This is a genomic window from Nostoc sp. CMAA1605 (assembly GCF_021596505.1).
Lineage (GTDB): Bacteria > Cyanobacteriota > Cyanobacteriia > Cyanobacteriales > Nostocaceae > Trichormus.
The window spans coordinates 1-57,671 of the sequence record NZ_PJIZ01000033.1 but is presented as its reverse complement, the minus strand read 5'-3'; the positions used below and the strand labels follow the sequence as shown (position 1 = coordinate 57,671).

General features: G+C 41.4%; 45 protein-coding genes and 3 pseudogenes (1 of these 48 running past the window's edge). 28 read left to right on the top strand and 20 right to left on the bottom strand.

The genetic code is table 11. From position 1 onward, the window contains the following. On the top strand, positions 1-2,308 hold the 3' portion of the coding sequence (locus tag CV014_RS13635) for an ATP-binding protein (RefSeq protein ID WP_236142530.1). 1,502 nt of this gene lie to the left of the window's left edge; 2,308 of the gene's 3,810 nt are visible here — the last part of the coding sequence; its start codon lies beyond the left edge, outside the window; the stop codon is at positions 2,306-2,308. Positions 2,309-2,342: 34 nt separating this feature from the next. Here CV014_RS13635 and CV014_RS13630 read toward each other — a convergent pair whose 3' ends face one another. Further along, positions 2,343-3,530, bottom strand: coding sequence for an RNA-guided endonuclease InsQ/TnpB family protein (locus CV014_RS13630; RefSeq protein ID WP_236142529.1), 1,188 nt, complete (start codon positions 3,528-3,530; stop codon positions 2,343-2,345). 53 nt (positions 3,531-3,583) lie between these two features. Here CV014_RS13630 and CV014_RS13625 point away from each other — a divergent pair, with 53 nt between their 5' ends. Beyond that, positions 3,584-3,808, top strand: a complete 225-nt coding sequence (locus CV014_RS13625; protein ID WP_236142528.1) for a hypothetical protein — start codon at positions 3,584-3,586, stop codon at positions 3,806-3,808. Between the two features lies 1 nt (position 3,809). Next, on the top strand, positions 3,810-4,247 hold the full coding sequence (locus CV014_RS13620; protein ID WP_236142527.1) for a hypothetical protein: 438 nt from the start codon (positions 3,810-3,812) through the stop codon (positions 4,245-4,247). A 203-nt stretch (positions 4,248-4,450) separates the two neighbouring features. Here the strand turns inward: CV014_RS13620 and CV014_RS13615 are convergent, their stop codons facing one another. Further along, the gene (locus CV014_RS13615; RefSeq protein WP_236142526.1) at positions 4,451-5,464 is read right to left on the bottom strand and encodes a diiron oxygenase; all 1,014 of its coding nucleotides are present in this window, start codon (positions 5,462-5,464) and stop codon (positions 4,451-4,453) included. A 246-nt stretch (positions 5,465-5,710) separates the two neighbouring features. Beyond that, the gene (locus CV014_RS13610; protein WP_236142525.1) at positions 5,711-6,601 is read right to left on the bottom strand and encodes a LysR family transcriptional regulator; all 891 of its coding nucleotides are present in this window, start codon (positions 6,599-6,601) and stop codon (positions 5,711-5,713) included. Between the two features lie 117 nt (positions 6,602-6,718). On the opposite strand from CV014_RS13610, the gene CV014_RS13605 reads away from it, so the two are divergent. Further along, positions 6,719-7,498, top strand: a complete 780-nt coding sequence (locus CV014_RS13605) for a class I SAM-dependent methyltransferase (RefSeq protein ID WP_236142524.1) — start codon at positions 6,719-6,721, stop codon at positions 7,496-7,498. Positions 7,499-7,509: 11 nt separating this feature from the next. After that, complete coding sequence (locus tag CV014_RS13600) at positions 7,510-8,016, top strand: hypothetical protein (protein ID WP_236142523.1); 507 nt, start codon at positions 7,510-7,512, stop codon at positions 8,014-8,016. Positions 8,017-8,025: 9 nt separating this feature from the next. On the opposite strand, the gene CV014_RS13595 is transcribed toward CV014_RS13600, so the two are convergent. After that, positions 8,026-9,189, bottom strand: a complete 1,164-nt coding sequence (locus tag CV014_RS13595; RefSeq protein ID WP_236142522.1) for an extracellular solute-binding protein — start codon at positions 9,187-9,189, stop codon at positions 8,026-8,028. A gap of 162 nt (positions 9,190-9,351) precedes the next feature. Then, on the bottom strand, positions 9,352-10,326 hold the full coding sequence (locus CV014_RS13590; protein ID WP_236142521.1) for a GDP-mannose 4,6-dehydratase: 975 nt from the start codon (positions 10,324-10,326) through the stop codon (positions 9,352-9,354). 264 nt (positions 10,327-10,590) lie between these two features. Between CV014_RS13590 and petP the strand changes: the two genes are divergently transcribed. The 4 genes from petP (at position 10,591) to CV014_RS13570 (ending at position 13,589) form a co-directional block, all read left to right on the top strand. After that, entirely contained in the window at positions 10,591-10,782 is a 192-nt protein-coding gene (gene petP, locus CV014_RS13585; protein ID WP_236142520.1) for a cytochrome b6f subunit PetP, read from the top strand. 87 nt (positions 10,783-10,869) lie between these two features. Continuing rightward, positions 10,870-11,970 carry a Get3/ArsA fold putative tail anchor-mediating ATPase NosAFP gene (locus tag CV014_RS13580; RefSeq protein WP_236142519.1) on the top strand — a complete coding sequence of 367 codons (1,101 nt, stop codon included), beginning with the start codon at positions 10,870-10,872 and terminating at the stop codon, positions 11,968-11,970. A gap of 117 nt (positions 11,971-12,087) precedes the next feature. Further along, a complete protein-coding gene (gene chlG, locus CV014_RS13575) occupies positions 12,088-13,086 on the top strand; it encodes a chlorophyll synthase ChlG (RefSeq protein WP_236142518.1) in 999 nt (332 codons plus the stop codon). Positions 13,087-13,301: 215 nt separating this feature from the next. Further along, positions 13,302-13,589, top strand: a complete 288-nt coding sequence (locus CV014_RS13570; RefSeq protein WP_236142517.1) for a hypothetical protein — start codon at positions 13,302-13,304, stop codon at positions 13,587-13,589. Positions 13,590-13,791: 202 nt separating this feature from the next. Here the strand turns inward: CV014_RS13570 and CV014_RS13565 are convergent, their stop codons facing one another. The 5 genes from CV014_RS13565 to CV014_RS13545 form a co-directional block, all read right to left on the bottom strand. Then, positions 13,792-14,748 (bottom strand): MDR/zinc-dependent alcohol dehydrogenase-like family protein, encoded by a 957-nt coding sequence (locus CV014_RS13565; RefSeq protein WP_236142516.1) that lies wholly within the window; start codon positions 14,746-14,748, stop codon positions 13,792-13,794. An 80-nt stretch (positions 14,749-14,828) separates the two neighbouring features. After that, positions 14,829-15,413 (bottom strand): hypothetical protein, encoded by a 585-nt coding sequence (locus tag CV014_RS13560; RefSeq protein WP_236142515.1) that lies wholly within the window; start codon positions 15,411-15,413, stop codon positions 14,829-14,831. Positions 15,414-15,933: 520 nt separating this feature from the next. Further along, complete coding sequence (locus CV014_RS13555; protein ID WP_236142514.1) at positions 15,934-16,503, bottom strand: hypothetical protein; 570 nt, start codon at positions 16,501-16,503, stop codon at positions 15,934-15,936. A 254-nt stretch (positions 16,504-16,757) separates the two neighbouring features. Further along, a complete protein-coding gene (locus tag CV014_RS13550) occupies positions 16,758-17,564 on the bottom strand; it encodes an inositol monophosphatase family protein (RefSeq protein WP_236142513.1) in 807 nt (268 codons plus the stop codon). Between the two features lie 4 nt (positions 17,565-17,568). Beyond that, positions 17,569-19,053 carry a BCD family MFS transporter gene (locus CV014_RS13545; RefSeq protein ID WP_236142512.1) on the bottom strand — a complete coding sequence of 495 codons (1,485 nt, stop codon included), beginning with the start codon at positions 19,051-19,053 and terminating at the stop codon, positions 17,569-17,571. 142 nt (positions 19,054-19,195) lie between these two features. Here CV014_RS13545 and CV014_RS13540 point away from each other — a divergent pair, with 142 nt between their 5' ends. Beyond that, positions 19,196-20,146 (top strand): aldo/keto reductase, encoded by a 951-nt coding sequence (locus tag CV014_RS13540; RefSeq protein ID WP_236142511.1) that lies wholly within the window; start codon positions 19,196-19,198, stop codon positions 20,144-20,146. 83 nt (positions 20,147-20,229) lie between these two features. Here the strand turns inward: CV014_RS13540 and CV014_RS13535 are convergent, their stop codons facing one another. The 3 genes and pseudogenes from CV014_RS13535 to rimO form a co-directional block, all read right to left on the bottom strand. Continuing rightward, positions 20,230-20,808 (bottom strand): Uma2 family endonuclease, encoded by a 579-nt coding sequence (locus CV014_RS13535; protein ID WP_236142510.1) that lies wholly within the window; start codon positions 20,806-20,808, stop codon positions 20,230-20,232. A 122-nt stretch (positions 20,809-20,930) separates the two neighbouring features. Continuing rightward, positions 20,931-22,460 (bottom strand): DEAD/DEAH box helicase, encoded by a 1,530-nt coding sequence (locus CV014_RS13530; protein ID WP_236142537.1) that lies wholly within the window; start codon positions 22,458-22,460, stop codon positions 20,931-20,933. Between the two features lie 143 nt (positions 22,461-22,603). Then, positions 22,604-23,921 (bottom strand): annotated as a pseudogene (gene rimO / locus CV014_RS13525) (30S ribosomal protein S12 methylthiotransferase RimO). 709 nt (positions 23,922-24,630) lie between these two features. On the opposite strand from rimO, the gene btpA reads away from it, so the two are divergent. The 5 genes from btpA to CV014_RS13505 all read left to right on the top strand — a co-directional run bounded on the left by btpA (position 24,631) and on the right by CV014_RS13505 (position 29,957). Next, a complete protein-coding gene (gene btpA / locus CV014_RS13520) occupies positions 24,631-25,479 on the top strand; it encodes a photosystem I biogenesis protein BtpA (protein WP_236142509.1) in 849 nt (282 codons plus the stop codon). Positions 25,480-25,557: 78 nt separating this feature from the next. Continuing rightward, complete coding sequence (locus tag CV014_RS13515) at positions 25,558-26,541, top strand: vitamin K epoxide reductase family protein (RefSeq protein ID WP_236142508.1); 984 nt, start codon at positions 25,558-25,560, stop codon at positions 26,539-26,541. Positions 26,542-26,745: 204 nt separating this feature from the next. Beyond that, the gene (locus tag CV014_RS13510; protein WP_236142507.1) at positions 26,746-28,938 is read left to right on the top strand and encodes a CHASE2 domain-containing protein; all 2,193 of its coding nucleotides are present in this window, start codon (positions 26,746-26,748) and stop codon (positions 28,936-28,938) included. A 146-nt stretch (positions 28,939-29,084) separates the two neighbouring features. Next, positions 29,085-29,210 (top strand): hypothetical protein, encoded by a 126-nt coding sequence (locus tag CV014_RS30025; protein WP_268964662.1) that lies wholly within the window; start codon positions 29,085-29,087, stop codon positions 29,208-29,210. 510 nt (positions 29,211-29,720) lie between these two features. Further along, positions 29,721-29,957: a hypothetical protein gene (locus CV014_RS13505; protein ID WP_236142506.1), complete on the top strand. Its 237-nt coding sequence runs from the start codon at positions 29,721-29,723 to the stop codon at positions 29,955-29,957. A gap of 207 nt (positions 29,958-30,164) precedes the next feature. Here the strand turns inward: CV014_RS13505 and nadB are convergent, their stop codons facing one another. After that, complete coding sequence (gene nadB, locus CV014_RS13500) at positions 30,165-31,823, bottom strand: L-aspartate oxidase (protein ID WP_236142505.1); 1,659 nt, start codon at positions 31,821-31,823, stop codon at positions 30,165-30,167. 16 nt (positions 31,824-31,839) lie between these two features. Here nadB and CV014_RS13495 point away from each other — a divergent pair, with 16 nt between their 5' ends. After that, entirely contained in the window at positions 31,840-31,995 is a 156-nt protein-coding gene (locus CV014_RS13495) for a hypothetical protein (protein ID WP_236142504.1), read from the top strand. A gap of 82 nt (positions 31,996-32,077) precedes the next feature. Here CV014_RS13495 and psbU read toward each other — a convergent pair. The 3 genes and pseudogenes from psbU to CV014_RS13480 form a co-directional block, all read right to left on the bottom strand. Then, positions 32,078-32,505: pseudogene (gene psbU, locus CV014_RS13490) on the bottom strand (photosystem II complex extrinsic protein PsbU). 378 nt (positions 32,506-32,883) lie between these two features. After that, positions 32,884-33,267 carry a hypothetical protein gene (locus CV014_RS13485; RefSeq protein WP_236142503.1) on the bottom strand — a complete coding sequence of 128 codons (384 nt, stop codon included), beginning with the start codon at positions 33,265-33,267 and terminating at the stop codon, positions 32,884-32,886. A gap of 328 nt (positions 33,268-33,595) precedes the next feature. Beyond that, the gene (locus tag CV014_RS13480) at positions 33,596-34,375 is read right to left on the bottom strand and encodes a DUF3120 domain-containing protein (protein WP_236142502.1); all 780 of its coding nucleotides are present in this window, start codon (positions 34,373-34,375) and stop codon (positions 33,596-33,598) included. Between the two features lie 306 nt (positions 34,376-34,681). Here CV014_RS13480 and CV014_RS13475 point away from each other — a divergent pair, with 306 nt between their 5' ends. From CV014_RS13475 to CV014_RS13440, 9 genes and pseudogenes are all read left to right on the top strand, one after another. Then, positions 34,682-35,644: an undecaprenyl-diphosphate phosphatase gene (locus CV014_RS13475; protein ID WP_236142536.1), complete on the top strand. Its 963-nt coding sequence runs from the start codon at positions 34,682-34,684 to the stop codon at positions 35,642-35,644. 139 nt (positions 35,645-35,783) lie between these two features. Beyond that, entirely contained in the window at positions 35,784-36,659 is an 876-nt protein-coding gene (locus CV014_RS13470) for an Rpn family recombination-promoting nuclease/putative transposase (protein ID WP_236142501.1), read from the top strand. A gap of 308 nt (positions 36,660-36,967) precedes the next feature. Continuing rightward, positions 36,968-38,308 carry a TIGR03279 family radical SAM protein gene (locus CV014_RS13465; protein ID WP_236142500.1) on the top strand — a complete coding sequence of 447 codons (1,341 nt, stop codon included), beginning with the start codon at positions 36,968-36,970 and terminating at the stop codon, positions 38,306-38,308. A 261-nt stretch (positions 38,309-38,569) separates the two neighbouring features. Further along, the gene (locus tag CV014_RS13460; protein WP_236142535.1) at positions 38,570-41,260 is read left to right on the top strand and encodes a glycoside hydrolase family 10 protein; all 2,691 of its coding nucleotides are present in this window, start codon (positions 38,570-38,572) and stop codon (positions 41,258-41,260) included. Positions 41,261-41,632: 372 nt separating this feature from the next. Beyond that, positions 41,633-42,781 (top strand): PAS domain-containing protein, encoded by a 1,149-nt coding sequence (locus CV014_RS30410; RefSeq protein WP_329608389.1) that lies wholly within the window; start codon positions 41,633-41,635, stop codon positions 42,779-42,781. A gap of 8 nt (positions 42,782-42,789) precedes the next feature. Then, a pseudogene (locus CV014_RS13455) lies at positions 42,790-46,519 on the top strand (PAS domain S-box protein). A gap of 12 nt (positions 46,520-46,531) precedes the next feature. After that, positions 46,532-47,743 (top strand): EAL domain-containing response regulator, encoded by a 1,212-nt coding sequence (locus tag CV014_RS13450; RefSeq protein WP_236142499.1) that lies wholly within the window; start codon positions 46,532-46,534, stop codon positions 47,741-47,743. Positions 47,744-47,898: 155 nt separating this feature from the next. Continuing rightward, positions 47,899-49,080 carry a hybrid sensor histidine kinase/response regulator gene (locus tag CV014_RS13445; RefSeq protein ID WP_236142498.1) on the top strand — a complete coding sequence of 394 codons (1,182 nt, stop codon included), beginning with the start codon at positions 47,899-47,901 and terminating at the stop codon, positions 49,078-49,080. Positions 49,081-49,544: 464 nt separating this feature from the next. After that, positions 49,545-51,902 carry an NACHT domain-containing protein gene (locus CV014_RS13440; RefSeq protein WP_236142497.1) on the top strand — a complete coding sequence of 786 codons (2,358 nt, stop codon included), beginning with the start codon at positions 49,545-49,547 and terminating at the stop codon, positions 51,900-51,902. A 218-nt stretch (positions 51,903-52,120) separates the two neighbouring features. Here CV014_RS13440 and CV014_RS13435 read toward each other — a convergent pair whose 3' ends face one another. Next, entirely contained in the window at positions 52,121-53,332 is a 1,212-nt protein-coding gene (locus tag CV014_RS13435) for an RNA-guided endonuclease InsQ/TnpB family protein (RefSeq protein ID WP_236142496.1), read from the bottom strand. Between the two features lie 21 nt (positions 53,333-53,353). On the opposite strand from CV014_RS13435, the gene CV014_RS13430 reads away from it, so the two are divergent. The 3 genes from CV014_RS13430 (at position 53,354) to CV014_RS13420 (ending at position 55,782) form a co-directional block, all read left to right on the top strand. Continuing rightward, positions 53,354-53,683 carry a hypothetical protein gene (locus CV014_RS13430; protein ID WP_236142495.1) on the top strand — a complete coding sequence of 110 codons (330 nt, stop codon included), beginning with the start codon at positions 53,354-53,356 and terminating at the stop codon, positions 53,681-53,683. A gap of 238 nt (positions 53,684-53,921) precedes the next feature. Continuing rightward, on the top strand, positions 53,922-55,259 hold the full coding sequence (locus CV014_RS13425; protein ID WP_236142494.1) for a PQQ-dependent sugar dehydrogenase: 1,338 nt from the start codon (positions 53,922-53,924) through the stop codon (positions 55,257-55,259). Between the two features lie 130 nt (positions 55,260-55,389). Beyond that, positions 55,390-55,782: a phosphomannose isomerase type II C-terminal cupin domain gene (locus tag CV014_RS13420; protein WP_236142493.1), complete on the top strand. Its 393-nt coding sequence runs from the start codon at positions 55,390-55,392 to the stop codon at positions 55,780-55,782. 258 nt (positions 55,783-56,040) lie between these two features. On the opposite strand, the gene CV014_RS13415 is transcribed toward CV014_RS13420, so the two are convergent. Together CV014_RS13415 and CV014_RS13410 are read right to left on the bottom strand one after the other, a co-directional pair. Further along, complete coding sequence (locus CV014_RS13415) at positions 56,041-56,805, bottom strand: HEAT repeat domain-containing protein (protein ID WP_236142492.1); 765 nt, start codon at positions 56,803-56,805, stop codon at positions 56,041-56,043. A 243-nt stretch (positions 56,806-57,048) separates the two neighbouring features. Further along, the gene (locus tag CV014_RS13410) at positions 57,049-57,570 is read right to left on the bottom strand and encodes a GNAT family N-acetyltransferase (protein WP_236142491.1); all 522 of its coding nucleotides are present in this window, start codon (positions 57,568-57,570) and stop codon (positions 57,049-57,051) included. Positions 57,571-57,671: the final 101 nt, after the last annotated feature.

Below are 57,671 nucleotides of genomic sequence, written 5' to 3'. Positions count from 1 at the left end.
AGAAGAACTGCCCATGCAATATGCGGCGGCGCATGGTGTAGAAATTTTAGATTTTGAAGTAGATGTATTTCACCACAATGGTAAAGTTGTCAACCTTTTAGAGTATGTTGTCCCCTTATTTGATGAAGATGGTAACTCCAGAGGATGTATAGGTGCCTTTTTAGATATTACAGAACGCAAAAACAACGAAGTATTACTGAGAAATCAGCAACAGTGGTTGGAATATGTTTTAAACCTCATGCCCAGACCACTATTATTGATTGAGCCAGGAACAGCAAAGGTAACATTTGCCAATCGAGCCGCCGATGAATTAGCCGGAGGTGAATTTCCCAAAGGTATACCAGCCGAAGATTATCACACCGTTTATTATTACACAGATGCCGCAGGTAATCCCATTGCCAACGACCAAATGCCAGGGGTGCGGGTGGCGCGTGGAGAACGTGTAGAAAGCTATGAATTAGATTGGCATACACCCAACGGAATTTTGTCGATTTTAGTGTTTGCAGATACATTACCGGCTATGTACGGTTATCCAGCCACTTGTGTATTAGTATTTCAAGATATTACTAATCTCAAACAAGTAGAAAAAGCCCTATCATTGGGTTATAAAAGATTGCAATTACTATTTAATACTGCCAGTGAATTACTCTCTAGTCGAGAACCATTAGCACTGATTGATAGTTGCTTTCATCAACTAGCAGAACAAATCGAATTAGACGTTTATTTTAACTATTTAATTGTAGAAAATTCCCAAACTATGCATTTAGCTTCCTATCAAGGAATTACAGAGGAAGTTGCCAAAGGACTGGAGTGCTTATCTTTAGGACAAGCTGTTTGTGGAACTGTGGCAGATCAATTGCAATCAATTTATGTCGAAAATGTGGCAACATCAACTGACCCCAAAACAGAATTACTGCGTTCTGTGGGCATTAGTGCTTATTATTGTTCACCATTGATTGCCCAAAATAAAATCTTAGGAACTCTGAGCTTTGGTAGTCGCACTCGTACTAGTTTTACCGAAAATCAAAAAGCCATGATGCAGGCGGTTTGTGATCAAATTGCGATCGCAATGGAACGCAGTCAATTAATCACCTCTCTACAGCAGCAAACAGAACAACTCACCGCCGCCAATCGCATGAAAGATGAGTTTCTCGCCATACTCTCTCATGAATTGCGATCTCCCCTCAACGCCATTCTTGGTTGGTCGCAATTGTTACGTACTCGTCAACTTAATGAAACCCAAACGGCCAAAGGCTTAGAAACCATTGAACGCAACGCCAGAGCGCAAACCCAACTAATTGAAGACTTACTAGATATCTCACGGATGATTCGCGGTAAACTGCGCCTCAATGTTTGCCATTGTAATCTCGTCCCCATCATTGAATCAGCCATTGAAAACATCCAACTAGCTGCCCAAGCCAAAGAAATTGACCTGCAATGTTGCCTATCTTCAGAAAACGGTCAATTTCTGATTTCTGGTGATCCTGAAAGATTACAACAAATCATTTGGAATTTACTTTCCAATGCCATCAAATTTACACCCCCAGGCGGCAAAGTCGTAGTGAACCTGAAGAAAATTGCAGATACAGACAAAGAAGCACCAACAGCCTATGCCCAAATGCAAGTCATTGATACAGGGATTGGCATTAGTTCCCAATTTTTACCCTACGTATTTGACCGTTTTCGCCAAGCTGACAGTTCTAGTACCAGATCCCACGGCGGTTTAGGATTAGGTTTAGCTATTGTCAGGCATTTAGTAGAACTGCATGGTGGTACAGTTCATGTAGCCAGTGCCGGAGAAAACCAAGGTGCAACCTTTACAGTGAAGTTACCACTCCTAACAGTCAATAAAGTCACTAGCAACGAAGTCGTCAACCAAATCACAACCAACGCCACACCACTACCCATGTGTCCCTCACTGTTAGGGGTAAAAGTGCTAGTAGTAGACGATGAAGCAGATTCCCGTGATTTTGTGACCACAGTTTTAGAACAATGTCAAGCCCAAGTACAAGCAGCTGATTCCGTACCAACCGCATTAGAAATCATTCGCCAATGGCAACCAGATGTATTAGTGAGTGACATCGGAATGCCCTATGAAGACGGCTACGCCTTAATTCGCAAACTGCGATCGCTCCCTCCAGAACAAGGAGGCACAATCCCCGCCGCCGCCCTCACAGCCTACGCCAGAGCCGACGACCGCACCCGCGCCATTCAAGAAGGGTATCAGCTACATCTACCCAAACCCATTGAGCCAGTCGAGTTAGCCACAGTCGTCGCCAGCTTGGTGAGAAGAACAAACAATGGTTGACACTCCCCGAAATAGAATTTCGGGGATTCTTGGTTCACTGAGTCAACTTATCTGAACCTGTCACCAGATCCAAACAGAGGTCGTTCTCTTCCCAAGCGTTAGTTCCGACGTGTCCCGCCGTACTTAATCCTTTAGCCAAAATATTCAGTGCTGCATTCTCATCTCGGTCTAAAACAGTTCCGCAGTGAGGGCATTCATGGGTTCTGGTTGACAAGGTTTTGACAACAGTTTCTCCACAATTAGAACAGTTTTGGCTTGTCCAGTGAGGTGGCACAGCAACAGTTATTTTGCCGTATACCTTGCCAAAATATTCAAGCCAACACCGGAACTGATACCAAGAAGCATCACTAATACTTTTGGCTAATTTGTGATTTTTAACCATATTTCGCACTTGCAAGTCTTCATAAACAACCACGTCGTTAGACTGGATTACGCACCTTGCTAACTTCACAGCAAAGTCTTTACGCTGTCTACTAACTTTCAAGTGTTTTCTCGCTAGTTTATTTCTAGCTTTTTTGTAGTTATTGGATTGGAGTTTACCTTTCATAAACTTCTTAGAAACCCGTTTTTGTAGGCGTTTTAATGCCTTCTCGGATTTCCTCAAAAATCTAGGGTTTTCTACTTTATCCCCATTGGAATCAGTGTAGAAGTGGTTTAAACCAACATCCAACCCAATAACTTTTTTGCTTGGTTCTACTTTAATTTCTCGGTCAACAGCAATACAAAATTGAGCGTAGTAACCATCTGCACGTTTTACCAACCGGACACGTTTAATATCCTTTATCTGATAAAAATGCAGGTCATAAGTTCCTACTAATTTAAGTTTCCCAATCTCAAAACCGTCAGTTAGGGTGAGATATTTTCTATCATCTGACAACTTCCATCCTGTGGTTTTGTACTCCACAGAATGACCACGTTTTTTAAACTTCGGGAAACCTTTCTTACCTGGAACTTTTTTCTTACAGTTACTATAAAACCGAGAAATTGCAGACCAAGCCCTATCCGCTGATGCTTGCCTAGCCATTGAGTTGAGCTTATTCGCCCATTCAAAGTTAGCAGCTAGTTTTTTACAGAATGCGCTTAAATCGTACTTGCCGACTTTTGGGTTATCCATCCAGTAGCGAATGCAAGAATTACGGACAAACAAAGCAGTCCTGATTGCTTCATCAATCAGATTGAACTGCTGCTGTTTGCCCTTTAGCTTGAACTCGTATACTAGCAATTGATAACCTCTTACGCTACAATATCAGCATAACACATTTTAGAGGATTAAATATGGGTTGGTTTTTTAGCAAGCCTAGTGATAACGAATTAGGTGAATATCTACCAGAAGGGGAATCTACGATCCAAGAAGGCAGCGAGTATCTAGAAGCAAGCAGCAAACCAGAGGCAAAAGAAAAATGTGATGAGATTGCCGCAGAATACGGCGCAGTAGAATCCAGTGTAGAACCCACAGAAAACGATGGTGGATGGATGTGCAATTTCAAGTTCTGGGGTTAGTATGAGCAATTTCAGAGACAAGCTTTTAGCTGCATGGGAAGGCAATCCACCCAGAACGGAATATAGAGTTGAGCCAATGCCGGGGACTCCACACATCAGATTACTAGGTGATGGATGTTCTACTCTTTCACTTGATGATTTTATAAAAACACTTGAGAATGATTATCTAAAAGAGAAAGGAAAGTATTTTACCTATCCCTTAAAATCTTCCAAAACAGAGGAAGATATGTTTGTTCTTGAAGGGTGGGAAGTTTACAGGTCTGAACAAAGTGTCTGCGAAGGATTGGTTATCCTGTACTACTCTGCTATGTATCCCTATGAAGTCATTAAAAAGTATATGGGGGAAACCTTAGCAGCAGAATACTTAAGCAGAAAAAAGAATCGGGAATTAGCTATTAATGCTATTTCTACCGTTCTTCCACACGCCACGACCGAATAAATTCGGTCATTCGCTTATATCCCCCACTTAAAAGACGTACAAAGCACAAAACTTTTTGGTTTTGTGCTTTGTACTTGGGGGCTTTACGCTTCACGACTCGTAATAAAATTTGACTAAGAGAAACTATACACAAGATTGCTATAAATATCAGGTAACAGCCCCAGTAAACTAATAATTTCCTGCTGAAGTTGCCATCACGTAATTTAATTAAATAACCCTGCTTTGCTGAAGCTATCAATACCCCGTTGCGATTCTAAAATACCCATCTCTTGAGCCAGATCGATTAACTCTGTATAGTCAATTCGCAATAAGTTAACTTCATTAGTGGCAGCACAGTCAGCAATCACTGATTCAGTCTTAGCAAAACCAATTTGTTCAAGAATCGCTTGCCATACCCTCAATTCTACATTGGCAAACCATAAAACAGGTTTAGGGAGAACTTCTATAAAAAATTCTTTTTGTTGTTGATTTAGCTCACTATAAATACATTTTGCTAAATGCTTAAATATCCCAGCATGAGCTAGTTCATCACGTTTATGTGTAGCAACAGTAACTCGGTTAAATGGCTGGATAGTCGTATCATTAGCCAGTAAATCTAAATAGTCGCTGATAAAAACTTCGGAAACAATTGCTGTTGCTACTTGCACAAGTGTTTTTTGCCAAGTTTCAGCATAGCAATCTTGTTCAATTTGCATATTTCTCACAAGGTTAAACTCTGGCAACCGTAATGACTGTAACCCTCGGTTTTCTCTAGTCATACGACAAGCGTTAATGACCAATAGTACATGATAAGCTTCGTCTACTAATGTTTCACTAGCAATTTCTTGGCTAATTCCATCATCTACCCCTGGTATATTTCTATAAATGATATGGTTACAGGCAGGGGTAATTACTTTTGACTCAATATCGATGGTTTTTTCGTTATATGCTATCCATCCAGCCGAGAGAATTTTCTTTTGAATTTCTAAAGGTGCTGCTAAAAAATCAGGATGGGATTTAAAAGGTAGTAAATCAATACGAAAGTCGTCTTTTGTGGTATCAAATATTAGTTCTGGATGAGATTGCTGATCTATTTTGGTTTTCACTTGGGCCCGTTGATGCCAATTACCTCCCATTTTTTGGAGCAGATTACGAGAATAAGATATCTCTTGATGATGAGATTTTCTGGTATTTTTAATATTTTTTGTGGGTTGATAAGCTAAAGATTGAACACTCATAATTAACCTCGATTTACGTTGAATTTATATACTCGGTATGTGTACTAAATTCCAGATTTGTTTCTGTTATTATTTTCATCGCTGGGAATATCTTTTATGCAGAATTGATATTTTTTTGCTCTTCCGTAGCTGTGATGCTAAATTTGCAACTCAAATTAGAGATTTGCCTTGCAAATCAAGGGTTATAGGATCTGTGAGAGGTAACGCCATCAACTTCTACTGTGGGTTGTGAAGTCGCATCTCATTTTAGGATGGGGAAAATGTCAATTCTCTGACTATCTGCAAAAATTTCTGTATGGTAGGAGATATTTCAGTTTTGCGCCAAATCATTGCAATAGCAACTCTTGGGGTAGGTGGATGAATCTGTCGATACACTACTCCTGTGCGTTGGAGATTTTGTAAAGAAGCTGGTGCGATCGCTACTCCCATATCTGCTGCTACTAAACTAATAATTGTCTGCATTTGTATCGCTTCTTGAGCAACATCAGGACTAAACCCGGCTTGCTGACACAGACTAATAATTAAGTCATAAAGTCCAGGTGCTAAAACTCTAGGGAATAAAATAAACGGTTCATGGGTGAGCAAACTTAAGTCAATATCCACCTGTTCCGCTAACCGATGATTTTCAGGCAAAGCCACTATCAAAGACTCTTGAAACACCGTCTCCCAGATCAAGGTATCATCTTCTACTGGTGGACGGATAAATCCCACATCCATACGACCTGACTGCAACCATTCTAATTGCTGGTCTGTAGTCAGTTCATGCAATTCTAAACTCACACCAGGGACTTGTTCTCGAAAACAGCGCAAAATTTCCGGCAAAATACTATACGCAGCCGAACTGACAAAACCTACAACTAATTTTCCCAGTTCACCCCTACTAGTTTGTCGTCCTAAATTAATCGCCTGTTGCAACTGTTTCATAATTTGCTGCACTTCCCCCAAGAAAATTTGTCCAGCATCTGTTAACTGCACATTACGTTTTGTGCGATGAAACAGTTCAAAGCCTAATTCTGCTTCTAGTTGGCGAATTTGTTGACTTAGGGGAGGTTGGGCAATATGCAATTTTTCTGCTGCCCTGCCAAAGTGCAGTTCTTCCGCCACGGTGACAAAATACCGCAGGTGTCGTAATTCCATCTTTGACAGTTAATCATATATTTTAAGTATTAGTAATAGCACAAAAATATATTGGACATTATTAAAAATCTTTTTTAACCTAATGATTAAACAGTCACCAAAAAATTAACAACAGATATGAATAACTTTGTGACATCCCAAAATATTTGGAATGCAGATTTGTATGAGCATCAACATCACTTCGTTTGGCAATATGGCGAAGAATTATTAAACTTACTCGCTCCCCAAGCAGGAGAATTGATCTTAGATTTAGGCTGTGGAACGGGACAGTTAACAGCAAAAATTGCCGAGTCGGGGGCTGAAGTTAGGGGAATTGATAGTGCCGTCACCATGATTGCAAAAGCAAGACAAAATTATCCCCATGTGAGTTTTGATGTGGCTGATGCCCGTAACTTCATTGTCGAACAACCATTAGATGCAGTATTTTCTAATGCTGCACTGCATTGGATTCAACCCCCAACCTCTGTGACACACTACATATATCAAGCACTCAAACCAGGAGGTAGATTTGTCGCTGAATTTGGCGGTAAAGGTAATGTGCAAGCAATTACCACAGCTTTATACAAGGCTTTAATTGCCAATGGCGTTCCTCACCCCGAAACCTTAAATCCTTGGTATTTCCCCAGTATTAGTGAATACGCTACCATATTAGAAACACATGGTTTTGATGTCGTCTATGCCACTTTGTTTAACCGTCCTACTCCCCTATCAACAACAGAAAAAAGTTTAGCAAACTGGATACAGATGTTTGCTAATGATTTTTTACTGGGGTTATCTTCCCAACAGAAAAACCAAGTTATTAGTGAAGTAGAAAAATGCTTATCCACACAAATTTATCATCAAGGAACTTGGATTGTAGATTATCGCAGAATTCGTATTGTTGCTATTAAGCCGTAGAACATTTAGTTATGCTTAACTACAAATTACCATCATTATTAACTATAACTTGTAGCAGTATATTCCTGTTATTTAATCAATCGGCGATCGCCCAAACAGGAATTCCCCAACCCTCACAAGTACCCCTCAATTTACAGTTACTCAATAATCCCCAAGGTAACGTCATTACAGCTAACACTATTAAACTCACAGAATTGACTACCCCTAGTTTATGGTTAGCACAGGAAATTTCCCAAAACAAACTGTTAGACAATTGGATTGCATATCCAGGCAATCAAACTGAATCGAATCGAGTTGACCTTGTAGTCAATCAGCAAATTTGGAGTTTGTTGGATTATGTAGAACGTTATGAATTTGTCAACCGCTTAGGTAGTGCAGCCAGAAAAGATAATTACAACATGAGGGTTTTTAATTATCAAGGGGATTTATTAGCCACCTATACCTGTAACTTTCAAAATAGTCCACCTACTTGCAATATCCAGATGAATATTCAGTATAAGTTGGGTTCTACTAGTTAAGAAAAAAATCTAAGCCTTCATTTGCGTAAATAACTGTTCATACTGCTGATTGCTTTCTGCTGATAGAGGTAGTAAAAATTCACTCTTAGCAAACACCTCTTGACTATTCAGTAACAAACTAGCGAATGCAGCTTGGACATTATCAGATTTCAGATTACTGACTATAGGAGAATTACTCTTAGTTTGTAATGAGATTTGTTCAACAATCTTAGATTCCCAACAAAAATCAATCCATTTTGCGGAGAAATCATTCTGAGTTGCACCCTTGGGACTTACCCACAAATCAGACCAAATTGCTGTTCCAGAACGGGGAACTACCATCCGCAGTTGAGGATAACGGTTGAGAAGTGGTACTATATCGCTTGACCAACCCACCGCCAACCAAGTGTCACCAATAATTAGCGGCTCTAGGTAAGTAGTAGAACCGTAGAATTTGACTTGTTGGTTTAAGGTTTTGAGTTCTGATTCTAATTGGGGAACTGTTTTGAGGTCAGCAGTATTGTAAGATAGTCCCAATTTCTTGAGAACCAAGCCAATTACTTCTCTCGGTTCGTTGAGTAAAGAAAACTGCGATCGCAATTCTTTCCGCCACAAATCACTCCAATCCTGTGGTGTCCATCCCAACTCACGAAACTTCTCTTGGTTATAGACAATTACTGTCCCACCCCAACGGTAAGGCGCAGCCCAAACCTTGCCTTGAGGATCAGGAAAACCTTGGTCATTGCGAGTGACTAACTGTTGCCATCGAGCATCTAAGTTAGACCAGTGTTTGAACTTTGTGGGTTCTAGCGGTTGAATTAATTGCTGTTCAATTGCTGTTTTTAGCCAATAATCACCCAACGTCATGAAATTTGCTAACTGTGGTGCTTGGGATTGTCTAAATGGGATAAACCGACCCCATCCTGTATCTTGTTTATCTGGTGGTTGCTGCCAAGTTTGCAACTGCTTAAAACTTTCTTGGATTTGTGCTATTGGTGCAAACTTAACTGGTACTTGTTTTTCTAGCTTTTTGCGAAACTGATCAGCAACTTGAGCCGGGATAGAGCCTTTGAGTAATTGGATGTTGATTTGTGCTTGTTGATTGTTAGCGCAGCCAATTAATAGTTGTGAAACTGTTAATCCACCCATGCTAATTAAAAAAGACCGCCGATTAATAGATTTAGAAATATACATACAGAGTAAAGTTAATTAGGAAAAATTATTTAGAGGCTATTTATAAAGTAAATATTGAATAGGGTAGGCAAAAAGCGGTTTGGATGTTCCTCCCCCTGCTCCCTGCCTTATTCCAGCAATAATTATTTACACCGACCTACTTAGTAATTGTGGGGCTGCACATTAAAACTTATCACTGCTCAATTTTTTGAGGTCATTTTCCACCATTAACTCTACTAATTGCTCAAATGAGTATTGAGGTTGCCAGTTAATTTGTTTCTTAATCTTATCAATCGCACCAACTAACTGTACTGTTTCGTCAGGACGGTAAAACGTAGGGTCAACAGAAACGTAATCTTGCCAATTGAGACCAACACAGCCAAAGGCACACTCTACCAATTCTTTGACTGAATGAGTCTCACCACTGGCAATAATGTAATCATCTGGTTGGTCTTGCTGTAACATCAACCACATAGCAGACACAGCATCTTGAGCGTAACACCAATCACGACGCGCCTCTAGATTGCCTAATTTCAGTTCATGAGCTAGACCGAGTTTAATTTGGGCGGCTGCATGGGTGATTTTGCGAAAGACAAACTCTGTACCCCGTCGCGGAGATTCATGGGTGTAGGTAATTCCGCAGCAAGTATAGAGATTATATTTTTGGCGATAATTTACAGTCATCCAATGGGCGTAAGCTTTAGCAACACCGTAAGGGTTACGGGGACGAAAAGCTGTCCGTTCTGTTTGGGGTGATTCATCGGGTTCACCAAAAACCTCACTACTAGAAGCCTGATAAAATTTAGCGTCTGGTTTACAACGACGGATAGATTCTAAAAGGCGGGAGACACCAAGGGCTGTATATTCGGCTGTGAGTGCTGGTTGTGTCCAAGATAAAGGAACATAACTTTGAGAAGCCAAATTATAAATTTCATCAGGTTGTGATTCTGCAATCACATCCATCAGTGAGGATTGGTCGAGAAGATCGCCAGAAAGAATGATCACCTCACCACTCAGATGACTAATGCGCTCAAGATTGCTGGAACTAGAGCGGCGCACTAATCCAAAAACCTGATAGCCTTTACTTAGAAGCAGTTCTGCCAAATACGAACCGTCTTGTCCTGTGACTCCTGTAATGAGAGCTTTTTTTGTTGTCATATTTTCTTCATAATACTAAAACAAGCGTTGAGTGCTGAGTTGAAAGTTCTGAGTCAGCAATTCATCAATAAGGATGTTTTCTGGAGCAAGCTGAATTGAGTGTCGAAAATATTATGACAGTCTATCAGCTAGTTGGCATGATTGCTGACTCCATAGAGTAGCTGAGGAAGCAGTTGATATAGTTTTAACATCGAGGTAAATCACTGTGAGATCAGTACCAGATTCGGCTAAACTGATTCTTGGTTTATTGCGTTTTATGTAGGCATGGAAATCGGACAAAAGGTTAAGGTGTTTCGTTTGCGCGATCGCGTTTCTGCTGTTGTCGCTCAAAAACTAGGTAAAGTTGGCATCATTGCAGGTTATAAAGTAACCGATGGTAGCGGTGTAGGTGTAGTGGTACAGTTTGACGATAATACTTCGACTTGGTTTTTTGAGGACGAAATAAAGGCCGTTTAACATTAAAAACCCCAGGTAGAAGCTTATAGTATTTGCCTAGTGCTAAGTTGGAATTGAAAAGACCGGCGGTAATTGGAAATCAAGATAATGTCCCTGATACTGACATTTTTGGGCGAAAACAGCGTTGCTCGTACCAAAATAGCGATCGCGGCTGCTAAATCATTGGCAAGTCAAGGCAAGCGGGTACTACTAGCAGGATTGGCAGAACCAATATTACCGATTCTCTTAGACCAAACCCTTGCACCAGACCCCCAGGAAATAGCCCCTAATTTGGCAGTAGTACAATTTCAAACCTCTGTACTACTAGAACGCAATTGGGATGAGGTGAAAAAACTGGAGGCACAATACCTCAAAACGCCCATCATTAAAGATGTCTACGGTCAAGAACTGGTAGTATTACCAGGAATGGATCATGCCCTTGCCCTTAATGCCATCCGTGAATATGATGCCAGTGGCAAGTATGATGCGATCGTTTACAACGGCACAGGTGATTCTTTCACCCTGCGAATGCTGGGGATGCCAGAATCTTTAAGCTGGTATGTCCGACGATTCCGACAATTAATAGTCAACTCGGATTTAGGCAGAAGTATTGCCGAATCACCCTTGATTCAACCGCTAATTAGCAGTTTTTTCAATTTCAACTGGACAGCAGATAATTTTGCTCAACCAACGAATCAAATCAATAATTTCCTAGATAAAGGAAAAGCGGCTTTAGCTGACCCCCAGCGCGTAGCCGCCTTTTTGGTGACTACCGGAGACCCCTTGGAAGTAGCCAGCATTCGCTATCTCTGGGGTGGCGCACAACAAGTTGGTTTAACAGTCGGCGGTGTCATCCAAATCTCCTCCCAACCTCACACCAACTTATCAGCAGAATTTACACCCTTAAGTGTGAATGTTGTGCCTGATTTAGAGAGTGGTAATTGGCAACCATTAATAGATGCGATGCCCAATTTTGTAGAACAAGCCCTACAAGCCCCCACTCCCATCACTATTGATGTTCATAACCTCCAGGTACGCTTGTTTTTACCTGGCTTTGATAAAAAACAGGTCAAACTCACCCAGTACGGGCCAGAAGTCACTGTGGAAGCAGGCGACCAACGGCGCAACGTGTTTTTACCTCCAGCACTCAGTGGTAAACCCATAACTGGGGCTAAGTTTCAAAATAATTATTTGATCATTTCTTTTTAGGATTAGGTACTGGGGACTGGGGACTGGGGACTGGGGACTGGGGACTGGGGGCTTTTTTATACCCAATTCCCAATGCCCAATGCCCAATTCCCAATGCCCAACTAATAATGAATTCCTATGTCAGAACTAACTCCCATTACTCCTGATTCTAATTCTGAAGGCAGCGATCGCACTGCCAAAACTCGCCAGTTGTTGGGGATGAAAGGTGCAGCACCAGGGGAAACTTCCATTTGGAAGATTCGCTTGCAATTAATGAAGCCAATTACCTGGATTCCCTTAATTTGGGGTGTGGTCTGTGGTGCGGCTTCTTCTGGTAACTATACTTGGTCTTTGGAAAATGTCCTGAAGGCTGCTGCTTGTATGTTGCTATCTGGGCCATTACTCACCGGTTATACCCAAACCCTAAATGATTTTTATGACCGCGAAATTGATGCCATCAATGAACCCTATCGTCCCATCCCTTCCGGCGCAATTTCTGTACCACAAGTAGTCAGCCAGATTATCTTTTTATTTATCGCTGGTATTGCCCTAGCTTTTGTGCTGGATGTATGGGCTGGTCATGAATTCCCCAATGTCACAGTTTTGGCAATATTTGGTTCTTTTATTGCCTTCATCTACTCTGCCCCACCTTTAAAACTCAAACAGAATGGCTGGTTGGGTAACTATGCTTTAGGTGCTAGTTACATCGCCTTACCTTGGTGGGCTGGTCATGCTTTGTTTGGTGAACTCAACTGGAAAATTGTCGTTCTCACCTTGATTTACAGCTTGGCAGGATTAGGAATCGCTATTGTTAATGATTTTAAGAGTGTAGAAGGCGATCGCCAACTCGGTTTGAAATCATTACCTGTGATGTTTGGTATCAACACCGCCGCCTGGATTTGCGTCATCATGATTGATGTCTTTCAAGGCTTGATTGCAGCATATTTGGTGAGTATCCACGAAAATTTATACGCTGGGATTTTGGTACTGTTAATCATCCCCCAAATCACCTTTCAAGATATGTACTTCCTCCGTGACCCCTTACAGAATGATGTCAAATACCAAGCCAGCGCACAACCCTTTTTAGTTCTGGGAATGCTGGTGGCTGGTTTAGCCTTGGGTCATGCGGGAATTTAAGAATTTAGGGGTGTGGGGGTGTAAGGGTTTGGGGGTGTAAGGGTGTGAGGGTGTGAGGGTGTGGGGGTGTGGGGGAGACAAGGGAGAAATGAGGAAATTTTTCTTCCCCAATCCCCAATCCCCAATCCCCAAATTTCTACATCTACAGTCAGACGTTAGCAAGAAAGAGTTAGGAGCTAATATACTTCTAGCTCTTCATTTTTTTAGCAATCGCCGTGCAGGAATTAATATCTTTACTAATCAAAAGCATTCAACCATTTTTAGTCCCCATTTGCTTTTCTGGGGCGTGGTTAATCATTTCTCTTGTCCTGTGGAGTCTGTGGACAGCCACACGAGATGGTCTTAAAACAGCGCAACGGATGCACCAAATACCCTGTCCTGGGTGCCAATTTTTCACCGATAACTACCGCCTCAAATGCACTGTCCACCCATCCATAGCCAACACAGAAGAAGCAATTGAATGCACTGATTTTCAGCCTAAGACGAATCCTTATTTGTATTAGGGATTGGGGAATTGGGGACTGGGGATTGGGGACTGGGGACTGGGGACTGGGGATTGGGGATTGGGGACTGGGGACTGGGAATTGGGGATTGGGGACTGGGGGGACAAGGTAGGAAATGAGGAAAGCTGTTCCCCAATGACTAATGACTAATGACTAATGACTAATGACTAATGACTAATGACTATTGACTATTGACTAATAACTATTGACCAATCTCCAACAACACCTTTAATACTCCTCGGCGTTGGGCTTGGGTAAAGGCTTCTAGTCCTTGATGGAGGGGGTAGGTTGCGTGAATTAGGGGTTTTACGTCTACTTTTTCGGCTGCTAATAACTCCAGTGCGGCGGGAAATGGGCCGCAACGAGAACCAATTAAGGTAATCTCATCAACTACTAAGGCGGAAGCGTCTATGCTGAGGTTGCCTGCATAGGTACTTTTTAGGACAAGAGTACCACGAGGGCGTAACGCCTGAAGAGCGATCGCAAATCCTTCTGGGTTTCCTGTACACTCTACGGCAATATCAAAACTTCTCTGTGGAACAGCGTCAACTAAACCCGTTTTTATGCCTCTAGCTGCTAAATTTGCTAGTTTTTCTGGGTGGCGACCGATCACTAACAGTTCACAACCAGTCAAAGCCAATGTTTGCGCTACTAATTGCCCTAATTTACCATCTCCTACTACTAGCACGCGATCGTCTGCACATATGGCAATCTGCTGCTGAATTTCCAACGCTGCTGCTAATGGTTCGGTAAATGTCGCAATTTCTGTGGGTACGTTTTCGGGTACAGGATGTAAGTTTTCTATCGGTAAACAAAGATAGTCAGCAAACGCGCCGTGACGGTTGACAATTCCCAATACTGTACGATTCTCGCAATGGGTGGGTTGTCCCCGACGACAATAGCGACAATGACCACAAACAGCATTAATTTCACCTACAACTCGTTGATTGACAAGATGTGCTGGCCCTTGTTCAACCAAACCGACGAATTCATGTCCGATAACGCCAGTGTAGGGATAGTAGCCTCTGAGTAGTTCTAAGTCGGTATTACAAATTCCTGCACGTAAAACTCTTACCAATGCTTCGCCAGCAGGGGGTTCAGGAATAGGAATATCTGAACGCAGTTGCAATTGGTTATTTTCTAGCCATAGTCCTTGCATAATTATTTCCCAGTTAAATACTCAAAGGCATTTTAACTACATTGAAAGCTCTATTGGCGTTGAATTTCACAACTCGTTCCCTACTCTCTACTCCCTACTTCCTGTTGCTCAGATGGACTGGGAAATTTCACATCAGCTTTGCTTAACCAAATGATCAAGTCATCAGCGTGAACAGCAATTTCACTCCCCAAGGTTTTGATATATAACAGTCCATCACTAATAATTAAATCTCTAATAGGATACCAAGAACTACGCGTCCGAATTAGCAAATCTAAGGGAATACCCAATTGGGACTTATTTTTGCGATATCGCCACCAAGCTCGCCATAAATGAACTGATTTTGTACAGTGCATCCGATAACCTGGTGGTAATTGGCAGTATTGATATCGATAGCAATAGCGTTCGTCTATTTCTCCTGTGAGAATATAGCTGTGTTCCGCCAAGACTTCGTTAATTAATTCCCAATAGGATGAAGTTGATTTGATAGAAAATTCTAGATTTTTCTGAGTGATTTGGGCAGTAGCAATGATACCTTCTGCTTTTGCTGTAACTTGATTAGTTTTATAGAGTGTTTGTGCTTGTAATGTCCCGTTTGCTAATAAGACTTCTTGTTTTTGAATCGATTGACTCACAAACTCTTTGAATAATTCCAAATTGGATAACATGGTTCTTTTCTATATGCAACGCAATATTTTTACCTAAGACACGGCACACTTTGACTGAGTGATTACCGTAATATTATTGATAATCTGTAATCGCCTACAATCTAATTATACCCAAACATTTTTTCGACGTTGTAAATATACGGTGAAGTATTGAATTCTTCAAAATTACTGCTGCAAAGCCATAAAGTTTTCATGAAAGAATCTTGTATTAATTATGTAGTAAATATTTATTATGAAGTGTGCTTAAGAATTTACCACATTAAAAGTAAAGTCTTTATATAAGAATAGTAAAAATACTGAAAAATAATAATTAAATAAAATAAGTAGATTATGAGTTGGTAAGTTAAGTCTTGCCTGGAGCAATGATTTTGAAAACTTAACGGCACTGATTCATCATGATCTACTCTTTTCAAGATGCTTCTATATAGTATTAGCAATATTTGGTTAGATAGTTCGATGGGCAAATTTTTCTTGCAATAGCCAAGCCGAAGCATCGGGTAAATTTTTTATCTGATTACCCTCAAATTTCATACAAATATTGCTTTTGTGAAGGAGATTCTACTTTGCTTAACCAAATTACTAAATCTTCAGGAGATAATTGCTGTTCGCTAACTAAAGTTTTGATATAAATTAAGCCATCACTAATCGTTAAATTTTTAATACCGTACCATGAGTTCTTAGTCCTGACTAAAATGTCTAAGGGAACTTTGAAAGATGCAGCATATTTATTATACTTCCACCAAGCTTGCCACAGACCCAAGGACTTAGTGCATCGGAGTGTATAACCTTGTGGAACAGCACACCGTTGATATCGATAGAGTCCATTACTATCTAATTCAAACGTAAAAATATAACTGTAGTCGGCTAAGGTATTATTGATAATTTCCCAATAAGATGAATTGGCATCAATTAAGAAATCAGATGGTGTATGGTCTAATTTAGCAGTAGCAATCACACCCTCTTTTTTAGAGATTAATTGATTGCTTTTGTAAATCATTTGGGCTTTTAAATAGTGGTTTGCTAACAAAACCTCTTTCTTAGCAATAGATTGAGCAATAAATTCTCGCATTAACTCTAAATCGGACAACATAGACTTTAACAATCAATTACTAAACTGAGTTTTCAAGAAAGTAAATAAAGTGTGTCAGTCTTCATCAATTTCTGATTGACAGTTGCAAATACGCAGTCAATAACCAGTTCTGTTATGAGTTAATGACACCCTCAAATTACATATACGTGGAATATTTGCCAAATCATGAAAAAATACCCAGACTACCTGTAAAAATTTTGGCGACAGGCAACCTGGGTTAATGAAACAATTAAAGGGTGAATCTTCGGGTAATTCTAAATTTTCAAGGCTTGGGTGAAGGGTGTAAAGAAAGACACTAATTCTGGACGACTTGCGGCGAGGGTGGGGAAGGAGCGATCGCTATAATCTACTCCCGCTTCCAAGGGAAATGGCTGTGAGTTGAGTGATACCCAGTTACCACCAGCCGCTTGCAGAATCACCCAAACGCCTGCAATATCCCAAACTTTGGGTGTAGCTTCTACACCTCCTAGTGTTGCACCAGTGGCGACAGTCAAAAAGTTATAGCTAGCTACGCCCAACATCCTAATTTTGCAAGGGAAGCCTTGCTGCACCACAGCCAAGCTACGGGAACAAAGATTGAAAAAATGATTGCTAGAAGGAGCGTCATTACTGGTATGGATGGGGTGATGATTGAGATATGCTCCCAATGGTGTAGTCAAGCCAGAATTACCAGGCCAAAATCCGTGAAAAGCTTGATTGAGTGGCGGAACGTACACATAACCAAAAATCGGTGTACCTTTGTACAATAAAGCCAAGGAAATCGACCAGATGGGAATCCCCCGTGTAAAGTTGGTTGTACCGTCTAAAGGATCAATTACCCAACACCAATCTGTACCAGGAAAAACCTGTTCACCTTCCTCACTGAGAATTCCGTAACCAGAAAAAGTAGAGGCGATCGCATCCCGAATCTCTTGATCTGCCCATTTATCAGCCTGTGTAACTAGGCTACCATCAGCTTTTTGTGCAGCTTGCACCTGACCAAAATCTTGCATTAATTGCCTTCCCACTCTGGTAGTAGTGGTTTGGGCAAAATCAACAACTGTTATCCAAAAATCGTTCATTGTGTTAGTCTAATTCTTTTTCCAGAATAGAGGCGATCGCTGTTTTCGCATTCACCTGGAATTCTTGGATGTTCACCTGGCGCAAACACCAAACAGCGACTAGCATCCCTACTGCTTGTAAGGCAAATACCAACCCGTATGCTAGCACTGGTACGCCGAACAATGTTTTGCCGACATTTAAAACTACGCCACCCAAGACTGTAGCTAATCCCCTAGCCATAGCCTGTGATAATCCCCACGCACCAATAAACGTCCCGGCTGTTTCCGCCGCCGTCAAATCTAGCATTAAACTAGTAGCACCAGCTGTAATCACACCGGAAGACAACCCAAAACACAGCAAGCTACCCATCAGCACGCCTGCATTACCGCTAAAGCCTGCCATAATAATCAGACAAAAGCTGAAAACCGCACCCAAACAGCCAATTTTCGTCGTCTGTTTCTTCCCTAAACGCGGTAAAAGTAAAAAACCGGTGGAACTAATACCAATTAAAGTTCCTATCCCAAAGGGAATATTGAGTCTGGTAGTTTGAGAAATACACATCCCAAACACCTCTCCCCCATAGGGTTCTAGGACAGCATCTTGCATGAAAATGCTAAGAGTCAACACCAACAAAAAGCCAAAGAATACGCCTGTTTGACGGTTAGCAGTTAGCACCTTCAAAGCTTTGCCCAAGGATATTTGATCTTCCCTGGCTACTATGGTAGAACGGGAATTAAAGCGGGAATATTTCTTTTCAATGCCCAAAGTCGCCAGCAGCGATAAACCAAAAACGATCGCAGGCATAATGATAAACACAGGATTCACCGCCTGCTGCAATTTAGCGATATCTACAACTTTATTAGTTTGACTAGGATCATAAGACAGCAAAGCTGCTCCGCAAATTTCTGGTCTTTCTAGTAACCTAGAACTAACAATTGCGCCGATCACAATCCCAATCATTAACATTGACCAGACAATCCCAATCAACTGGGAACGATTATCCTCATCGGTGATATCTACTAATAGTGCAGCAAAAGGTGTAGAACTCGCACTCAAAGCTAAACCATACAACGCAAACATCAAAGCCAGTACAGCCGCCCAACTATATGTAGCAAAACTCCAACCAGTGGCTTGTAAACTACTACCTAGCTGCCAAACTACTTGTAACGCCAAGAAAGAAACAATGGTGAATATGGCAGCCCCTATCCAAACATAACCCGTGCGATTATAGCCAAATAAAGGCTTGCTATCAGACATCTGACCGAACCAGATGCGCGCCGGACTCACAAACTGGTGCATAGCAATAGCCCCAGCCGCAATCAATGGCAAAACTTTTAACTCATCAATCATCACACGATTCAACACCCCCAAGGTGAGCAGCGACATGATGCCTAGTCCCATTTGAAACAAACCCAGTCGAAACATTGTTGGGACATTAACTTTGGGTAGAGGTTTCATATCAACCGACTGATCTGATTCAGGATGGGGTGAAAAATTGCTAGTTGCCATAGCTATTGGTCAAAAAAACGATATATAGAGAAATATGTAAATAAATCTTACTAATTGGCAGGTATTGCAAATGATGAATTTAATCACTTTTGCTCACGTTAAACTGGAAAAGTGAAGAAATATTAATCTAAATTTTACCACCGTGGAAACAATCACATTGGGGAAAAACGGCCCATCTGTCCCACCCCTTTGCATTGGGACTTGGGCTTGGGGCGATAAATTATTTTGGAGTTATGGCGAAGGTTATGGACAACAAGAGTTACAAGCCGCATTTACCGCCGCCATAGCAGATGGTGTCACCTTTTTTGATACCGCCGAAGTTTATGGACTAGGACTATCAGAAAAATTTTTAGGAGAATTTCTTCAGCAAACACAACAGCCAGTCCAAATTGCCACAAAATTTGGCCCCTTACCTTGGCGATTTTCTGGAGAATCTGTTGCTGATGCTTTGACAGATAGTCTCAAACGTCTGCAACTAGAAAGTATTGCTTTGTATCAAGTGCATTGGCCTTTTACTTTCTTTTTGAGTCAAGAAACTTTGTTAAACACCTTAGCTGAGGAAGTGAAGCGGGGTAGAATTGCTGCTATCGGTGTTAGTAATTATTCTCCTGCTCAAATGCGGGAAGCTCATCAAATATTAGCAGCGAGAGGAGTACCTTTAGCGGTAAATCAAGTCCGTTATTCTTTACTGACTCGTCAAATCGAGAGAGACGGGACTTTAGCGACTGCCCGTGAGTTAGGTGTAACAATTTTGGCATATAGTCCTTTAGCACAGGGATTGCTCACGGGAAAATATACGCCGGAAAGTGCTGAAAAACTTAGCGGCGCAAGAAAATTCGATCCTAGATTTAGCAAAGAAGGATTGCAAAAAATCGCACCCGTGATTGAGCTATTACGGAGGATAGGAGAAGAACGCGATCGCACTCCTGCCCAAGTTGCCTTAAATTGGTTAATTGCTCAGGGTAATGTGATTCCTATTGCTGGGGTAAAAACTGCTGAACAAGTCAAGCAAAATGCTGGTGCTTTAGGTTGGAAATTAAGCGATGATGAAGTTGCAGAATTAGAAAATCTCAGTCGTCCTTGGCTGAATTAATTCTCATATCAAGCGGAATAACTACCCGCTTGAAAAATTTTTTCATGTCAAGTCTTGTGGAGGTACGCGGAGTTTTTATTCTATTACTCAAATACAGGCGGCCAGAGTTCCGATATTGTTAGCTCCCAACCTGGAAGTAAATCTGGTAGCGTCAGTTGATCGTTATTCTTCAATATAATTGGTTCTTGATTGAGCCGGTAAACAGTTAATGTTAATTTGTCTGGGTCGATGAGTATACCGACGACACAACCGAGTTGTAAAAATAGCTGAATTTTTTCTTCTAGTGGCTTGATTTTATCTGACTTTGATCTGATTTCTACGATCAAATCAGGCACTAATTCCACAAAATCGCGCTGGCTGATTTTTAGTCTCTCGGCACGCACAAAAGACACATCAGGAGCGCGGAGATTGCGTTTTTCTGATTCAATTTTGTTACCATTTTCTGTTTCCAGTTGAGGCAGAATAAAACCAGCACTTGAACCAGTGACACGTCCCAGTTTACGCGGACGTACCCAGTTTCCCAGTAACCGAATTAATTCAGCACCTATTTCTTCGGAAATATAATCTGATGGCCCCATAATCAGGATATCACCGTCCACCAGTTCCATCTGCCATTCTGGATGTTCAGCTTGTAGCTGCTCTAAGTCGGAGATTGTGAACATAAGACTCAAAATAGTGCATCCATTATCTATGTTCCTACAAGCTGATCAAAACAGTTAGTCAAAGTGAGGAATTATGAGTTGAGACAAACATACTCAGCACTCAGCACTCAGCACTCAGCACTCTAAGAAGCTGATTCCCTAGTGGCGGATGAGCCTAATTTGGGATTCCCAGAGGAAATCGAAGGTTCACGGCGACCTGAACGGAGTTTTGGTTTGGGAGTACCGCGTCCTTCTTCGCTGTTGTTATCTCTATTCCAGTTGGAACGGTTTCTGTCACCAGCAAATTCGCGACGTTTGACGATTTTGGGTTTAGGTGCAGATGCGGTTTCTTCGGGAATGTCGATATCCGCACTCAACCAAGCAGGACGAGTTTGATCATAAGCGATTTGTAGTGCCGCAGCCGCGATCGCCTGTGCGTCGTACTGTTCAATCAATTCGCTGATAATGGGCAAGAATGAAGCTAAACGCTCACCGGCTAAGGCTTCTCTAACTTGTCCTTGCAGTTTTTGAATGTGGCGTGCTTCGATTTGCGCCCGTGTGGGAATGGAGAGCAATTGCCAGTTTTGGCGGACATGGCGTTCAAAGATTTGCTGTTTGCGACGCTCAAAGGGCTGTACTAAGGTGATGGCTGTACCTTCTTTCCCTGCGCGACCTGTGCGGCCGATGCGGTGTACGTAGGTTTCGACGCTATCGGGGAGGTCGAAGTTAATTACATGGGATAGTTGGTCAACATCTAAACCGCGTGCAGCAATATCTGTGGCTACTACCCAGCGCACTTGACGGTTGCGGAATCTAGTTAGTAATCTTTCCCGTGCTTGCTGAGACAAGTCGCCATGATATTCATCCACACTGTGACCAGCAGCTTGCAGTTGACTGGTAAGTTCGGCGGCGGTGCGTCTTGTACGGACGAAGATTAAAGCGGTTTCTGGGTCTTCCATTTCCAGAATCGGCTGTAATGCTTTGGCTTTTGTCCAGTGACGGGGAATCAGATAAGCTACCTGATTGATTTTATTGGGTGTGGCTTTGGGTTGCTCAACTGTCACAGTGACAGGAGAGTGGAGAAACTTGTTGACCAACATCCGAATTGATGGGGGCATGGTGGCTGAGAACAGCGCGGTTTGCCGTTCTTCTGGTGCTTGAGATAAAATTCTCTCGACATCATCAATAAAGCCCATGCTCAACATTTCATCGGCTTCATCTAGAACAAACCATCTGACTTGATCTAGTTTCAAGCTACCTCTTTCTAGTAAGTCAATCACTCGTCCGGGAGTGCCGACTACTACATGCACACCACGCTTGAGTTGCATAATTTGACGGTCGATTGATTGACCACCGTAAATTGCTGATACCCGCAAGCCACTATGACCAATAAATTGGCTAATTGCATCGTGGACTTGGATGGCTAACTCACGGGTGGGGGTTAGGACTAGGGCTTGCACAGCTCTTTGTTGTATGTCGATTCGCTCTAAAATTGGCAAGGAAAATGCTGCTGTTTTGCCTGTACCTGTTTGAGATTGACCTACGACATCCCGACCGGACAACAGTTGAGGAATAGCTTGAGCTTGAATATTAGTAGGTGCTGTAAAACCAATTTTTTCTAAGTGGTCAACGCGTTCCTGTGAAATGCCTAGTTCTTGAAAAGAAAGATTCATCAACGCTCCTAGATTTTGTTTTTGACTTTGCGATTTGTAAATTGAAACTTTAATTGGGGACTGGGGACTGGGGACTGGGGATTGGGTATTGGTGACTGGGAATTGGGGTATCCCCCCTGCACCCTGCACCCTGCACCCCTGCCTCATAGGGCGACTTCGCCAAACAAATCGTACTCATCTGCTCCGTGAATTTTTACGGGTACGATAGTTCCTAACTTGGCTTGGCCACTGATGTAGACTTGACCGTCAACTTCGGGGGAAAATCTGCCGGAACGACCGATTAATTTCCCACTTCCAGGGTTTTCCTGCTCAATCAGGACTTCAACAATTTTGCCGATTTCCTGCTGATTTTTTTGCCAAGATATGGGCTGTTGGATGGCCATCAGGCGATCGCGGCGTTCATCCATGACAGCTTGTGGTAGTTGATTTGGTAGTGTATGTGCGGGTGTTCCCTCTTCTGGTGAAAAGGTGAAAACTCCCACATGATCAAATTCGTGCCTTTGGACAAACTCTAGCAAATGCTCAAAGTGTGCTTCTGTTTCCCCAGGAAAGCCCACTATCAATGTTGTCCGCAAAACCGCACCTGGTATGGCGGTTTTGAGGCGGTCGATAATCTCATCGTTGACCCGTCCCTGCCAAGGACGATTCATCGCCCGCAATACCTCTGGGTGGGAATGTTGCAGGGGTAAATCTAAGTAAGGTAAGACGTTAGGTGTCTCCTGAATGGCTGCGATCACGTCTGGGGTTAGCCCGGTGGGATAGGCGTAGTGCATCCTAATCCACGGTATATCCACTTTCCCCAATGCTCGGAGCAATTCGGCTAGTTTGGGCTTACCGTAAATATCTAACCCGTAATTTGTGGTGATTTGGGAAATGAGAATTATCTCTTGCACCCCTTGATTTGCTAGTTGCTGGGCTTCAGCAACTATTGATTCTATTGTACGCGATCGTTGGTTGCCGCGCAGATGGGGAATAATACAAAATGCACAACGGTAATCACACCCTTCTGCAACTCGCAAATAAGCCACGCCTTCGGTAGTGGTACGGTAGCGGGGGTGTGGTTTCATCTGCGATATAAGTGGGTTCAGCACTAACCTGTTTAACCCTTTCCCCTTGTTCTACCCTTTCGATGACATTGACGATTTGATGATAATCTCCAGTGCCAACCACGGCCACGGCTTCTGGCAATTCTTCCAATAATTGTCCTTGGAAGTGCTGTGCCATACAGCCTGTAATCACGATTTTTTTGTTAGCTTCTGCCAGTTCTACTAATGTTCTAACAGATTCTTCCCTAGCTGCTTCAATAAAACTACAAGTATTGACTATAACGTAATCTGCTAACTCTTCATTGGCATCTACACCATATCCTGCTTCTACTAGCAGCCCTAACATATGTTCTGTATCAATTCGATTTTTCTCACAGCCCAAGTGAGAGATTGCTATTGTTGGCTTTTCACCCATATTTTGAAAATATTTTTGGTTTTTGCTTGTTGTCAAACACAAACAACATTAAATTTCGCTGTTTGCGGTTCGCACCCCCACAGTTACATCATTTTAGTAGAGTATTTCCACTGTCAGTAACTGCTTGAAACCTATGACCATAGTTGTGTTCAGGTCATGTTATGATGTTTTTATTAGTTTGTTTCCCAGGGTAAAACTGAGTGTCTTTGGGTACATTTGACACTTGTAATCTTTTTTAACAAATCGCCTGTTGGTATTTTACACTACCGCAGCGTGTGCGTTGTTAATTTACCCATCGGGAAGCCGCCCAAAGGCTGGTTATGAGAAGTCGCTACCCTCAGGGAAATCGCGCTTGCGACTACGCCCCATGAAGCAGTAATGCTACCCTAACGCTCAGGCTTGGCCTACGACGTGCGACAGGCGGAGTACCTAAACAGAGGGAAGCTGCCTTGCGTGTTGTGAGTGGCAAACTCCTCTTGTAGCCAGGTTTTATCTTAACATATCTTATGGTAAGTTTTACCCTAAATTCTGTCTTCCGGTGGAGGCAGTAAAACAACCAAAATAAAACAAATTTAATGCTAATTAGGGAAATGGGTACTGGGGACTGGGGATTAGGAACTAGGAAGAGGTAAAAAAGCAGAGGAAAAAAACTAATTCCCCCTGCCCCCTGCCCCCTGCCCTACCCTATGCCCTCACAATAGTAAAAGACGTGGACTTAGAACAGTTATTTAAAACTCGAACACCAATCATTGGCGTGGTACACCTGCTACCCCTTCCCACCTCAGCCCGTTGGGGAGGTAGCCTCAAAGCAGTAATCGACCGCGCCGAACAAGAAGCAACGGCTCTTGCTAGTGGCGGAGTAGATGGGATTATTGTAGAAAATTTTTTCGATGCTCCGTTTACGAAAAATCATGTTGACCCCGCAGTTGTCAGTGCGATGACTGTAGTTGTGCAACGCATCCAAAATTTGGTGATGTTACCGATAGGTATCAATGTGTTGCGAAACGATGGGCATAGTGCATTGGCGATCGCTTCTTGTGTGGGGGCGCAATTTATCCGTGTGAATGTGTTGACGGGCGTAATGGCGACAGACCAAGGATTAATTGAAGGAGAAGCCCATCAACTACTCCGCTATCGTCGTGAATTAGGCTCGGATGTCAAAATTTTGGCGGACGTTTTAGTCAAACACGCTCGTCCCTTAAGTTCTCCAAATCTGACAGTTGCTGTCAAAGATACTATCGAGCGGGGTTTAGCGGACGCAGTGATTTTATCCGGTTGGGCAACTGGCTCTCCCCCCAACCAAGAAGACTTAGAATTAGCCTGTGGTGCAGCCAATGGTACACCGGTATTTATTGGTAGCGGAGCCGATTGGGAAAATATTGCTACACTATTGCAGGCTGCCAATGGTGTGATTGTTTCTAGCTCCCTCAAACGCCAAGGTCGTATCGAGCAACCAATTGACCCCATTCGCGTCAGTCAATTCGTGGAAGCTGCTCGTCGCACTTGGAACTCCAAAGGTGAGAGTAAATCAGCTAAACAAGTAAAGTTACATTCATAGTCATGAGGGGATAGGGAGTAGGTAATTTATTTCCCGCTTCCCAATTCCCCATTCCCAATTCCCCATTCCCCATTTCTTATGATTCGCCGCCGTTCTACTCCCTGGATTCATCAATGGTCGCGGGTAATAATTGCCGCGATCGCTGGACTTGGTGCTTTGAATACTGGCTATTTAACTTTTGAAAAACTCACTGGAGGTGGTGTTGCTTGTGTAGCCGAGGCTGGAGCCAAGGGTTGTAATGATGTACTTGCTAGCCCTTGGGCAACGGTGTTTGGGCAACCACTGGCCTTACTTGGATTATTATCCTATCTGGGGATGCTGATTTTTGCTTTAGCTCCTGTGGTGTGGAAGGGAGAAGGTAAAAGTCACAAACAGCTAGAAAACTTGACCTGGTGGTTACTATTAATAGGCGCGATCGCTATGTCTATTTTTAGTGGCTATTTAATGTATGTCCTAGCATTTGAACTCAAAGCCCTTTGTCCTTACTGCATTACCTCGGCTTTGTTCGCCTTGAGTATGCTGGTATTAACCGTTGTGGGTCGAGCCTGGGAAGATATTGGACAAATATTCTTTACTGCCATTATTGTGGGTATGGTAACGCTCATTGGCACCTTATATATATATAAGGATGTCAACACAGCCAATAAACCACCCGCCCAAGAAATCCCCGCCGGCAAACTCCCGCCTTTTGCCCCCACCGTAGATCCTAACCCTAATTTTGGTTGGGAAATCAATACTACTTCTGGAGAAGCAGAAATCGCTCTAGCACGTCATTTAGTGCAGGTAGGAGCTAAGGAATATGTAGCTTTTTGGTGTCCTCACTGCCATGAACAGAAATTACTCTTTGGCAAGGAAGCTTATCAAATTATTGATGACAGCATCAAGACAGAGTGCGCGCCTGAAAGTCCCAAGGGTAAACCAGATTTGTGTAAAGCTGCAAACATCACAGGTTATCCAACTTGGATTATCAAGGGCAAAAGCTATAGTGGCGTACAGAACCTTGCAGAATTAGCCAAAGTTACAGGTTACACAGGGCCAAGTAATTTCAAATACTTTAGATAAAGCATAGCCATCACTAATCTTAATTATTTCCGAAACCCCAGTTGATTGAAGCAACTGGGGTTTTCAATTATCACAATTTTCTTACATTCAAGATTTCTAGCAGTCAAAATAGTGTATAAGAAAATGATTAAAAGATTATTTTAAGAATTGTTTAACAACTATCAATTATCATTTCACTATTTTTCTGTCCAGTAGGTAACGGGAATGAGTCAGCAATTCATCAAGCGTCTCGTGCAGTTAGTTTTAGGACTGAAATCCTCGTTTAGTAAAGGACACAGAGAATTAATTATCACTGTCACTGTTGTAATTTTAGTCTTGCTGTTACGTTCTTTAGGCTTATTGCAATCCTTAGAATTGGCAGTTTTGGATCAATTTTTTCACTTACGTCCCCAGGAAAGTCCCAATCATCGAATTACTATCGTAGCTGTTGATGAAGCTTCTTTACGCCACGGATTCCCCATTGCTGATGGTGTAATTGCAGAATTATTAGCAAAATTACAAGCACACCAACCGCGCGCCATTGGCCTAGACATCTATCGGGATGTACCAATTAAGTATGGTTATACAGAGCTAGTGCAAGCTTATCAAGCGATGCCGAATTTAGTTGGTGTGGAACTACTAGCACCAGAGGGTAAACAGAGAGTTGCACCACCACCCCAATTGAATCCCCAACAAGTCGGCTTTAACAATATAGTTTATGATCCTGATGGCAAAGTCCGCCGGAGCTTACTGTACTGGCATATAGGAAATCAACCACACGAAAGCTTTGCTTTAAAACTGGCTGCTTTGTATTTAAAACCAGAAAAGATTCTTCCCCAAAGAGCAGCTAACAATCCTGAATCTTTACAGTTAGGTCAAGCTGTGTTTACACGCTTTACGGGTAATGATGGTGCTTATGTGGGAGTGGATGCTAGGGGATATCAAATCTTGTCCAATTTTCCCAAACGAGATTGTGATACTGCCAAGAAAAGTCGCTGTAGTTATCAGCAAGTGAGTATGGCAGATGTGTTAGCGGATAAAGTTTCACCTAACTTAATTAAAGATCGGATTGTGTTGATTGGCTCTACTGCTGCCAGCATCAAAGAAGGTGTATTTATCCCCTATTCTAGTCGCCTGATATCAGGAGCAGAGCCGATACCAGGGATTGTCTTGCAAGCTTATTTTGTGGATCAATTAATCTCAGCCGCTTTAGATGGTAGACCGCTTTTACAAGCCTGGCCGGATGTTTGGGAATATTTGTGGATTTTCTTGTGGTCGTATATCGGAGCTGTAACCACATGGCAAATCAGACGACCGCTTCCGAGCATTTTAAGCGTGATATTTTCTTGTTTATTGTTGATGTTAAGCGCGTATCTGGCTTTTTTGTCTGGCTGGTGGATACCATTGATTCCGTCATTACTCACATTCAGTGGCTCTGTGATTTGGATTACTTATCACTTGGCTTATACACAGGAAGAATTAAAACGCTCTAAGGAATTTTTGCAGCAAATTATTAACACTATTGCTGATCCGATTTTTGTAAAAAATGAGCAACTCCAGTGGATTGTATTAAATCAGGCTTACTGCCAATTTATTGGCTATCCCGATACTATGCTGATTGACAAGTCGGATTTGGATTTTTTCCCCCAACATGAAGTTGAAGTCTTCCGCAAACAAGATCAGCTAGTTTTAACTACACAACATCCCCAGGAAAATGAAGAGGAATTTACCGACGCTTACGGAAGGACGCACTTAATTGAGACGAAGCGATCGCTCCACAAAGACGCGGCGGGAAATTCCTTTTTGGTGGGGGTAATTCGTGATATCACGCAGCGTAAGTTGATGGAAGATGAACTCAGGCGAACTGCGGCGGAGCTGTTTCGCTCTAATCATGAATTAAAGCTCAAAGAAGACAAATTACGTTACTTAGCCTATCATGACTCTCTGACAGGTCTACCTAATCGGAAGTTCTTTGCTGAACAGCTACAGGAATCGATTAATTGGGCGCATGAAAATCATCTCCTATTAGGACTGTTGTTTATTGACTTAGATGGGTTTAAGCAAGTTAATGATACTCTAGGTCATGAGGTGGGCGATCGCCTGTTAGTAATTATTGGTCAGCGTTTGAGTAACTCTTTGCGTGCTAGTGACACAGTATCTCGCTTAGGTGGCGATGAATTCACAGTGCTTTTACGAGCTATACCTCATCAGCAAGTAGCAGCCAAAGTAGCTGAGAAGATTATGGCTAGTATTACTGAGCCAATTGTGCTTAATGGATATACCACTAAAGTTTCCGCTAGTATTGGCATCAGTATTTATCCTCATACTAGTCAAGATGCCGATACTTTAGTTAAACAAGCCGATGTTGCTATGTATCGTGCTAAGAATCTCGGTAAGAATTGTTATGAGTTTTTTTAGAGTGTAATTTGGGGGATTGGGGATTGGGGACGAATCAATTCAAAATTCAAAATTCAAAATGAAGAAGCGTTGGGGATTGGGAATTGGGGACAAGGTAGACAAGGTAGAATTTATTTCTCAACTCAGCACCGACTAAACGCCGCGTTATGACTAAAAGCAGTCATTACTCATTACTCATTACTCACCACTCATTACTCATCACTCAGCACTCAGCACTCAGCACTCAGCACTCAGCACTCAGCACTCAGCACTCTTCACTCTTTAACTTTTGATGATTTTTGTAAGGAAAGTTCATGAAAAATCTATAAAGTCCCCCGTGTGTTGTCCGGAAGTCCCATATTTCTAGCAGAAAACACTATCAGTAGTTCAAATACTCTCAGTATTAATACAGGGCTTGTACTGAATTTAGTGAGTATTTACACACGACTATCTTAATTTTTTATTAAAAATGTATGATAAATATAATTCTTCTGTGGTAATTAATGAACATATATAACTTTAGGTCTAGAATTACTTCTAACCTTGGATTGATGTAAGCTAATGGTTTTCAGCTATATTCCTTAAGTAACGAGCTGAGATGAAGGCAAATATCCGTAATTTGGATGTCCTGAAAATTACATACTTGTTCATTAAGTAGTAGCTGACTAATCGAAAACACTGAGTCAAAAGTTCTTTTGACGAAAATAATTCAATCTGAGACGGCCTTGAGATGTAATTCTGTCTACTGCATTTAACAAAACACGCTCAATAAAATCTAAAACGTCATTCGCTTACTAGAAACTATGACTACAAAATTGCAAATTGTCAGTGCTGTGATGCTTTGTCTCAGTGCTTTTTTGGTAATACAAAAGGTTGCTGACGCAACAGCATCTTTACAGTATTTGCCAAATTACAACCCTAAGCATCCTGTAGGTGGAACCACGATCTACGTTGGAGAAAACAATAAAGTCTCTGTAGAAACCTTTGTTCCGCCAAATAATGGTGGGCCTGACAGCGAGTACGGTAGTGGTACACGTTAGTCTGTTTTAAATTTTGCCAACTGAAGGGTAAATGTGTATAAAGTGGTTTCACAAGATAATTGCTTGTGAAATATGACTACTGTACGTACTTAGGTATTGAAGTTTAGCTAGTCGTAAAGTAGTTTTAGTATTTATACTTGCTTCATTGAAAATGAGTATAGGCAATGAAAACACTTACTTGAAAATACTTAAGCAAAATTTAAGATTTCATGATAGAAATCTATTCCATTGGTACTGATGAACTACAGTATGTGTTTGCCATTGGGGATCAGGATGCGGGTAGTCTAGGCGATAGTGTCCACCCCGGCTTTCAGTCCTAAATGCCGCACTTTTGAGAATAAGATAGGCAACATCCAACAAATTGCGGGTTTCAGCCCACAGTCGAACTTGCTGATCAACTTCTGGAAAGTGAAATTTAATTCCTGTTTGCGACTTTACGTCGATGAGGAATTGGCTTAAGGGCAAAGCAGCAAAATCTTGCTGCCAAGATTCTACAGTGGCGATCGCACTTGCCAAACTTGACTGTTCCCGACAAATACCGGCACTTTGCCACATCAGACGGGGTAATTTTTCTCGGATGGTAGCTAGTTGTGTTTGCTGGTGGTGCCATTCTTGAACATCCAGAGTCAATTCCCTAGTGGGTAATACTGATAACGGGGAATCTTCTGGCTCAGAAAGTTGAATTTGTGCTAACTGCGCGCCAAAAACAATACACTCTAAAAGAGAATTACTAGCTAAACGGTTAGCTCCGTGAACACCCGTACTCGCGGTTTCTCCGACTGCGTATAATCCCGGAATATTAGTCTGATTCATTAAATCAGTGGCAATTCCACCCATCCAGTAGTGGGCGGCTGGGGCGACGGGTATGGGTTCATGAAAGACATCAATTCCCCAACGCTGACATACTTGAATAATGTTAGGGAAGCGTTGGCGAATTTTTTCTGGGGGGATAGGACGCATATCCAGCCACACATGGGCGGTAGCAGGATCAACTGCTGTACGTTGCAAGTGGCTAAAAATAGCTCTGCTGACTACATCTCTGGGTGCAAGTTCACCAGCCGGATGATAATCAAAAGCAAACCGCCGTCCCTCATTGTCAATCAAATGCGCGCCTTCTCCACGCACAGCTTCACTAATCAGAAAGCGTCCAGGTTTAGTCAAAGCTGTAGGATGAAACTGCACAAACTCTAAATCACGCAGAATTGCTCCGGCGCGCCAAGCAATTGCCACGCCATCACCGGTACTGACGGCTGGGTTGGTAGTTTGGGCAAATACCTGGCCACCGCCACCGGTAGCTAACACCACAGCCCTAGCTTGAATGAGGCGAACTTCACCTTGATAAAATAAGCTAATGCCTTGACATTGACCGCTTTCTGGTGACACGCACAGACTCAGAGCTAAAGCCTGCTGAATCACCAGAATATTTTGACGACGTAATACTTGGGCAGTGAGGGTAGTTGTCACTTCTCGTCCGGTGGTATCGGCAGCGTGGAGAACCCGATGACGAGAGTGGGCTGCTTCTAAAGTTAAAGCTAAATTTTGATTGTGACGGTCAAAAGCTACCCCTAAATTGACTAACGATTGAATACAACTAGGGGCTTGTTGAGCGAGAAACTCTACTGCATCGACATCACATAAACCTGCTCCTGCCTTGAGTGTATCGTCAATATGAAGGCTGGGGGAATCATCAGGCGCGATCGCGGCGGCAATACCACCTTGCGCCCAATCACTAGCAGAGAGAGAAACTGTTTCTTTAGTAATCAAGCCGACACGTAAAGATTCTGGCAGACACAAAGCTGTATACAGTCCAGCTGCACCCGCACCGACTACTAAAACGTCAAATTGGCTAGGTATGTCTATTTGCAAGGTTAGGGAATGGGGAATGGGGACTGGGGACTGGGGAATGGGGACTGGGGAATGGGGAATGGGGAATGGGGAATGGGGAATAGGGAATAGGGAATGGGGAATCGTAAGAAATAGACTTGATTATCAATGCCCAATGCCCAATGCCCGATGCCCAATGCCCAATGCCCAATGAATACCCCTTGATTACATAATAAGACTCCCACCCCCTGATACAGAGAGTGGGTGAGTTTTCTTGATAGTAACTACATGAAAAATTATCTGTAGATACCGTTGTTAAAGCGATCGTCGCCTTCGTTGAAAACAGAATCTAGTTCTGTCACAGTGAAGTTATCTAAATTGGCTTGCAGCAGTTCTTTCTGGCGATCGCTTAATCCAGGTAAATCCAATATGTCCTCTACTTTAGAGTAGGGGGCATTTTTAATGATTGCTTTGGCCAAAGTGGGGTATAAACCTGGATAGGTTTGAAAAGCTCTGACATTGGTATTGTTCAAATCAATTTTTTACCAAAATCTGTTGCTAGTTTTTGATCGGCTCGATTCCGCAGTTCAACTGCTAAAACTGGGACTTGAGGCATAACAAAACTTTGTAAATTGGCAGCTTGGGCAATTTGAGTTGTACCCAACCATCCCCAGCAGCCAAGCAACAAACTAAATACTGTTAATAAACGCACCAATCCTTTCACGATTTTTTTACCTCTTTCCATCAAACTGAAATAACAGCGTTAAGCTAACAGCTGGCAACAATCTCTAGTACATCATGATCAGCTTGTGACTACTGACTTTTGACCCTTACGGGTTAGATAGTTACTTTCCGGTGCAGGGCGACAGGAACGCGCTATCTCACTATCGACTGTTAACCAAAAGCTGATGGCTTAATCAACACACAGCAGCCATCAGAAACTAATATACAGCTTATTAATGGCCACAATCTTTGCTGCTACTTACTTCGCGATGAAAATTCATTCCTTCATTGATCTAGCTACGGCTATAAAACCCCACTTGCGTCAAGAAAATGGGGTGATAACTGGTGATGAATGTGGGCTTTTAATCCAAAATTGGTATTAAGGGCCGACTCTGGTAACTCGCATACAGCCCCGACCATCGTTGTAAACTTGAAAAATTGAGTATTCGTTAGACTGAACTAACCGAGAAACGTATTGAGCAGCACTAGAGGCGCGATCGCAAATGGTTGTGGGTTCACCAGATCGTAAAGCTCGGTCTGACCATGTACACTCTCCAGGAGATAAGCCTTGTGGTGCTGCTCCTCGTCCTGCTTGAAAATTAATCCGTACACCATTTCCACCATCGTTTTGTATGGATAGTGTACCGCCACCACGGCAAGTCATTGGATAGCTAGTTTGAGCGTTAGCTGTATTGAAAGTGAACATCGGCGATAAAACCGCAAATACAGCGACAAATCTGGCAAAATTAGTGCTAAATGTCATTTTTCAAACTCCTGAAGACTAAAAATTAACTAACAGTCTTCTATCTATTTCTGTTTAGGTTTGATGACAGGTTTTTATGCAATTAAGTAGAACGACTGGAAAAAACCAAACTATATGAAGTAATGTAAAAAGATTGGAATCTAGTTCCTAGCGAGGACTTTAGTCCTCTAATAAGGACTGTTCGCGGAGCGTTCCCGTTCGCGTTAGCGTCTCCGTTCGCGTAGCGTCCCGCAGGGAAGGAGAAGGGTAGTCCTTACTACAAACCTTGAATTATCTACACCGTTCTACTTAGTTTTTAGTCAACTAGGATTAATAAGTGACAAGTATTTTAAGCTGCCAAGGCTGCTACTAGAAATAGACTATCTACCAAAATTGTACTTAAAACGGCACCGCCAAAAGCATACCAATGGTGCTGTTTTTTGCTGAGTGGTAGGATACCTGCAACTAGCAAAACAGTTGCTAAAATGATGGCTGAAGCTACACCCAAGGGAGTTTGTACTTGTTTAACGGCGGCTTGTAAAATCGCAGCAATTTGGTTGGGTTCTACTTCCATAATTTGCCGCCAATAGGGTATTAACTTTACTAAATAAAAGTAAATATCTGTTAAGACTGTACCGAATAAAGAACCTAAATAAAACCAGTTACCAACTTTGCCCCAATTACGCGCTAAACACCAACAAGCGAAGGGTAAGCCAATAGATTCTACTGGTAAATGCCATAGGGGTTCAAAACGCAGCCACCCCCAGTAAATTGAACCAGCTAACCAACTCCAGCTAAAGCCTAAAAGTAAATCTCCCCACAGATAAGTTTGTGGGCGTGACATTAACCTAAAACTCAGCCATACCCAAAAGCCTGTGATGGCTAAACTGACACTAGGGAGCGATCGCACCAGAGGTGCTTCAATAAATACTGGTACTGACACTAAAAACACAGCCGCAGCAAACACTAACCAAGTTTTTTGTGCAGTTACAAATAGAGGAAGAGAAGCAGAAGCTTTGAGAGTAGATTCTAATGCCCTAATATCCCTTGGTTCTGTCTCCCTGGGGGTCAATTCCGTAGCAATAGCGGTGGTAGAAGGAGTATAGGAGGACAAAGTATTATTAATCAAAATTTTAATAATTGTTACTAAACTTTATATTACCCAAGATAACACACAGCAAAATCCCCCCCTGGGGCATTTATATATTACTACTATTTTGCGTGAAATTGGGCATGGGGGAGGAATTGGTGCAGGGGGCAAGGGGGCAAGGGGGCAGGGAGAAAAATTTCCCCATTTCTCCCTGCCCCCTGCCTCATTTCTCATCTATTGCACGTCTCACTAGAACATGAGATGCTTTGTGGAGCGATTTTCCTGCCAAGTTATTTAGACACCTGTTTGTTTAATTATGTAATCACAGCGATCGCAGGTAGACTCATGACTTTATTGAAACGTCGGTATTTGGTGCTGCTTGGTGCAGTTTCTACGGCTTTGTCGGTGGCGGCTTTTCCCCTGCAAGTTCTTAGCACTCCAGGGAGTGGGGGAACAGTTGGGGTAAAAGCAATGAATATTTGGCAAGCCATTGTTTTAGGATTTGTGCAAGGAATGACGGAGTTTTTACCCATTAGTAGCACCGCCCATTTAAAGGTAGTACCCGTAGTTTTGGGTTGGGGTGATCCTGGGGTAGCCTTTACTGCTGTCATTCAACTAGGTAGTATATTTGCAGTTTTGTGGTATTTTTGGGGGGATTTATTCAGAATTTTCAAGGGAGCAATTAGAGCGATCGCCTTGAAAGATTACCATGATTATGATTTCCGCCTATTGTTGGGCATTATTTTGGGGACTTTACCGATAGTTTTATTGGGACTATTAATTAAACGATTTATCCCCGATTATGATAATTCTCCCATTAGAAGTTTAGGTGCGATCGCCATTGCTTCAATTTTCATGTCAATACTATTAGGTGTGGCAGAAAAACTCGGTCAACGTCAGCGAGATTTTGAACACTTGACGATGCAAGATGGCTTACTCATGGGTTTAGCCCAAGCCTTGGCTTTAGTTCCTGGGGTATCACGTTCTGGTTCTACCCTCACTGGGGGGTTATTTATGGGCTTACAACGGGAAACTGCCGCTAGATTTTCCTTTTTGCTAGGAATTCCTGCCATTACCTTAGCAGGGCTAGTCTCATTAAAAGATGTTTTAGATACTAGCTTAGGGAGTGGAGAGATTATTCCTCTAGTTGCTGGGGTAATTTCGGCAGCCATTTTTTCTTATCTGGCGATCGCGGGTTTACTGCGCTTCCTCAAAACTCAAAGCACTTGGGTATTCATTTGGTATCGCTTAATATTTGGTGTAGTGATTTTAAGCGCAATTAGTGCCGGATTTTTGCAAAATAGCTGATTGTACATATTTGACAATTGAGCGATATCTATAAAATTTCGCTCAAATTGAGGCAATTGCCTGGGATGATCAAAGTAGGCGATGCTGAAGATAGTCTACGCCTACCAATCATTCGAGATATCCTCAACGGCAATTATTCATGCGTCGAGATTCGATTTTCTACAAATTATTTCAACAATCCCCAACTTTATTATTTGAACTATTGACAGATCCGCCGGAAAATGCAGACAAATATAAATTTGACTCGGTAGCCGTTAAAGAACCCAAGTTTGAAATTGATGGGGTATTTTTACCGCCAGAAAATCAAAATCCAGGGACTGTTTATTTTTGTGAAGTCCAATTCCAAAAAGACGAAAAACTTTATGAAAGGGTATTTGCCGAATCTTCACTCTATTTCTACCGCAACCGTGACCGATTTAGTGATTGGCAAGCCGTAATTATTTATCCTTCCCGTAGTATTGAACAAAGTGATACTCGTCCCCATCGCACATTACTCAACGGCGACCAAGTACATCGCATATATTTAGATGAGTTGGGAGATATCCGTTCTTTACCTTTGTGGGTAGCGGTGATGGTATTAACCACATTAGACCCAGAACAAGCCCCATCACAAGCGCGGTATTTATTGACTAGAAGTCGTCAAGAAACTTCTGCGCCAGTCAGCAATGCGATAATTGAAATAATTACCACGATCATCGCTTATCGGTTTGAGCAACTAAGTCGAAGGGAGGTGGAGTCAATGTTAGACATCACACTGAAAGAAACACGAGTTTATCGAGAAATCAAGGAAGAAGGACTAGAGGAAGGACGAGAAGAGGGACGAGAAGAAGTGCGAGAAACAACTGCTAATATTATCAACCGGCAGTTAACAAAGCGATTTGGTGAACTTCCTCAACAAACAATTGCGTTGATTGCAGGTTTACCATTACCTGTTTTGGCACAATTGGGTGAAGCATGGCTGGATTTTACTAGTGTGGCTGACTTACAGGCTTGGTTGCAGGAGCGCACTAGTTAAGCTGAGAGACTTTCATTTCAGAAAATATTCCCTATTTAGGGTACGTCAGTGTAAAAGAGCCTATCTATCCCCAGAGATGATTCATACTGACGTACCCTACTCATTTTTTTAAAGCATAAAGCAACGAAGTATTAAACTCTGATTCCAAAATTTTTTCTCAAAGTTAAAAAACTGTAAATTAATAATCAGTAAGAAGTAAATAGTCAAATACAGATGCGATTAATCACGTATCTACAGTAGTCACCTGTGATTAAGACTACAGACTGTTGACTATGGACTATTGACTGTTGACTGTTGACTCATAAAATATGACCACTATTCGTCCAGCTAAAATTACTAAGGTATTACCAGATTCCATCGCAGCCGAAATTGGCTTTGAGGTGGGGGATGCGATCGCGGCTATCAATGGTACTCAACCCCGTGATTTAATTGATTATAAATTTCTCTGTGCAGATGAATTTTTAGAATTAGAAGTTTTAGATGCGTCTGGTAAAACCCATTATATTGAAATCGAAAAAGATTACGACGAAGACCTGGGACTAGAGTTTGAAACTGCGCTGTTTGATGGATTAATTCAGTGCAATAACCGTTGTCCATTTTGTTTTATCGACCAACAACCGCCAGGAAAACGTTCTAGCTTATACTTTAAAGACGATGATTATCGTTTAAGCTTTTTGTATGGTTCTTATTTAACCCTCACCAACTTACCGGAAAGGGAATGGCAAAGGATCGAGCAGATGCGGTTGTCTCCTTTGTATGTTTCCGTCCATGCTACAGAACCAGACATCAGAATTCGGCTGTTGAAAAATCAGCGTGCAGGACAAATTTTACAACAATTGCGCTGGTTTCAAAAAAGACGGTTGCAAATTCATGCTCAAGTTGTCGTCTGTCCAGGAATAAATGATGGTCAACACCTGGAACAAACCCTCCGGGATTTAGCGTCATTTTATACTGGTGAAGTGCCTACTGTGGCATCGGTGGCAGTCGTACCCGTAGGTTTGACGAGATTCCGTCCCCAAGAAGACGAACTCATTTCTGTAACTCCAGAAAAAGCTCAAGAAGTAATTGCCCAAGTGCAATCACTCACTAGAGAATTTCGCCAAAAATTTGGTTCTAATGTTGCTTGGTTAGCTGATGAATGGTTTTTGATTGCTGGGGCAGAATTACCCAGTGAATCAGATTATGAAGAGTATCCCCAAATCGATAACGGTGTGGGTTCAATTCGCTTATTTATTAAGCAATTTGAAATGGCAGCAGCAGAATTATTACCAGCTAAAATTTCACCTCAAAGAAAACTAACTTGGGTGGTTGGTAATGCGGTAGAAAAAGCCTTTAAACCAATCCTACAAAGTTTGAATAGTGTTGTAGGTTTAGATGTCAATATGCAGGCTCTATCTAGTGATTATTGGGGGCAAAGCATTAGTGTAACTGGCTTAATTACAGGGCATGACTTACTTTTAAAATTACAAGGGCAAGATTTAGGAGACGGAATTTTGCTACCTAATGTCATGCTTAAACATGGAGAATTGTTATTTTTAGATGACATGACTGTGGCAGAAGTAGAACAGAAATTAAATACCAAAATTCTTCCTGTGGCGGGAGTGGAAGAATTAATCAAGACCTGCATTAGTAATAGTGTGAGTATTTAGTTATTAAATCTCAGTCATTTTTCGGAGGTAAAGTATAGCTATTTTACCTCATAAATAAGGGATAAAGATTAATTAATTCGTGAGGGGTAAGTAGTGAAGAATCAGGGTTTAGGCAATAAAAAAAATCCAAAATTGTGCTTGCAAAATCATCGATTCTTCATTTTGACGGCTCAAGTTTTGCAGACAGGCAGAAGATATAAAAATATCGTAGTTGTGACCAGGAAAGATTCTATATCTGCTTTAAAATCTTGTTCCTTATCGATGAAGTTGCTGGTTGCTCCTGCTTTAGTGGTTGTTAACTGTTTAAACATTGTGCCGGTCAGGGCAACAGAGACATTGTCCCCTCAAACTCCACAGCCCCAAAACCAGCCTTTACAGTTAGCCGCAGCACCACCAGTCTTGAGTGTGGTACAAAGCCAAGAAAACTCGCAACATTGGGCAGGAATTACCAAACGCTTGCAAACAATTGGCGTACCATATTGTGTGTTGCCTTTATCTAGTGTCAAGAGTGCCGCAGATTGGGGCGATCGCAATGTGATATTCTTACCCAACATTGAAACCCTCACACCTACGCAAGCGATCGCCCTAGAAGCATGGGTCAACAAAGGCGGAAATATAATTGCAAGTGGCCCTGTAGGTAGTCTCTCAGCCCCTGGAGTGCGTCAGTTACTCAAAAATATCCTTGGTAGTTATTGGGGATTTAGTTTACAAGATAAACAGCAAATCAATCCACCCAAAACTCAACCGCCGACTTGGTTAAACCAAAAAGGAATTTTTGGTCAAGTGCATGGCGGTGTGTTACTTCCCAACGATGGTATTAGCAAAGTTGTCGCTGTTTGGAGTTTGCAAGATCGACCAGCCGCAGTAGTCGCAACGCAAAACTCTACCGTGTTTGGTTGGCGTTGGGGAACAGATGTAGCTTCTTCTTCAGAATTGGACACAGCTTGGCTGCAAGTTGCGCTGAATCGTCATATCTCTATCCCTACCAATAATCAAAACACTGCAACATCTGCTCCTAACTGTCCAACACCAATACCCAAGACGGCCTCCACTACTAGCAACACCAGCACAAACAAGGTAAATACTGTTGCTCCCAATAGACAAGATGAAGCCATAGACCAATTAGAACAAAGAGTCCGTTGGGATGTTGCGCCTAATTCCAATCAACCAATCAACGCCGACGAAGCTACAGCCCTACAACAACAACTAGAAAATCTAATTGGTCGAGTCGAAAGCGCGCATTTAGCAGCCTTAGCCAATGCGCCCCAACCTCATGAATCTCAGGCTCTCAAAGCCGAAGACACACAACTGAACACTGCCACATCCATACCTCAATCTAATACAGAGCAAGTATTAGCCCAAGCGAGAATAGTCGCTAATAATCTACCGCGCTTAATTGCCAATAAAAATTATGCCCTAGCTCGTCAACAATGGTTATTAGCCAGAAATAACTTGTGGAAACAGTTTCCCGTTGACCGCAGATTAGCACCAGCCGAAATTCGCGCTGTGTGGTTAGACAGGGGTACCATCGTCCGGGCAGGAAATGAACAAGGATTGAGCAAAATTTTCGATCGCTTGGCCCAATCTGGCATCAACACTGTTTTTTTTGAAGTTGTCAATGCTGGGTATCCCATTTATCCCAGCCAAGTCGCACCACAGCAAAACCCATTAGTTCGGGATTGGGACCCTTTGGCGGCGGGAGTCAAATTAGCTCATGAGCGAGGTATGGAGTTACACGCTTGGGTGTGGACTTTTGCGGCAGGTAATCAGCGTCATAATGAAATACTCAACATCAATTCTGATTACCCAGGGCCAGTGCTGGCGGCTCATCCTCAGTGGGCTAACTATGACCAACAGGGCAGATTAATTCCTCAAGGCCAAACCAAGCCCTTTTTCGACCCAGCTAATCCAGAAGTGCGGCAGTATTTACTCAAACTGTATGAGGAGATTGTCACCCGCTACAACGTCGATGGCTTGCAACTAGACTACATCCGCTACCCATTTCAAGACCCCAGCGCAGGCAGGACTTATGGCTATGGACAAGCGGCGAGAACGCAATTTCAAAAACTCACAGGGGTAGACCCAATTAGCATTACACCAGCCCAAACGCAATTGTGGCAGCAATGGACAACATTTCGGACTCAACAAGTAGATAGCTTTGTGACAGACGTATCACAAATGTTGCGCCAAAAGCGAAAGAACTTAATTTTATCGGTGGCTGTCTTTCCTCTCCCAGAAGCCGAACGGATTCAGAAGTTACAACAAAACTGGGAAGTTTGGGCGCGACGGGGAGATGTGGATTTAATTATTCCTATGACCTATGCCCAGGATACAGTCCGCTTTCAACAGCTAGCCCAACCTTGGATAGCCTCCAGTCAGTTAGGCTCTGCGTTGTTAATTCCAGGAATTCGCCTGTTATCTTTACCAACACTGGGCGCATTTGACCAACTACAATTGGTGAGGGATTTACCTGTTAGCGGCTATGCTCTGTTTGCTGCCGAAAATGTCAACAATGAATTACATAAGCTGTTTGTGAATACTCAAGGTAAATTGGGGGTGATTATTAATGAGCCAGTACCACATCGTGATCCTTTAAAATCTGCTTTAACTCGATATAGCAGTTTACAAAGGGAATGGCGTTTAGTTCTACATCAAGAAAAATTACAAATACCTCAAAACAGCATTTCCGAATTTCATAATCAAGCGGAAGTATTACAAAATGCTTTAACTCAAGTGGCAAATTCACCTTCTGCCAGTAAATTGCTAGTGGCTAAATCAACACTGGTGCGCTTTCAAGCGCAATTTCGGGTATGGATGCGCCAGCAAAATCTTCATAATACTTATCAATGTAAAACTTGGGAAAACCGTTTGGCGACAATAGAAAGATTGTTGCGTTACAGCGAGAGGCGGTTGGATGTAACATCTCAAAAGAGTATCAACAAAAGGGAATAATACCAATTTGGGATTTGGGATTTTGGATGAAAAGCCTACATTCTTAGCCGATTCCAGAATCTCGAAACAATACTACCTATCCCAATTCGGTATCATTGGCTAGTACGTTGCTATCAATGTTGATGAACTTTCTCATGTACGTATTTCTCGCGTTGAAATTTAGCGATCGCCAGATCATAAATCCATACACCATCAACTACATAGCAATTTCATTCATTTAGATTTGTGAGCCACAATCATTGTATTTCTTTATCAGAAATTTACAGTATATATACGCCGGATATTATCATTTATTTAGCCTCAAAATAGATATGATACCTAAAGACCATACTTTAGAAAAATAGATTCAGATACTAGCTATATTCACGATCCATGCCCTCCTTACCTCAGTTTTTCTGGTTAAGATGCTTAGAACCAATTATTAATCGTTCACCCACGCAGGTTGAACCAGAAACACTAGTCTCAGAAGTAATCGCACTTATGGCTAAGGGCGGTTCTGATATCTTCGTATTGACCAATTCAAAGGTTATAGGGTGGTTATCAACACAACATATAGTCAAACTGATGGCATTAGGGATTGACTTAACGACTACCAAAATCTCTGATGTCATGCAGCAACCAGCAGATATCACCATTGAAGTTAAACAATTACTAGATATTCAGACAGTTATCTCTCAGATCAGTCAATGTCAATCAAGTTGCTTGCTAGTCGTAGATGAACTAGGTGAATGCGTCGGCACAGTATCACAGGCAAGTATTTTGCAAGCTTTGGCCACAGCAGTCGATATTCCGCAGCCAGCCGCAATATTAAAATTGAGAAAATCATCCCAATACAAATTACGCAAACATGGATGCAGGCGTAAATCCCGAAGAGTCAAACATTTTGGTCAGCCGCCAACCATCGCCATAAATCGCCCCAACATCACCGAATTAAAGTCAACTAAAAATATCAATAAAACAATTTATTGGGAACGCAATCTCATCAACAATCAAATCTACTTTTTGAATACGATTGTCACAGAGAGTGCATCAGAGGCAATTGAGACAGTTGACTGGGATGAAGTTCTTTCCCTAGTGCATCCCCATGACCGAGAAAAAGTTGAACTAGCCAATCAATCAGCAATAGCCAATCTCAGTTCCTTTGAAATTGAACATCGTTTACTGGTATTAGGAGAAACATCCGGCTATAAATGGGTATTAGCTAGGGGGACAGTGCTAATAAATAGAGCAGGTCAACCCACAAGGATGATTGGAGTCACAATGGAGATTGATCATCAAAGAAAAGTGCAGGATTATTTACAAAAAACCAACCAAGAGCTAGAAGTAGAACTATCACAACGGGCGATCGCTCTTCAACAAAAAAATGAACAACTGTTAGCAGAACAAATCGCCCTCGCCAACATTGAAGAACGTTTTCGGTTTCTGACAGAATCCATCCCCCAACAGGTCTGGATTGCTCAACCAGACGGCTCTCTAGAATATGTCAACCAACGCACTCTAGACTTTTTGGCACCACTGTAGAGGAATTAATGGGTTGGGGGTGGGAAAAATTCGTCCATCCTGATGACTTAGCAACTTGTTTAGCCACTTGGCATCATTCCCTAACTACAGGTAGTATTTACGAACAAGAATTTCGGCTATTGGCTGCTGATTCCAAGAGTTATCGTTGGCACTTAGCCCGTGGTGTACCCTTCAAAAATCAACAAGGTGAAATCATCAACTGGTTCGGTACTAACACCGATATAGATGAGCAGAAGCACATTGAAGAAACTCTTGCCCACAAAGTTCTACTTGCAGATTTTCGAGCCAAAGTAGACACTGTGCTGTCTCGGAGTTCTACTTTATCTGAGATGATGCGTGGCTGCACAGAAGCCATAGTCGAAAATCTCCAGGCTGCCTTTGCCCGCATTTGGATACTCAACAAAACAGAAAATGTTCTGGAATTGCAAGTTAGTTCCGGGATGTATACCCACATTGATGGGGTGCATGGACGTATTCCCATAGGTCAACTCAAAATTGGTCTGATAGCCCAGTCAGGTCAACCGCAAATCAGCAACGCTGTACAGACAGACCCCCTAGTCAGAGATCAAGATTGGGCTAGAGCAGAGGGAATAGTGGCGTTTGCTGGCTATCCCTTGATTGTAGAAGAGGAAACCGTAGGAGTCATCGCTATGTTTTCTCGTCACCAACTCAGCTCATCTACCTTGGAAATTTTGGGAATTACAGCCCATGAAATTGCCCTTGGCATCAAACGCAAACAAACAGAAGTAGCTTTACAAGAAAGTGAAGAGCGATTTCGCAACTTGGTTGAGGCTAGCAGTGATTGGGTGTGGGAAGTGGACGAAAACATTCGATACGTTTATGTCAGTCCCAAAGTTAGAGATATTTTAGGTTACGAACCAGAGGAAGTAATTGGTAAAACTCCATTAGAACTCATGCCACCTGAAGAAGCTGAACGAGTGTTCAGTGTCTTTGCCCCAATTGCCGCAGCCCAACAACCATTTAAGTGTCTGGAAAACACTAACTTGCATAAAGATGGTCATTTAGTAATTCTCGAAACTAGTGGTGTACCTGTATTTAATTGTGGTGGTAAATTTTGTGGCTACCGAGGCATTGATCGAGATATTACAGCCCGTAAACAAGCCAAAGCCAAACTAAGGGAAACACAAGCACGACTCCAGGCGATTTTGGATAATTCTCCCGCCGTCATTTATTTACTAGATACCCAAAATAGATTTTTGCTGATTAACCAGCAATATGAAAGACTCTTTCAGATTACTCAACAAGAAATTATCGGTAAAAGCATATATGAGGTGTGGAATGCTGAGATTGCCGACAGTTTAGCAGTTAATAACCACTGGGTAATTACTCATGACACTCCCATTGAAGTTGAAGAAGCAGTACCTCATGAAGATGGCTTACACACTTACATTTCTGTCAAGTTTCCTTTAAGGGATAGCAATGGCGTTCCCTACGCTGTATGTGGTATATCTACAGACATCACAGACCGCAAACGCGCTGAAAATAAATTGCGTCAAAGTGAAGAATATTTCCGCCTGTTGATCGAAAGTATTAAAGATTATGCAATTTATCGGCTTGATTCCCAAGGGAGAGTCATGAGTTGGAACTCAGGAGCAGAGTGCATCACTGGCTATCAAACTAGCGACATTGTGGGACAGAACTTTGCTCGCTTTTTTCCACTGGAAACAATAGCGGAATATTCACCACAGCAGCAGTTAGACATAGCCGCAAGTCAGGGAAGGTGTGAGTGTGAAAGAGTTTTTGTCCGTAAAGACGGCTCATACTTTTGGGCAAACTGCATCTTAACACCATTACGGGATGCGGCGGGTAATTTGCGGGGTTTTTCTAAAGTCACTCGCGACATTACAGAACGTAAATTAGCGGAAGAGTCTTTATTGCGCTTTCAAAAAGCTATAGAAAGCACCAGCGACGCTGTTGTGATTACAGATGAGCAGGGTAAGAGTATTTATGTTAACCCTGCTTTTGTGGGTTTATACGGCTATAATTTAGAAGAATTAGAAAGAATTGGGGGGGTATGGGTGATTTCCCAACAGCCTCAAGATAGCCAGAAAATACTGACTGCGATTCATCGGGGTCAATCTTGGCGGGGTGAAGTAGCTATGCGATCAGGCACAGGTAACATCTTGCAAATTGACCTCCGTATTGATGCAATTAAAGATACTAAAGGTAAAATTTTCGGCACAGTATGTATTCATACTGATATTACTAAGCGTCAACAAGTGGAAGAAGGTTTAAGACTGCGTGATCGAGCGATCGCGGCTAGCAGCAATGGGATTATTATTGCTGATGCTAGTATTGCCAACGGGCCAATCATTTATGTAAATCCTGCCTTTGAGAAAATGACTGGCTATTCATCGGAGGAAGTTATAGGACAAAATTTCCGCTTATTTTATAGCCCAGATATTAATCAGCCAGGATGCCAAGAACTTCATAGTTTCATGCAAGCAGGAAAAGCCGGCACTGTCATCTTGCAACACTACCGTAAAAACGGCAGCTTATTTTGGAGTGAGTTAAATGTTTCCCCTGTTTACGACCAAAATGACAGACTTACCCACTACATTGGCATTCAAACCGATATCACTGAACGCCAACAGGCACAAACAGCATTACTAGTGAGTCAACAAAGATTACAATACTTACTCACATCTAGTCCTGCTGTTATCTATGCCAGTAGGACAGTCGGTGACTTTGGCTGTCTATTTATCAGTGAAAATATCAAAACTCTTCTGGGTTATGAGGCCAAACAATTCACTGAAGATTCTAGCTTTTGGTTAAGTCGTATTCATCCTGAAGATGCACCAAAAGTATTTGATCATCTTGTCGATGTTCTAGAAAAACGGCAATATAAGCTAGAATATCGCTTTTTACATCAAGATGGATCTTACCGTTGGCTATATGATCAAGGCAAAGTAGTCTGGGACGACACGCAAAAGCCAGTGGAACTTGTGGGCTACATGGCAGATATTACAGACCGCAAACAATTAGAACAAGAACTAACTGTAGCACTAGAGAAAGAAAAAGAACTGAGTGAACTCAAGTCTCGCTTTGTTTCCATGACTTCCCATGAGTTTCGTACACCTTTGAGTATAATTTTGTCTTCCTCAGAGTTACTAGAACACTATCATCAAAAATTGTCTCCCGAAAAACAACTAACCCATCTCCAGCGTATCCAGACGGCTGTGAAGCGGATGACAGAAATGTTGGATGATGTTTTGATCATTGGTAAGGCAGAAGCGGGAAAACTAGAATTCATACCCCAAGTATTTGATTTAGTCGCCTACTGTCGTAACTTAGTGGCAGAAACGCAAACCCGTCTCAGACTCAAGAACCAGCAAATTAATTTTACTAGTCATGAGGAAACTATAGAATGTTGCATGGATGATAAATTATTAACACATATTCTCAATAACTTACTATCTAATGCCATCAAATATTCCCATGAAAATAGTCATGTTGAATTTATATTAAAAACTGAAAATGAGCAAGCAATTTTTGAAATTCAAGATTCAGGCATTGGTATCCCTCCAGAAGATATTCCCCAATTATTTGAGTCGTTTCATCGCGCCAAAAATGTAGGTAATATCCCCGGAAACGGGATTAGGATTAGCGATTGTGAAAAAGTGTATAGACCTGCATCAAGGTGAAATTTTTGTGAAAAGTGCGCTAGGAATTGGTACAGTATTTACTGTTAAAATATCATTAAATAATCAAATATAAAATGAGGGAATAATGATAAAAATTTTAGTCATTGAAGATGAAGAATTGGTACGGGAAAATATCTTAGATTTGCTGGCGGCTGAAGATTTTGAAACTGTCTCTGCCCCCAATGGCAGAATAGGTATCAACTTGGCGATCGCAGAATTTCCCGATCTAATTTTGTGCGACATGATGATGCCAGAAGTGGATGGATACGGCGTGTTAACTGCATTACGCCAAGAACCATTAACAGCAGCAATTCCTTTTATTTTTTTGACAGCAAAATCAGCGAAAGCTGATTTTCGGCAGGGTATGGACATGGGTGCAGATGATTATCTCACCAAGCCCTTTACGCGTGCCGAATTGCTCAGTGCAGTCATGAATCGCCTAGAAAGACAAGCAACCTTAAAAACCTACTTTAGTAATCAAAACTCTCATCAAAGTACCTCTCCACAAAATCAGTTAGTAACTGTGAGTTTACATCAAGTAGTTAAACAACAGAAGTTTCAAGAATTTGAGGTACATTATCAACCTATAGTCGATATTATCTCCGGTAAAATTATTGCGGCTGAAGGTTTATTACGCTGGCAAAGTCCTGAATTGGGTTTCGTTTCACCTACAGAGTTTATTCCCTTAGCTGAATCTACAGGGTTAATTATTACAATCGGTCAGTGGGTAGTAGAAAATGTTTGCCAACAACTTAAAAGTTGGCATGATTTAGGTCTGGACTACTTAACTACTAGTGTCAACCTATCGGCAATAGAATTTAATCGTCCAGATTTGATCAAAAGCATAACTCAAGTTTTAGAAAAGCATAATTTAGATCCTAAATATTTAGAGTTGGAACTAACTGAAAGCATGATCATGCAGGATTTAAATAATGCGATTTTCACTATTAATGAGTTGCAATCTCTAGGAGTCAGAATTGCTATCGATGACTTCGGCACAGGTTATTCTTCTCTTTTTTACCTGAAAAACCTCCCCGTTAACACCTTAAAAATCGACCGTTATTTCATTCACAATGTGGCTGAGGATGTGCAGAAATCAGCAATTACTAAGGCTTTGATTGAAATGGCACACAATATGAATATGCAAGTGATTGCTGAAGGTGTAGAAACAGAAGCAGAATTAGCTTTTTTACGGGATAATGCCTGTGATGCTATGCAAGGATTTTTATTTAGCCGAGCTTTACCACTAATGGAATTTGAGAAATTCTTATCGAACAGAAAGCACTTGTCAGTATAAAAAGTTGGGCTGGCTATCAATAGCATCTGGCTCAAATCTGCTGGTAAATAGACTATTTAATCAAAAGAAGCAAAGCAACTAATCTTTACTTCTTTGAAAACCCCATTAATTTTTTAATAATTAAATTTTAATTAAATATAGTATGTGCTAAAAATATGGACAAAATTTTAGTAATTGAAGATGATATCAATGTTCGAGATAATATTTTAGACTTACTTGCAGGTGAAGGCTATAAATTATTATCCGCAGAAAATGGGCGCATTGGCTGGCAATTAGCTCAGGTGGAAATGCCAGATTTAATCATTTGTGATGTCACAATGCCAGAGTTAGATGGATATGGAGTCTTAAAGTTATTGCGTCAAAATCCCACGACAGCAACGACTCCTTTCATGTTCTTGACGGCTAAATCTGACAAAACAGATTTCCGCCAAGGAATGGAGATGGGTGCAGATGACTATCTCATCAAGCCATTTACCAGAGGAGAGTTATTAGCGGCGATCGCTTGTAGGTTAGCAAAACAAAATACCATTCATCAAGAAACTCAAAAAAAATTAGATAATTTACGTAACAGTATTGCTTTATCTTTACCCCATGAAATGCGAACACCCCTGAACGGGATTTTGGGATTTTCACAAATCCTCATGGATGAAAGTGATTATCTGGATGCACATTCAGTCCGAGAGATGGCGGAATCTATATATTTCTCTGGGGAACGATTATTGAGACTAATTCAGAACTTTTTACTGTATGCAGAATTAGAAATTGTATCCACTAACCCGCAGCAATTACAAGCATTGCAAAGTAAAACTACAAAATTTCCCTCACTATCATTGTTGAATATCATCACTGAAAAAGCTCAAGAAGTAGGGAGAGCAGGTGATTTACAGATAGATTTGTATCCTTGTTGTGTCAAGATTTCAGCCGAGAAGATTGCTAAAATCGTCGAGGAGTTAATTGATAATGCTTTAAAATTTTCTCCGGCCGGAACTTTAATCCAGGTTAAAAGTAAAGTCATCAATAATATGTTGGTGTTATCTTTTATGGATTTAGGTCGAGGAATGACTGTAGCGCAAATTGCAGAACTAGGAGCTTATCGACAATTTGAACGCAAGCTTTATGAGCAACAAGGCTCAGGATTAGGGTTAACCATTGTGAAGCGATTAGTACAATTACATGGTGGTCAACTTAAAATCCACAGTCAACCCCATCAACTCACCTTGGTAGAAGTCATTTTACCTTGTCGCGAAGAAGAGCATTATCATCAAAAAGCCTTACTAGTTGAACAAACTACTCATAATACCGAAGATTGCAAAAGTAAAATGATGGTTAGCGATTAAAATAATTGTAGTTTTTTTGAGTCCGTACCTATGCTATAAATTAATAATAAGTGTATCTAAACACAATAAAATAAATAATTTTACTGAGATAATTTCTGCTGATGCCAAAAACCGAACATTGACATTATAGGAGAGTATTGCAGAGTAAAATTTTTTGCTAAGAAAGAATGGGAGCCATTATGCTCAAGGTTACTGAAGAGATTTATTTCATTTTTAGAAAAATTTCTCAAAAATATGCTAAAGGAATAAATGTCAGTTTAATAAAAGCTTCGGCATTGCTCAATTTGCAATTGCTTGTATAAGCAATGCCCTAAGCTAGTTGGGTATGTAGATTTGGCTGACTCGAATACTATTATCTAGAACCAGTGTTTGCAATCATGTTCGGCTTAAGTACAACTTAACGTATAAGTTGTATGCGTTGTATTTTTACTGGGAATTAATTAGCGTATTTTGGTAACAAGGTAATGGCAAAGCGATCGCTACAAGCATCGGATGAAGGAATTAGAAAGGCTAAACAGGCTTTTAAGCGCAAAGGATGGACACAAGAATACCTAGCTGCTGAGGTAGGTTTAGAAACACGTCAACCCATTTGGAAGTTTTTTACAGGCAAACCCATTGATCGTCATGTCTTCCATGATATCTGTTGTGTTTTGGATCTAGACACATCGGATATTGCCCAAAATATTGTCATAGATGAGGCGATAGAGCCAGAAACTGAGAGCAATAGCTCCATAGAGCCTAATCAGAGTATCTTAGATATAGATGTCTTAGTAAAAAGATTGCGCTCTATCCATGATGAAAGAATTCAAGCGCAGTGTGGAACTTTGCATCTTTTAGATATTGCCAAACCCATCAACCTCAACGATATATATATTGATGTCAATATTTCTGAGGAAATCAGCAGCTACAGATGGCTGAACATGACTGATTTGCAACATCCAGAATCTTATGAAAAGAAGGGTTTTGCCATCAATCGAGGATCTCAATCACGGATTTCTGGATTAGATGCTGTGCAGAAATACTCGAAAATGTTGGTATTTGGTAAACCTGGTTCCGGCAAGACGACATTTCTACAATCATTAGCGATTATTTGCAATCGCGGTTTTTTTCAACCTAATTATTTACCGATTTTTATTAACTTAAAAAACTTTACAGAAGACACTAGAGAATATAGCCAACTCAGTTTATTCAATTACATATACGAATATTTTGTCAATTTTGATGTTGCTGATGCTGAATTAACGACTGTTTTGGATGAAGGTAAAGCTCTAATTTTATTAGATGGATTAGATGAGATTATTGGAGAAGATGCAGACATTATCATTAATAAGATTCGGATCTTCATCGAGAAATTCTATAAAAATCAGATAATCATTACTTGCCGTTTTGCTTACCACCTGAAATTTCGTGGCTTTACAGAAGTAGAGATTGCCGATTTCAATAAAAATCAAATTGCTGCTTTTGCTCAGAGATGGTTTTTGGCATTTGCGAAAAATTCACCAGTACAAGCACAGGTATTAGCAAACAAGTTTATGCAAAAACTGCTACTAGCAGAAAATGCTCAAATTCTAGAATTAGCTAGCACACCTATATTATTAAATCTCACTTGCTTGGTTTTTCAATCAAGAGAAGATTTCCCCACTGATCACTCACAACTTTATAAACAAGCATTAGATTTGTTGCTAGTGCGCTGGGATGAAAGTCGAGGGATTAAACGAGATCGAGTTTATCGTAAATTGTGTTTAGCAGATAAAATTAAATTGCTTTGTCACATTGCTAGCGTCAGTTTCCGCCAAGGTAGTCACTTTATTAGTGCGACTAGACTACAGCAAATTATTGCGGCTTACCTGGCTAGTTTACCAAATGCTACTCAAGACACCTATGCTTTAGAAATTGAAAGCAAGTCTATAGTCAGAGCGATTGAAATTCAGCATGGGCTATTAATTGAAAGAGCTAGAGACATTTATTCCTTTTCACATCTGAGTTTTCAAGAATATTTTACTGCTAGAGATATTGTTGCTAACATCAACAATCAGGCTTTGGAAGAATTAGTCTGTCATTTATATGAACCACGCTGGCGAGAAGTCTTTTTGTTGAGCATAGGAATGTTAAATAATGCAGATGATTTACTGCTATTGATTAAATCAAAAATTGACGAATTATCCCAAAAAAATCGGAAATTACATGATTTTCTGCAATGGATCAAACAGAAATCAGATCAGGTAACTACTATTTACCACTGTGCCAGTGTACGTGCTTTCTATTTTACGATTTCTTTACCGCCAGAACATCCTTTAGCGGGTAATCAAGATTTAGCAATATCTTTAGATCGTCAGTTGGCTAGTAGTTTAAATGGAGACTTAGCTATAGATTTAGCTTTAACTCATGCTTTAGCTGTGAGTCTCACCATGACGGCAGAGATTTTTGCTCAAAGAATAGGAACTTTAAAGTTAGCTCTCGATTTAAAATATTTACTTAATAACCAAGCATCTTGGCAAACCTTACTACAAGAAATTACTAATAAGTTACCACGCTCCCATCAGGATAGAAAGATATTGAATTCATGGTGGAGAAATCATGGCAGAGACTGGACAGAAGAACTGCGATCGCTCATGATGACTCATCGCCAAATTGGTTATGATTGGCAATTTAATCAGCAAGATTTACAGTATTTACAGCATTATTGGAATGCGAATAAACTCTTGTTAGATTGCCTCAAAGCAGCACTTAATATTAACTATGATGTCAAGAATTATCTAGAAAAAAGTTTATTTTCTCAGGATAATTTTAAAATAGAGAAACCTATTTTAGATATATTATGAATAACCAAATCAAGATTCTAACTAGTTTTTTGATTGTCGTATTGGGTTTATTTGTGAAAACCCCAGTAATTGCTCAAGAAATATACATTGATAGTAATTGTAAGCAAAACCAACGATTAGAAGAATCTGATAGATTTACGCTTACTTACAAAGCTGAATTTCAAACTCAAGGGAAAACCTATTGGTTGTATTCAGGTCAATATTTGACACTCTCACCGCTAACCGCAAAGCGGTGTAGCGGGAGATTCTTGCTTCTCAGAAACACGCTTTTTGGCACAAGTACCAACGAGTCTTACTGTTTCTCCGCAAGCTTGAATTTCTGTGTGTCCCACAGTATTTGTTTCTAGCATTCTTATCCCTTCTGCTCTTAAGTTCCGTGAAGCATTTTCATCTCTGTCATGGGTTGTTTGGCAACCTGAACAAATCCACTCACGGATACTTAAATTCAGCAAATCATTCTTTTGACCGCAGCATGAACAAAGCTTTGAACTGGGAAAGAATCTATCAACTTGAACAAATTTACCTCCCTCTCTTTCCAGTTTGTAGCTGATGAAATTAAGCAGCATACCAAAACCAGCATCATGTATTGACTTGGCTAATTTGGTACGTGCTAATCCCTTGATACAAAGGTTCTCAGCTACTATGACTTGGTTATCGTCAACTACCTTTCGTGAGAGTTTATGGAGAAAATCTTGTCTAGTGTTTGATATTTTTTCGTGAACCTTAGCAACTACTTTAATTGCTTTACGTCTATTATTAGATCCTTTGACTTTACGAGATAAAGCCTTTTGTCTAATTCGCAGTCGTTTTGCATACTTAAGCGTGGGTTTGATTGGGTCAACCTTATAATAAGTTTCGCCATCAAACACAGTTATTAAACTGGTTAATCCTAAATCAATTCCTGATATTTTACCTTCCTTAGTGTTTGTTAAATCTTTTGTCTCAAATAAGATTGCAGCAAAATATTTACCTGTACTTGTTTTGGAAACAGTTACAGATTTAATCTTGCCATTAACACTCTTTGAAAGACTAGCTTTAACGATGCCAAGCTTAGGTAGTTTTAAGCCACCATTCTTAATTGAACAACTTTCAGGGAATCGGATTGACTGTTTAGAGTGCTTGCTTTTGAATTTTGGGAATCCAGTACGTTTGGCAAAAAAGTTTTTAAACGCAGATTCTAAATTCTTGAGTGATTGTTGTAGAACGGCAGCAGTTGGTTCTTGTAACCATTCATAATCAGATAGTTTCTTCAACTGAGTAAGGTCTTTAGCCATTTGGCAGTAAGTCATACCTTTACCCGTTTCTTCATATTGAGTATTAGTCTTATTGAGGTAGAAATTCCAAACAAAGCGGGAACATCCAAAGCTTTTAGCCAAGGATGTTTCTTGCTCTTTGTTTGGGTAAATTCTGACCTTCAGTACGTCTAACATCAATATACTTTTGAGAAACTTATGAGGCAGTGTGGTCTTCTCTGCGAGACGCTACGCGAAGGGGGTTTCCCCCATGTAGCTTGCTTCCCCGCAGGGGTACAACTACCGATAGATGGTTCTCCCGTTGTTTGTATTTCTCGACCAGGATTTAGAGAAGCAAAACCAGTAAATTTACAACAACTACAATCTGGTTATGTGGATAGAATTAGTAAAGATCCACGCAACAGAACTGCCTTTCTTGTCACCATCCGTTATGGGAATGGATCTAATTTACCGACTACTCAATATCGACTCAATTTATCTGCACCGAATCAACCACGACTCACTATACTGAGGTCGTGGAAATCTTAGGGACTTCCAATTTAAAAAATATACTATCACTATGTAGGCAGAGGGGCAGGGAGCAGGGAGCAGGGGGAAAAATCACGATGTCTTCTCGGAGAAATGGGATAATTTATTTTCTGGAAGTACCTTAGTTGAAGTGTGTATTGAGTTGACTGCTTATCTGCTCAAGATAGACCTTTTGAAAGGTGACAATAACTAGAACTAAATTCTAAATTCAAAAGGTTGTGTATTTATTTTTACTGTTATGAAATTCGCCAGTTTCTTGCTGCTGAGTAGCTTATTACTCACAGCAGGCTGTAATCAAACTCGCGCAACTTCTGATAACCCTACATCTTCAGCATCTCCTCCGGCGGCGCAGCTAACCCAAAATCCTGCACAGGCGAAAAATTTTATTGTCACAGAGACATTTTCACCCCAACCCATCCGCATCAATGTGGGAAATTTACCTGCACCTTTTGCGACAGACAGTGTGGCTAAACCGCCACAAGTTGTACAGATTCCCGAAAGGCCGGTTCTCAAAGTCCCGTCAGGGTTTAGAGTCAATGTTTTTGCAGATAGTTTAAATGCACCCCGTTGGCTAGCTTTAACCCCTAGCGGTGATGTCTTGGTGACAGAAACTCGACAAAACCGCATTCGGCTATTGCGTGATACTGATGGTGATGGTGTGGCTGATGTTAGTCAGACCTTTGCGAATGCTTCTAATGGTTTGAATATTCCCTTTGGTATGGCTTTTGCGGGTAACTCCTTCTTTTTGGGTAATACTGATGCAGTTTTAAAATTTTCTTACAACCAAGGACAACAGCAATTAACTGGGAGTGGCGAAAAAATCGCTGATTTACCTGGAGGCGGTTACAATCAGCATTGGACAAGAAATGTTGTAGCTGCGCCGGATGGAAAAAAACTCTATGTTTCTGTAGGATCGCGTTCTAACGTTGATGAAGAGGAATTACCACGCGCTTCCGTACAGGTGATGAACTTAGATGGTTCAGAACAAAAAACTTTTGCTTTTGGTTTACGTAACCCAGTCGGTTTAGATTTTCACCCCACCACCAAGGAACTTCATACCACAGTCAATGAACGAGATGGGATTGGAGATGATTTAGTCCCAGATTATCTGACACGCATTCGTCAAGGAGAATTTTACGGCTGGCCTTATACTTACTTGCAACCCAGTAAACTTGACCCACGACAAACAACCAACGGTAAAAGTAAACGTCCAGATTTAGCAGAACGTACTCGTACACCTGATGTATTATTTCAATCCCACTCAGCCGCATTAGGGTTGCAATTTTACGATGGCAAAACTTTCCCCCAAAAGTATCGCAATGGTGCGTTTGTAGCTTTTCGAGGTTCGTGGAATCGCGATCGCGGTACAGGTTATAAGATTGTCTTTGTTCCCTTTAATACCCAAGGTAGACCACAAGGTTACTATGAAGACTTTCTCACAGGATTTTTGCTTGACTCTACTATTCCCAGCACTTGGGGAAGACCTGTAGGATTATTGGTCTTACCAGATGGTAGTTTATTAGTGACGGAAGAAGCGAATAATCGGATTTATCGGATTCAGTATACAGGTAGTTGACTTTTGACTGTTGACTAATGACTAATGACTAATGACTATGGATAATATTTGTGGATTGGTCTTTGTTTTATCTGGTTTAAATGAGATTGCTTGAAAACAGTAATATTCTTTTAGTGAAAAACTTTTGTTTATGACTCAGAATGAAGATAATGCTCAGTTAAATTCCTCACACTCAGGCACACGTTATTGGGGTAACGTGGAAGTCATCGAAGAGGGAGAAAGCTATAGAATTAGTCGCATTGAAATTAAGCCCAGACACGGTATTAAACCACAAATTCACTATCACCGCAATGAACACTGGGTTGTAGTCTCTGGTGTAGCTAAAGTGACTTGTGGCGATGAGGAAATATTACTAGGTCGTAATCAATCAACCTATGTACCAGCAGCCACACTGCACAAGGTAGACAATCCAGGTTCTATTCCATTAGTAATTCTGGAAATTCAAAACGGTGAATATTTGGGTGAAGATGATACAGAACGCCCCTATGATCTCAATTTGGTCAAACCTGTAGCTGATCATTAAACCAATTCGCAATTCGCAATTCGCAATTCGCAATGGACTTGTCTCCGAGACGCTACGCGTAGCTTGCTTCCACGGAGGGGTACGTCCCGCTACGCTAACGCAATTACTTGTTGTAACGGGGATTTCAATCCCGCCACAACACTTGCGGCTTGATAGAAGCCGGGGACTTAAACCCCCTAAATTTTGTTTTATTAAAAGGGATTGGAAAGGCGAAATGTAAAAGATAAAATTATTTTTGCCTTTTTCCTTTTACCCTTTCTAAAACCACCCTTCCTGTTCTAAGGTTTCAATTAGTTGTAAGCCACGGGGGTCGCCTACGCCTAAGAGTGAGGCTTTAGCGTCTTCACGTACTCCTAAGTCCTTGTCCTCGGCAAAGGACTGAATTAAGGCATCGATCGCAGCAGCATAAACTACATTAGAAGGTAATTCTTTACACAATTGCCCAATTGTCCAAGCACAGTTACTTCTAACGGCGGCGATTGGGTCTTGAAATAAGGCTTCAATCAGGGGAGGTATCGCGCCAATTACTGCTTCGTAGCCGACTCCGGCCATTTGTGCTAAAGCACTAGCAGACCACAGGCGCACAGCAGAAATGTCAGTTCTTAAAGCATCAGCCAGGGGTGCTAAACAACGGCGATCGCGACAATTTCCTAAAGCCCAAACCACACCTTTACGGACATAGCCATTCCAGTCTCGATTTAGCTGATTAATCAAAGGTTCTACCGCTTCGGTGCTGGGATTACGTCCAATACCATAAGCCGCACTCACTCGCACTAATGGGCAAGTGTCGGACAACAACTTGATGAGATAGGGAGTAGCCCGTGGATCTTCGATATCACAAAAAGCGCGGGCTGCTAGCATCCGTTGTTGGGGTTGGGGATTATCCAGCAGTGCCAACATTTCGTCTGGGTCAGGTTTTGGCAATTCTGACTCAGCCGTAATGGGTTCTAATTTATCTAGGGGACTTTCTAAATCTTCCTCGATATCGAATTCGAGTATACTTAGTTCTTCTTCGTCATACATAATTACTTGTAGATGCCAGAGTGGTAGTTAGACAAACACTCCAGGCTAATTTATTAAAGCTTTATTTTTATGAGTTAAATTATTGTACACTTTATCAACCATCTCATATGCAGTGGATTGGGGATTGGGAATGGGGAATAGGGCATAGGGCATAGGGCATAGGGCATAGGGCATGGGAAGCAGGGGGAGAAAAACTAATGACTAATGACTAATGACTAATGACTATTGACTATTGACTAATGACTATTGACTATCTAATTGCTTTAACATCCAGAGGGATTGGGTTTGATAGCCTAAGTGATTGTAGAGATTTAGGGCGGGTTGGTTGGATTGAAAGACTTGCAGTCCGATTTGGCGATCGCCTCTTTGGATTGCCCAATTTTCTACGTAGCGCATCAAGGCTGTACCGACACCCCGTCGGCGATATTCTGGGACGACGTACAGTAAAAAAATATGGGGATGGCGGATACCAGTAACTTGATCTACGGCGTTTCCTACCCACAGACAAGCAACGGGAGATAGTGAGGATGATGTGAGTTCTGTTTCCTGGTTCTCCTGTGTTTCTAATCCCTCGTTCACAAAATCCACCCACCAAAGGGGAGTATCTTTAGAAAAATATTGCTCAACAGTTTTAGCTAGATGAGCAAAATCTTGTTGTGGATATAGGTCTTGGTAGGTACGCTGCATAAATTTTACTAGCAGCGATCGCTCTAATGTCGAACCGCGACGAATATAATAGCCCGGCAATAATAATTCAAAATTCAAAATTTTAGTTAATAGTCAATAGTCAATGGTCAATAGTCAATAGTCAATAGTCAATAGTCAATAGTCATTAAACTCATTACTCATTACTCATTACTCATTAC

What these genes read in the sequence shown, in the direction of transcription:
- CV014_RS13470 (WP_236142501.1), top strand. Translation starts at nt 35,784, where the DNA reads ATGCGTCGAGATTCGATTTTCTACAAATTATTTCAACAATCCCCAACT.
- CV014_RS13505 (WP_236142506.1), top strand. Translation starts at nt 29,721, where the DNA reads ATGACTACAAAATTGCAAATTGTCAGTGCTGTGATGCTTTGTCTCAGT.
- chlG (WP_236142518.1), top strand. Translation starts at nt 12,088, where the DNA reads ATGTCAGAACTAACTCCCATTACTCCTGATTCTAATTCTGAAGGCAGC.
- CV014_RS13440 (WP_236142497.1), top strand. Translation starts at nt 49,545, where the DNA reads ATGGCAAAGCGATCGCTACAAGCATCGGATGAAGGAATTAGAAAGGCT.
- petP (WP_236142520.1), top strand. Translation starts at nt 10,591, where the DNA reads ATGGAAATCGGACAAAAGGTTAAGGTGTTTCGTTTGCGCGATCGCGTT.
- CV014_RS13435 (WP_236142496.1), bottom strand. Translation starts at nt 53,332, where the DNA reads ATGTTAGACGTACTGAAGGTCAGAATTTACCCAAACAAAGAGCAAGAA.
- CV014_RS13620 (WP_236142527.1), top strand. Translation starts at nt 3,810, where the DNA reads ATGAGCAATTTCAGAGACAAGCTTTTAGCTGCATGGGAAGGCAATCCA.
- CV014_RS13625 (WP_236142528.1), top strand. Translation starts at nt 3,584, where the DNA reads ATGGGTTGGTTTTTTAGCAAGCCTAGTGATAACGAATTAGGTGAATAT.
- CV014_RS13615 (WP_236142526.1), bottom strand. Translation starts at nt 5,464, where the DNA reads ATGAGTGTTCAATCTTTAGCTTATCAACCCACAAAAAATATTAAAAAT.
- CV014_RS13560 (WP_236142515.1), bottom strand. Translation starts at nt 15,413, where the DNA reads ATGTTATCCAATTTGGAATTATTCAAAGAGTTTGTGAGTCAATCGATT.
- CV014_RS13555 (WP_236142514.1), bottom strand. Translation starts at nt 16,503, where the DNA reads ATGTTGTCCGATTTAGAGTTAATGCGAGAATTTATTGCTCAATCTATT.
- CV014_RS13460 (WP_236142535.1), top strand. Translation starts at nt 38,570, where the DNA reads ATGAAGTTGCTGGTTGCTCCTGCTTTAGTGGTTGTTAACTGTTTAAAC.
- CV014_RS13580 (WP_236142519.1), top strand. Translation starts at nt 10,870, where the DNA reads ATGTCCCTGATACTGACATTTTTGGGCGAAAACAGCGTTGCTCGTACC.
- CV014_RS13445 (WP_236142498.1), top strand. Translation starts at nt 47,899, where the DNA reads ATGGACAAAATTTTAGTAATTGAAGATGATATCAATGTTCGAGATAAT.
- CV014_RS13415 (WP_236142492.1), bottom strand. Translation starts at nt 56,805, where the DNA reads ATGTATGACGAAGAAGAACTAAGTATACTCGAATTCGATATCGAGGAA.
- CV014_RS13495 (WP_236142504.1), top strand. Translation starts at nt 31,840, where the DNA reads ATGGGGACTGGGGACTGGGGAATGGGGACTGGGGAATGGGGAATGGGG.
- CV014_RS13420 (WP_236142493.1), top strand. Translation starts at nt 55,390, where the DNA reads ATGACTCAGAATGAAGATAATGCTCAGTTAAATTCCTCACACTCAGGC.
- CV014_RS30025 (WP_268964662.1), top strand. Translation starts at nt 29,085, where the DNA reads ATGACTAAAAGCAGTCATTACTCATTACTCATTACTCACCACTCATTA.
- CV014_RS13605 (WP_236142524.1), top strand. Translation starts at nt 6,719, where the DNA reads ATGAATAACTTTGTGACATCCCAAAATATTTGGAATGCAGATTTGTAT.
- CV014_RS13550 (WP_236142513.1), bottom strand. Translation starts at nt 17,564, where the DNA reads ATGAACGATTTTTGGATAACAGTTGTTGATTTTGCCCAAACCACTACT.
- CV014_RS13610 (WP_236142525.1), bottom strand. Translation starts at nt 6,601, where the DNA reads ATGGAATTACGACACCTGCGGTATTTTGTCACCGTGGCGGAAGAACTG.
- CV014_RS13535 (WP_236142510.1), bottom strand. Translation starts at nt 20,808, where the DNA reads ATGTTCACAATCTCCGACTTAGAGCAGCTACAAGCTGAACATCCAGAA.
- CV014_RS13510 (WP_236142507.1), top strand. Translation starts at nt 26,746, where the DNA reads ATGAGTCAGCAATTCATCAAGCGTCTCGTGCAGTTAGTTTTAGGACTG.
- CV014_RS13430 (WP_236142495.1), top strand. Translation starts at nt 53,354, where the DNA reads ATGAGGCAGTGTGGTCTTCTCTGCGAGACGCTACGCGAAGGGGGTTTC.
- CV014_RS13485 (WP_236142503.1), bottom strand. Translation starts at nt 33,267, where the DNA reads ATGACATTTAGCACTAATTTTGCCAGATTTGTCGCTGTATTTGCGGTT.
- CV014_RS13600 (WP_236142523.1), top strand. Translation starts at nt 7,510, where the DNA reads ATGCTTAACTACAAATTACCATCATTATTAACTATAACTTGTAGCAGT.
- CV014_RS13450 (WP_236142499.1), top strand. Translation starts at nt 46,532, where the DNA reads ATGATAAAAATTTTAGTCATTGAAGATGAAGAATTGGTACGGGAAAAT.
- CV014_RS30410 (WP_329608389.1), top strand. Translation starts at nt 41,633, where the DNA reads ATGCCCTCCTTACCTCAGTTTTTCTGGTTAAGATGCTTAGAACCAATT.
- CV014_RS13515 (WP_236142508.1), top strand. Translation starts at nt 25,558, where the DNA reads ATGATTCGCCGCCGTTCTACTCCCTGGATTCATCAATGGTCGCGGGTA.
- CV014_RS13425 (WP_236142494.1), top strand. Translation starts at nt 53,922, where the DNA reads ATGAAATTCGCCAGTTTCTTGCTGCTGAGTAGCTTATTACTCACAGCA.
- CV014_RS13465 (WP_236142500.1), top strand. Translation starts at nt 36,968, where the DNA reads ATGACCACTATTCGTCCAGCTAAAATTACTAAGGTATTACCAGATTCC.
- CV014_RS13595 (WP_236142522.1), bottom strand. Translation starts at nt 9,189, where the DNA reads ATGTATATTTCTAAATCTATTAATCGGCGGTCTTTTTTAATTAGCATG.
- CV014_RS13475 (WP_236142536.1), top strand. Translation starts at nt 34,682, where the DNA reads ATGACTTTATTGAAACGTCGGTATTTGGTGCTGCTTGGTGCAGTTTCT.
- CV014_RS13565 (WP_236142516.1), bottom strand. Translation starts at nt 14,748, where the DNA reads ATGCAAGGACTATGGCTAGAAAATAACCAATTGCAACTGCGTTCAGAT.
- CV014_RS13545 (WP_236142512.1), bottom strand. Translation starts at nt 19,053, where the DNA reads ATGGCAACTAGCAATTTTTCACCCCATCCTGAATCAGATCAGTCGGTT.
- CV014_RS13530 (WP_236142537.1), bottom strand. Translation starts at nt 22,460, where the DNA reads ATGAATCTTTCTTTTCAAGAACTAGGCATTTCACAGGAACGCGTTGAC.
- CV014_RS13590 (WP_236142521.1), bottom strand. Translation starts at nt 10,326, where the DNA reads ATGACAACAAAAAAAGCTCTCATTACAGGAGTCACAGGACAAGACGGT.